Origin of the sequence: Natrinema versiforme, from assembly GCF_005576615.1 — an archaeon.
Lineage (GTDB): Archaea > Halobacteriota > Halobacteria > Halobacteriales > Natrialbaceae > Natrinema > Natrinema versiforme_A.
On the sequence record NZ_CP040331.1, the window covers coordinates 228,879 to 286,549 of the forward strand.

49 protein-coding genes and 3 pseudogenes (2 of these 52 cut by a window edge) are annotated in these 57,671 nt (G+C 55.7%); 26 read left to right on the top strand and 26 right to left on the bottom strand.

What is annotated here, in order from left to right; genetic code table 11:
* Together FEJ81_RS19770 and FEJ81_RS19775 are read left to right on the top strand one after the other, a co-directional pair.
* A protein-coding gene (locus tag FEJ81_RS19770; protein ID WP_138246982.1) for an IS5 family transposase crosses the window boundary here: on the top strand, window positions 1–359 show its end. Its footprint begins 472 nt before the window's first position; 359 of the gene's 831 nt are visible here — the last part of the coding sequence; its start codon lies beyond the left edge, outside the window; the stop codon is at window positions 357–359.
* 125 nt (window positions 360–484) lie between these two features.
* Complete coding sequence (locus tag FEJ81_RS19775) at window positions 485–1,021, top strand: hypothetical protein (RefSeq protein ID WP_138246983.1); 537 nt, start codon at window positions 485–487, stop codon at window positions 1,019–1,021.
* A gap of 273 nt (window positions 1,022–1,294) precedes the next feature.
* On the opposite strand, the gene FEJ81_RS19780 is transcribed toward FEJ81_RS19775, so the two are convergent.
* The gene (locus tag FEJ81_RS19780; protein ID WP_138246984.1) at window positions 1,295–1,930 is read right to left on the bottom strand and encodes an IS6 family transposase; all 636 of its coding nucleotides are present in this window, start codon (window positions 1,928–1,930) and stop codon (window positions 1,295–1,297) included.
* Between the two features lie 99 nt (window positions 1,931–2,029).
* On the opposite strand from FEJ81_RS19780, the gene FEJ81_RS24440 reads away from it, so the two are divergent.
* Window positions 2,030–2,377 (top strand): PH domain-containing protein, encoded by a 348-nt coding sequence (locus FEJ81_RS24440; protein ID WP_175416500.1) that lies wholly within the window; start codon window positions 2,030–2,032, stop codon window positions 2,375–2,377.
* Window positions 2,378–2,690: 313 nt separating this feature from the next.
* Here the strand turns inward: FEJ81_RS24440 and FEJ81_RS24445 are convergent, their stop codons facing one another.
* The gene (locus FEJ81_RS24445; RefSeq protein ID WP_138246985.1) at window positions 2,691–3,146 is read right to left on the bottom strand and encodes an acyl-CoA dehydrogenase; all 456 of its coding nucleotides are present in this window, start codon (window positions 3,144–3,146) and stop codon (window positions 2,691–2,693) included.
* A complete protein-coding gene (locus tag FEJ81_RS19790; RefSeq protein WP_138246986.1) occupies window positions 3,143–4,138 on the bottom strand; it encodes a ParA family protein in 996 nt (331 codons plus the stop codon). Before FEJ81_RS19790 ends, FEJ81_RS24445 begins: the two co-directional genes overlap by 4 nt.
* 781 nt (window positions 4,139–4,919) lie before the next feature.
* Here FEJ81_RS19790 and FEJ81_RS19795 point away from each other — a divergent pair.
* Window positions 4,920–5,594 carry a helix-turn-helix domain-containing protein gene (locus tag FEJ81_RS19795; RefSeq protein ID WP_138246987.1) on the top strand — a complete coding sequence of 225 codons (675 nt, stop codon included), beginning with the start codon at window positions 4,920–4,922 and terminating at the stop codon, window positions 5,592–5,594.
* Window positions 5,595–5,727: 133 nt separating this feature from the next.
* Here FEJ81_RS19795 and FEJ81_RS23465 read toward each other — a convergent pair whose 3' ends face one another.
* From FEJ81_RS23465 to FEJ81_RS19810, 4 genes are all read right to left on the bottom strand, one after another.
* Window positions 5,728–5,898 carry a hypothetical protein gene (locus FEJ81_RS23465; RefSeq protein WP_175416486.1) on the bottom strand — a complete coding sequence of 57 codons (171 nt, stop codon included), beginning with the start codon at window positions 5,896–5,898 and terminating at the stop codon, window positions 5,728–5,730.
* Window positions 5,899–6,042: 144 nt separating this feature from the next.
* Window positions 6,043–6,477, bottom strand: coding sequence for a TRAM domain-containing protein (locus FEJ81_RS19800; protein WP_138246988.1), 435 nt, complete (start codon window positions 6,475–6,477; stop codon window positions 6,043–6,045).
* 37 nt (window positions 6,478–6,514) lie between these two features.
* Complete coding sequence (locus FEJ81_RS19805; protein ID WP_138246989.1) at window positions 6,515–9,364, bottom strand: UvrD-helicase domain-containing protein; 2,850 nt, start codon at window positions 9,362–9,364, stop codon at window positions 6,515–6,517.
* Window positions 9,361–11,946, bottom strand: a complete 2,586-nt coding sequence (locus tag FEJ81_RS19810; RefSeq protein ID WP_138246990.1) for a PD-(D/E)XK nuclease family protein — start codon at window positions 11,944–11,946, stop codon at window positions 9,361–9,363. The genes FEJ81_RS19805 and FEJ81_RS19810 overlap by 4 nt, the downstream gene beginning before the upstream one ends.
* A gap of 164 nt (window positions 11,947–12,110) precedes the next feature.
* On the opposite strand from FEJ81_RS19810, the pseudogene FEJ81_RS19815 reads away from it, so the two are divergent.
* Window positions 12,111–12,802, top strand: a pseudogene (locus FEJ81_RS19815) (hypothetical protein); the annotation flags it as partial.
* 334 nt (window positions 12,803–13,136) lie between these two features.
* Here the strand turns inward: FEJ81_RS19815 and FEJ81_RS19820 are convergent.
* Window positions 13,137–14,324, bottom strand: coding sequence for an orc1/cdc6 family replication initiation protein (locus FEJ81_RS19820; protein ID WP_138246991.1), 1,188 nt, complete (start codon window positions 14,322–14,324; stop codon window positions 13,137–13,139).
* Window positions 14,325–14,633: 309 nt separating this feature from the next.
* The gene (locus FEJ81_RS24450) at window positions 14,634–14,795 is read right to left on the bottom strand and encodes a hypothetical protein (protein ID WP_394349668.1); all 162 of its coding nucleotides are present in this window, start codon (window positions 14,793–14,795) and stop codon (window positions 14,634–14,636) included.
* A 278-nt stretch (window positions 14,796–15,073) separates the two neighbouring features.
* Between FEJ81_RS24450 and FEJ81_RS19830 the strand changes: the two genes are divergently transcribed.
* Window positions 15,074–16,051, top strand: a complete 978-nt coding sequence (locus tag FEJ81_RS19830) for an IS1595 family transposase (protein WP_138246837.1) — start codon at window positions 15,074–15,076, stop codon at window positions 16,049–16,051.
* A gap of 49 nt (window positions 16,052–16,100) precedes the next feature.
* Here the strand turns inward: FEJ81_RS19830 and FEJ81_RS19835 are convergent, their stop codons facing one another.
* The 3 genes from FEJ81_RS19835 to FEJ81_RS19845 are packed head-to-tail and all read right to left on the bottom strand — an operon-like array spanning window position 16,101 to window position 19,416.
* A complete protein-coding gene (locus tag FEJ81_RS19835; protein ID WP_175416501.1) occupies window positions 16,101–18,266 on the bottom strand; it encodes a type B DNA-directed DNA polymerase in 2,166 nt (721 codons plus the stop codon).
* Between the two features lie 2 nt (window positions 18,267–18,268).
* A complete protein-coding gene (locus FEJ81_RS19840; RefSeq protein WP_138246994.1) occupies window positions 18,269–18,574 on the bottom strand; it encodes a hypothetical protein in 306 nt (101 codons plus the stop codon).
* A gap of 2 nt (window positions 18,575–18,576) precedes the next feature.
* Window positions 18,577–19,416 (bottom strand): hypothetical protein, encoded by an 840-nt coding sequence (locus tag FEJ81_RS19845; RefSeq protein ID WP_138247171.1) that lies wholly within the window; start codon window positions 19,414–19,416, stop codon window positions 18,577–18,579.
* Window positions 19,417–20,455: 1,039 nt separating this feature from the next.
* Between FEJ81_RS19845 and FEJ81_RS19855 the strand changes: the two genes are divergently transcribed.
* Window positions 20,456–21,145, top strand: a complete 690-nt coding sequence (locus FEJ81_RS19855; protein ID WP_138246996.1) for an SOS response-associated peptidase — start codon at window positions 20,456–20,458, stop codon at window positions 21,143–21,145.
* Window positions 21,146–21,160: 15 nt separating this feature from the next.
* On the opposite strand, the gene FEJ81_RS19860 is transcribed toward FEJ81_RS19855, so the two are convergent.
* The 5 genes from FEJ81_RS19860 to FEJ81_RS19880 all read right to left on the bottom strand — a co-directional run bounded on the left by FEJ81_RS19860 (window position 21,161) and on the right by FEJ81_RS19880 (window position 32,828).
* Window positions 21,161–22,189 (bottom strand): Cdc6/Cdc18 family protein, encoded by a 1,029-nt coding sequence (locus tag FEJ81_RS19860; protein WP_138246997.1) that lies wholly within the window; start codon window positions 22,187–22,189, stop codon window positions 21,161–21,163.
* 179 nt (window positions 22,190–22,368) lie between these two features.
* Window positions 22,369–26,007, bottom strand: coding sequence for a DEAD/DEAH box helicase (locus FEJ81_RS19865; protein WP_138246998.1), 3,639 nt, complete (start codon window positions 26,005–26,007; stop codon window positions 22,369–22,371).
* Complete coding sequence (locus FEJ81_RS19870) at window positions 26,008–28,905, bottom strand: DUF1156 domain-containing protein (RefSeq protein ID WP_138246999.1); 2,898 nt, start codon at window positions 28,903–28,905, stop codon at window positions 26,008–26,010.
* 15 nt (window positions 28,906–28,920) lie between these two features.
* Window positions 28,921–29,538 (bottom strand): DUF7680 family protein, encoded by a 618-nt coding sequence (locus tag FEJ81_RS19875; RefSeq protein ID WP_138247000.1) that lies wholly within the window; start codon window positions 29,536–29,538, stop codon window positions 28,921–28,923.
* Complete coding sequence (locus FEJ81_RS19880; protein ID WP_138247001.1) at window positions 29,535–32,828, bottom strand: ATP-binding protein; 3,294 nt, start codon at window positions 32,826–32,828, stop codon at window positions 29,535–29,537. The genes FEJ81_RS19875 and FEJ81_RS19880 overlap by 4 nt, the downstream gene beginning before the upstream one ends.
* A gap of 349 nt (window positions 32,829–33,177) precedes the next feature.
* On the opposite strand from FEJ81_RS19880, the gene FEJ81_RS19885 reads away from it, so the two are divergent.
* Window positions 33,178–33,741, top strand: a complete 564-nt coding sequence (locus FEJ81_RS19885; protein WP_138247002.1) for a hypothetical protein — start codon at window positions 33,178–33,180, stop codon at window positions 33,739–33,741.
* A 17-nt stretch (window positions 33,742–33,758) separates the two neighbouring features.
* On the opposite strand, the gene FEJ81_RS19890 is transcribed toward FEJ81_RS19885, so the two are convergent.
* Window positions 33,759–35,177, bottom strand: coding sequence for an argonaute/piwi family protein (locus FEJ81_RS19890; RefSeq protein ID WP_229504805.1), 1,419 nt, complete (start codon window positions 35,175–35,177; stop codon window positions 33,759–33,761).
* Window positions 35,174–36,598, bottom strand: a complete 1,425-nt coding sequence (locus tag FEJ81_RS19895; RefSeq protein WP_229504806.1) for a hypothetical protein — start codon at window positions 36,596–36,598, stop codon at window positions 35,174–35,176. The genes FEJ81_RS19890 and FEJ81_RS19895 overlap by 4 nt, the downstream gene beginning before the upstream one ends.
* 112 nt (window positions 36,599–36,710) lie before the next feature.
* Between FEJ81_RS19895 and FEJ81_RS19900 the strand changes: the two genes are divergently transcribed.
* The 5 genes from FEJ81_RS19900 (at window position 36,711) to FEJ81_RS19920 (ending at window position 39,932) form a co-directional block, all read left to right on the top strand.
* Complete coding sequence (locus FEJ81_RS19900; RefSeq protein ID WP_138247003.1) at window positions 36,711–37,559, top strand: hypothetical protein; 849 nt, start codon at window positions 36,711–36,713, stop codon at window positions 37,557–37,559.
* Between the two features lie 161 nt (window positions 37,560–37,720).
* Window positions 37,721–38,353, top strand: a complete 633-nt coding sequence (locus FEJ81_RS19905; protein ID WP_229504807.1) for a hypothetical protein — start codon at window positions 37,721–37,723, stop codon at window positions 38,351–38,353.
* 91 nt (window positions 38,354–38,444) lie between these two features.
* The gene (locus FEJ81_RS19910; protein ID WP_229504808.1) at window positions 38,445–39,011 is read left to right on the top strand and encodes a hypothetical protein; all 567 of its coding nucleotides are present in this window, start codon (window positions 38,445–38,447) and stop codon (window positions 39,009–39,011) included.
* A 57-nt stretch (window positions 39,012–39,068) separates the two neighbouring features.
* Window positions 39,069–39,503, top strand: a complete 435-nt coding sequence (locus FEJ81_RS19915) for a TRAM domain-containing protein (protein WP_138247006.1) — start codon at window positions 39,069–39,071, stop codon at window positions 39,501–39,503.
* Window positions 39,504–39,659: 156 nt separating this feature from the next.
* Window positions 39,660–39,932, top strand: a complete 273-nt coding sequence (locus FEJ81_RS19920) for a hypothetical protein (protein ID WP_092635495.1) — start codon at window positions 39,660–39,662, stop codon at window positions 39,930–39,932.
* Between the two features lie 84 nt (window positions 39,933–40,016).
* On the opposite strand, the gene FEJ81_RS19925 is transcribed toward FEJ81_RS19920, so the two are convergent.
* Both FEJ81_RS19925 and FEJ81_RS19930 read right to left on the bottom strand, forming a co-directional pair.
* On the bottom strand, window positions 40,017–40,712 hold the full coding sequence (locus FEJ81_RS19925; protein WP_138247007.1) for a nucleotidyltransferase domain-containing protein: 696 nt from the start codon (window positions 40,710–40,712) through the stop codon (window positions 40,017–40,019).
* A complete protein-coding gene (locus FEJ81_RS19930) occupies window positions 40,709–41,383 on the bottom strand; it encodes a helix-turn-helix domain-containing protein (protein ID WP_138247008.1) in 675 nt (224 codons plus the stop codon). Before FEJ81_RS19930 ends, FEJ81_RS19925 begins: the two co-directional genes overlap by 4 nt.
* Window positions 41,384–41,805: 422 nt before the next feature.
* Here FEJ81_RS19930 and FEJ81_RS19935 point away from each other — a divergent pair, with 422 nt between their 5' ends.
* The gene (locus tag FEJ81_RS19935; RefSeq protein ID WP_138247174.1) at window positions 41,806–42,624 is read left to right on the top strand and encodes a ParA family protein; all 819 of its coding nucleotides are present in this window, start codon (window positions 41,806–41,808) and stop codon (window positions 42,622–42,624) included.
* Window positions 42,621–43,028, top strand: a complete 408-nt coding sequence (locus tag FEJ81_RS19940; RefSeq protein WP_138247009.1) for a hypothetical protein — start codon at window positions 42,621–42,623, stop codon at window positions 43,026–43,028. The genes FEJ81_RS19935 and FEJ81_RS19940 overlap by 4 nt, the downstream gene beginning before the upstream one ends.
* Before the next feature lie 211 nt (window positions 43,029–43,239).
* Here the strand turns inward: FEJ81_RS19940 and FEJ81_RS19945 are convergent, their stop codons facing one another.
* Complete coding sequence (locus tag FEJ81_RS19945) at window positions 43,240–43,980, bottom strand: helix-turn-helix domain-containing protein (protein WP_138247010.1); 741 nt, start codon at window positions 43,978–43,980, stop codon at window positions 43,240–43,242.
* 118 nt (window positions 43,981–44,098) lie between these two features.
* Between FEJ81_RS19945 and FEJ81_RS19950 the strand changes: the two genes are divergently transcribed.
* On the top strand, window positions 44,099–44,683 hold the full coding sequence (locus FEJ81_RS19950; protein WP_175416503.1) for a PaaI family thioesterase: 585 nt from the start codon (window positions 44,099–44,101) through the stop codon (window positions 44,681–44,683).
* 257 nt (window positions 44,684–44,940) lie between these two features.
* Window positions 44,941–45,057, top strand: a pseudogene (locus FEJ81_RS23900) (IMP dehydrogenase); the annotation flags it as partial.
* A gap of 5 nt (window positions 45,058–45,062) precedes the next feature.
* Here the strand turns inward: FEJ81_RS23900 and FEJ81_RS19955 are convergent.
* The 3 genes from FEJ81_RS19955 to FEJ81_RS19965 form a co-directional block, all read right to left on the bottom strand.
* Window positions 45,063–45,827, bottom strand: coding sequence for an SDR family NAD(P)-dependent oxidoreductase (locus tag FEJ81_RS19955; protein WP_138247012.1), 765 nt, complete (start codon window positions 45,825–45,827; stop codon window positions 45,063–45,065).
* Between the two features lie 114 nt (window positions 45,828–45,941).
* A complete protein-coding gene (locus tag FEJ81_RS19960) occupies window positions 45,942–46,616 on the bottom strand; it encodes a helix-turn-helix domain-containing protein (RefSeq protein WP_138247013.1) in 675 nt (224 codons plus the stop codon).
* 136 nt (window positions 46,617–46,752) lie between these two features.
* A complete protein-coding gene (locus FEJ81_RS19965) occupies window positions 46,753–47,517 on the bottom strand; it encodes an SDR family oxidoreductase (RefSeq protein ID WP_138247014.1) in 765 nt (254 codons plus the stop codon).
* 292 nt (window positions 47,518–47,809) lie between these two features.
* Here FEJ81_RS19965 and FEJ81_RS19970 point away from each other — a divergent pair, with 292 nt between their 5' ends.
* Window positions 47,810–48,502, top strand: coding sequence for a helix-turn-helix domain-containing protein (locus tag FEJ81_RS19970; RefSeq protein ID WP_138247015.1), 693 nt, complete (start codon window positions 47,810–47,812; stop codon window positions 48,500–48,502).
* Window positions 48,503–48,642: 140 nt separating this feature from the next.
* On the opposite strand, the gene FEJ81_RS19975 is transcribed toward FEJ81_RS19970, so the two are convergent.
* Window positions 48,643–49,413, bottom strand: coding sequence for an aldo/keto reductase (locus FEJ81_RS19975; RefSeq protein ID WP_138247016.1), 771 nt, complete (start codon window positions 49,411–49,413; stop codon window positions 48,643–48,645).
* A 213-nt stretch (window positions 49,414–49,626) separates the two neighbouring features.
* Here FEJ81_RS19975 and FEJ81_RS19980 point away from each other — a divergent pair, with 213 nt between their 5' ends.
* The 8 genes and pseudogenes from FEJ81_RS19980 to FEJ81_RS20015 all read left to right on the top strand — a co-directional run.
* Entirely contained in the window at window positions 49,627–50,670 is a 1,044-nt protein-coding gene (locus tag FEJ81_RS19980) for a zinc-dependent alcohol dehydrogenase family protein (protein ID WP_138247017.1), read from the top strand.
* A gap of 59 nt (window positions 50,671–50,729) precedes the next feature.
* Window positions 50,730–51,518 (top strand): glucose 1-dehydrogenase, encoded by a 789-nt coding sequence (locus tag FEJ81_RS19985; RefSeq protein WP_229504809.1) that lies wholly within the window; start codon window positions 50,730–50,732, stop codon window positions 51,516–51,518.
* 74 nt (window positions 51,519–51,592) lie between these two features.
* Entirely contained in the window at window positions 51,593–53,269 is a 1,677-nt protein-coding gene (locus FEJ81_RS19990; RefSeq protein WP_138247019.1) for a transposase, read from the top strand.
* Between the two features lie 603 nt (window positions 53,270–53,872).
* Window positions 53,873–54,922 (top strand): metal ABC transporter substrate-binding protein, encoded by a 1,050-nt coding sequence (locus FEJ81_RS19995; RefSeq protein WP_138247020.1) that lies wholly within the window; start codon window positions 53,873–53,875, stop codon window positions 54,920–54,922.
* A 7-nt stretch (window positions 54,923–54,929) separates the two neighbouring features.
* Window positions 54,930–55,718, top strand: a complete 789-nt coding sequence (locus FEJ81_RS20000; RefSeq protein WP_138247021.1) for a metal ABC transporter ATP-binding protein — start codon at window positions 54,930–54,932, stop codon at window positions 55,716–55,718.
* The gene (locus tag FEJ81_RS20005) at window positions 55,715–56,725 is read left to right on the top strand and encodes a metal ABC transporter permease (protein WP_138247022.1); all 1,011 of its coding nucleotides are present in this window, start codon (window positions 55,715–55,717) and stop codon (window positions 56,723–56,725) included. Before FEJ81_RS20000 ends, FEJ81_RS20005 begins: the two co-directional genes overlap by 4 nt.
* 66 nt (window positions 56,726–56,791) lie before the next feature.
* Window positions 56,792–57,511, top strand: a complete 720-nt coding sequence (locus FEJ81_RS20010) for a metal-dependent transcriptional regulator (protein WP_175416504.1) — start codon at window positions 56,792–56,794, stop codon at window positions 57,509–57,511.
* Between the two features lie 8 nt (window positions 57,512–57,519).
* A pseudogene (locus tag FEJ81_RS20015) lies at window positions 57,520–57,671 on the top strand (transposase); it runs 1,523 nt beyond the window's last position.

Here is a 57,671-nt window from a genome sequence, read left to right on the forward strand (position 1 = left end):
TCCACATTACAACGACCCGTAAGCACGATACACAGATCGCACCGTCACTTATCAACCGCAACACAGCTAAAATTGATGTTCTTCTTGGCGATAAGGGATATGACGATCAGCAGATTCGGGCGATGGCCCGCCAGAACGGGATTCGTCCGCTAATCAAACATCGTGAGTTCTCGTCACTGCAGAAAGCGTGGAACGCTCGGCTGGATACTGAACTTTACGGCCAGCGGAGCCAGAGCGAAACGGTGAATTCTCGGCTCAAGCGAAAATACGATTCGTTCGTCCGGTCACGATGCTGGTGGAAACAGTTTCGTGAACAGATCCTCGCGTGTATCGTCCACAACCTCGACCGTGCGCTCTAACGATCAGTACAGAAGAGGCATCTATCTTTCAGGAGAGAAAGCAACCCGATCAACTGCCTACTAGCAGTTCCAGATCCTTTTCATCTTCCCGAAGTTGTAAATAGTCCTATTAGACATATCGAATAATGGCCTCCAGACGAACGGTAATCGGAGCCTCCGGGAGTATGCTGTTTGGTAGCGTGCTATCTGGCTGTCTTTCGGATTCGGACACCCTCTTAGCCGAACTCCTGCAAGTCAAGGGAATCTCTGTCAGATGGAAACACGAGAACCGCACCTATTCGGATCAAATACTCCAACTTCACTCCGACGACGAAGGCGAGGTAACCGGACAAGTGGCAACGGAATACGATCAGATGGTCTCTTCCCCTACAGATGTTACCGTTTCTAAGGAGATGCAAGAAATGTTGGAAAGCGAGTTTAACGACGTTCGTTATGTAATTGGCGTGTGTGGCGACGATATCGGCGACGGCGAATACGGTTGCCGAAACGCACCAACACCCAGAGAAGATTTCAACAGTGTTCAGTTCGGTGACCGGGCAGACGTCAAGATAGACAATAATCTGATTGACGTTAAAGACGTTGAGAGCGGCGACGTCGAAGACTGGAACACAGATATTAGCGAATTTGAGTGGAGCGAGCGCAACGCAGAGCACGGGCAATAAGTACCGACCAGGGATTCGGTATCTATCGTTATCTCTAGCAGACATTCAATAAGCACGTGTAGTGTACAATGGATTCACATGAACAAGTCTCTAGAGAAGAGGATTTCAACAGAGCCCTTCGTATGTCCCCGGAGGAGCGACATCAGTGAGCGTCGAACGATAACCCTCTGTTGGTGGTGTCCGCGTTCGCGTCTCGTAAACCGTCTCTGACTCCGAAAACAGTCCGCCTTCTCTCTGAATAGTTATCTCCTTCCATACTTCTTGGGGTCGTGTTTAGTTTGTAGCATTCTGCCAGACAGCGAAGGCTTGGAGCCACGATTCTGCGGTTGATGGTTTAGCATGACTGAAACAGTTTGAGAATGAAGAGGTGCGTCGTTTTATCTCTCGAAAGATACGTTCGACAGCGTTCCGATTTCCCTGTTTTTCGTATCGAAATCGGAGTCTGTGTCGGCGGAGTGCTGTCTGGAGATGCTGTGCGCCATCGACGAGAAACACAGCGTTTTCGACATCGTGTTTCTCGATTAGTTCTCGCAGAAAGCGTTCAGTCAATGCGGTCGTAGTCGTTGAAAATAGCCGTATATGAAGAATTCTGTTCGTTTCAGGATCGACTGCAGCATACAGCCAATACTGGTGATCATCGATTCGAATCACGGTTTCGTCGAGCGCAACGTGATTCGGATTCGCATCAGTTGTTGGCTGTAGATCGGCTTTCTGCACCCAATCGTGAACAGCCTTTCGCGAACGCTCGACACCGGACTTCTCGAGTTCCCGAACGGTATTCGAAAGCGATAATCCAGCAAGGTGGAGTCGAATACCAAGCTCCATCAGCCGGCGCGGTGTCCGTTCTCTCTCCACAAAACTCAAATCAATCCAGTCGCTACAACCATTGAGGCGGTCGATTTTTGCCATAGACCAGCATAAAATCGTGCCGCCTCACTTTTCACGCTTAACTAAACACAGCCCATGCAGAGATCCCAAAGTTCTATATAGTCACACTATCTCACATTTATGCGCTATGAAGACCGTTATAGATACAGCCATCCTATTCCGCTTAGTTCGTCTGAAGATCACATAGTCGGCTACCATCTTTGGGAGGCATATCTACGTCGGAACTATGGGTGGAAAAGAGATTACTATTGTCCCAAATTGATCTTATCTGATCAAAGATTGGTACATTTTAAAAAAGGCGTCTTCAATGATGTACACCAGTCCTATAATCTTGATAAGATATCATCTGTGACCTATGAGGAGAATTTTAGAAGTTCTAAAATAGAAATTGAGGAAGATCAAATCAATAATCAGTTCAAGATGTATAATGGTCATGCAAATGAATTAGTTCGACTTATGTCTGAATGACATTATTCGTATACTTATTTCTATACGAACCTTGAACCGAGCGAGGTACCGCCAATAGTTACTGGCGAGTTCCTCTGGCACCACTAGGGCATCGGGGCTGGGTCCATAGGATCAAAAGGTTTCTCCTCTCCGAAACAGTACAGTGGCTAAGATAAACAGACCCAAGAGAAGTCGAAACCCCGCGACTGCGATATTTGCCATACAGGAACCATCACTATTACTCACTTAATTCTGATTCTAAGCCGGATTTGAGAAGTACTCTACAAACCACTCCCCAACGCTGTATAATCGATCAAGCAGCAGCAGATATTGACTACTCGAGTTCGCCGAAGCCTTCCTCTCGCATCAACTCCGCGACGCCCTCCGGATTTTCAAACGCATACAAGAGTGCGAATTCGCGTGCGTCTGATTTTGGAATGTTACCGTTTGTCTCGAGTTCGTCGGCGAGTTCACTTCGGAAGTCCGACTCCTGGTCGGTGACGACTTCCCGAAGATGAGCCTCAATTCGTTCGTCTCGCTCGTCGAGGACCTTGCTTCGACGGACGAAATACGGATACTTGTGCTTGTCCTGCTCTGACTCGTTGGTCGACGTCGACGATGTGCCAGGCTGATCGGGCTTCGACTCCGATCGAATTGACGACGATCCCGATCGGCCACGATCCGGTTGACTATCGTCGATCGGTCCACCTGGCGGTTTGGATTCGGTTGACTCCTCCTCCTCACTGCTATCACTGTCGCCGAAATCGAGATTCCCAGAGCCGTCTTTCATTGGGACGCCACCTCGGTTTCAGTGGCATCTCGGAAATCAAAGCGTTCCTCTCCGCGGCCCTGAATATCGAGGACGAGTTCGGGATTAATTTGAGCGTCGAACGTATCCGTCGCGACGAACACGCCGAGCTCGTGTATGTCTCGGATCGTCTCGAGTTCACGGTCACGGACGCTTCGTTCACCGGGACTGCTGACCATTTCGCCGTCTTCTTCGAAGGTTTTCCAGCGCTCCTCGAGGACCTTGTACGCCGAACCCCGCGCTTCCCACATCGTATCCATCAAACTCTCCCGATCGGGGATTGCAATCGGCGTCGCGAACTCGTCGGTGTTCTTGAACTGCTTGGAATACTGCTGGTGAGCGTTTGTCTGGCCGACACCGGAGGGAACGACACAGGAGAGGCCGACCTCGATGTCCAGTTTGCGCTCCATGTTACCGACGAGTTCGTCGAGGCCGTCGAGACTCAGATTTCCTTTGCCGGCTGGTTTGACCGGAGCAACCAGCGTCCGCATGGCATAGATCGAGTTGTACAGCAGGTCCTCCGCTCGAGCGTTCGGGTCGATGAGGACGGCATCGTAATCCTCATGCAGTTCCTGTTCGTTCCAGAGGAGATCATAGAGGAGTTCAAACCGCGGGAACTCCTCTTTGCTCATGTTCTTCATGCCCGTTTCGTAGGCGATCTTCTGCTCGAGATTCGATGTGAAGTCACCGAGCATGTCGTGGCTTGGGATCACGTCGACGCCTTCGTCCGACGTTTCGATGAGGTCCTCAAAATCACCGTCCGGCATCTCGAGGATGTGCTTGACGAGGTTATCAGCCTCCGGATCACTGCGGTGTTCCCCGACATTGAACAGACTCGTCAGGTTGCCCTCCTGTGGGTCGAGATCGATCACGCAGACGTCCAGCCCCATCCGGACGAGACTGACTGCGAGATTCGCAGTTGTGGTGGTTTTGAAGGTGCCGCCCGATTCGGAGTACACGACTACAGTTATCATATACAGACCGTACAGTCATCTATTACATAAATCTGTTCCAGAGATACGTTACAGATGTCTGAAGTAGTATTCTGTAACAGATATCTGTAACAGGTTTCTGTACATGCTGCACTGCTGCGTTTTTGTCCCAATAACCAGTCTGTGAAAAGTATCTGTGACACATGTCTGTAACAGATATCTGTAACACACATCTGTAACAGTTATCTATGACAGTATTCTGTTATAGATCACTGTTCCAGAGACGACACCAAGTCGACAAAACTGTCTTTCAGGAACGGCCATCGCCTGCTACGGTCGCGATCGGGTAGCAACACCGTGGAGAGTCGTCCCGACCTGACCGGCAGACACGATGGCCACGCACTGCTTTCATTCAGCACATCATAGCGGTTGGATGAATCCGGCATCTCGAATGTCCACCGATCAGAATATTCTACCCCGATCGCGAGTGGGTCCTGAACATGTTGGTATCCGACACTCATCTCAGTCAGTCATTTAGTATCCCCTCGGTTCAGGAACCGAGTTGGTCCAGTGTCTGTCGACGTGATTGCTGTATCTCTTTGTTTCATGATTTCGAGACGCAACGATCGGTGAAGCGGGAGATTTAGATCATGAACAACAGAAGTCTCCTGCTCCAACTCCTTCGATTGACTGACATTCACCGACGCTGTCTAGTGATTCAACGCAACTGATTAATCGGAGAGAAGCCCCTCAACCGTGGCTGAGGATACCCAACCAGTCTAGTAAGTCTTTTTACTGTTCCCGGAATATTGGTAACTACCAAATGTACGAGGTGCTCGACGACACGGCGGCACGGGTCATCCTCGCCATCGAGAGTGGAGACTCCATCCGCCGTGTCGCACAACACCTTCACACGCCGTACGAGACGGTGAGGCAGGCCGTGAACCGTCTCGAAGACGCAGGCTACGTCAGCTATGATGACGGCCTCTCCGTCGTCGACGAGCGCGTGAGGGACGCCGCACGCGAGCTCGTCGCTACCAGCGCCGGCGTCAGTCCGCCTTCGATTGAGGAGGCGTACGTCCTCCCACAGTTTAGTGACTGGCCGTTCGCCTTCACGCGGATCGACGCCGTCTACGTATGGACCCAGGGCGGCTACCAAGTCGGTCGCGAGCCCAACGACTATCCGCTGTTCCTCGCTATTCGTGAGCAGGACGTCGACGCCTGGGAGGCATTTTTCGAGTCGTTCGATCTCCCGACCGCATTCGAGCGACAGCCCCGAGACGAGTTGGACGGACCGCTACAGATCGTCCTTGAGCCACGCCCGTCACTCGACATCAATCATGTCGAAGGGTACCCAGTGATCCCGAGAGCTGAGACGATCGAGTATATGCGTGAGAACTACGCCCAATTCCAGTCGGCGCTGGCGATGCTCGACCGGATGTATGAAGACCTTGACCTCGGCGTCACGTATCAAGAGAGTGAACGGGCACAGACGTAAGCTAACCTACGGCTAAAGCCGTGGGCTTTCAGCGTGGACTCCCGTTCTGGCCGAATCTTCGGCAGGAGGATAGCCTCCATTCACGTTCAGTGTCCCGCTGTTCAAGCACACGCCTACGGGTGCGCCTCCATGGTCATTCTGCATCCTCTCTGTCGACGTGGACGATCAACGTCGGATGCTCCGCGTCACTGTTCTCAATCACGAGTGAGACATCCTTGAAATCGCCCGGCTGTCTATACGCCTCGAACTCATCGGCAACCTGGTCGGCCAGGCAGTCGAGTACCTCAATTGGTTCCTTTGTCATAGAATGAATTTCGGTCTTGGAAGGTTGTGCCATCACGAACGGTGGAAAAGACGTATCTTTCAGAACCGCCTCAACAGACTAACTCGAACGGAGCCTTCTCACACCGATGGTTTACCGAGAAGAAAGCTGGCTCAGCGAGAACAGTTAGACCGTCCGCGGATCGCTATCGGCGATGCTCGCAAACGCAACATTCTCTTGAACTTGTTCGATTTCGATGGTTGGCTCGTCACCGGGTTGAGCTTCGGGGACGATCACGACGTAACCACGTTCGACTTTTGCGATACCATCGCCCTGATCGCCGACTGTCTCGATGGTCACATCACGTACTTCGCCTTCCTCAACGGGGGGTTCGGAGGGAGAATGGCTCGCAGTCTCATGAGTAGGTGCTCTCTGTGACTCCTGTTGTACTGACGACTCCGTCGAGACTGGAGATTGCAGAATCGCTACGCGATACGTTTCGTCAGCTGACAACGCTTCACGATCTACTTCCCTCGAGGGAACTTCCACTATGTACGTCCCATCCTGCTCTTTAATTGGAGCACTGAACAGAGAGCGAAGGGAGTTGGGAATTTCGACCATTGAGTGTCTAGTGCTCAGTACCCACGAGGCAAGTAATTTAAACACTATGTGTTAGCACAAGCTCTCGAAGAGCCGCCTTATCGAGAGGGGTAATATTGTGCTGAGTGCCATCATCGGTGTAGAAGATAGACGCAGTGACCGACCGATCGGGATATTGGTCGGCGACGACATGGTAGTAGATACTGAGCTGTTTCCGGTATTCATCTTCTGCGTGCGTTGTGAGATCGGTTTTGTAGTCAATGATCTCAACACGGTCAGCTGTCACGTGGAGCAAATCGATGATGCCGCCGATCGTTACCTTCTCGCCGTCGACGGTAAGTGGAAGAAACGCATCGATCTCGGCTCTCGCCTCACCATCGAGTGAGTCGAGTAACGCCTTCACGTGCTCCTTGTCAGGGTTATCGCCGGTTTCGACTGCCTCACCGAGGACATACCGTTCCGCAAACTCGTGGACGTCTGACCCGAACTCCATTCCCCGGCCGCCGGTATTCCCTTCGAAGACGGCGTCATCGATGAAGGTGTGCGGTGAGTAGCTCGCCGGGCCATCAGGCTCGGGAATGTCGACCGAATACGGTGAATACTCGCCGTCTTCCGGATTGAACGCAGATAAATCGGGATCGACTTCTTCGACAGCAACGGGGAGTGCATCGAGGAACGAATTCGGGTCAGCGCCACCGGTCAAAACGAGGTGACTCTCAGCACGCGTAACAGCCACATAGAGGAGACGACGTTCCTCATCGTAGTTCTGAGGGAGACAGCGATTGAGAACGTCTGTCTTCCAGCTGTCGTAGACATGGGGGACATCGTGTGCCTCCTCTGAGTACACCTTCTGCTGTCGGAGACCAATCGGGTCGGTATACGCGATATCGCTGCCGCTGCCACCGGAAGACGGGAACTTGTTGGCGTTCATATTCGCCAGAATGACGATCGGGTATTCGAGCCCCTTCGTTGCGTGGATCGTCTGGACAGTCACCGCATTCGTCCCAGCCCCGGCGTCGACGTCGTGTATGCTCCCATCAGCAATCGCCTCCTCGATGAATCGGATTAGCTCTCCACGGGTGAACGTCGTCGTCCCGTGAACCGACTGGATAGTGTCGAGAACGACGTCTGCGGTCGGCCCGGAACGGCCGTACTGTTCGAACACGCGCCGGGCGACGCCACCGAACGTCTCCATCTCTCGGAGATCTTCTCGGAAGGCGACCATGGCTTCGGGGTACGCCTCACGCTCGATGATCGCCTTCGCCTCGTCGATCGTGTAGCCAGCCTCTTCGAGGACCAGCGCCCACCCGCGTTTGGCGTCGCGTTCGAGGATACGCAACCACGCTAACACCAGCTTCGCGGCGTCGGTCCGGAAGACCTCGATCCCACCCTCGTAGGCCATCGGCAGACGGAACTTACTCGCTGTATCGAGCAGATCCCGGCCGAAATCACGGGTTCGCGTCAACACGGCGATGTCGCCGTACTCCGGAGCGCGATACGTACCGTCATCACCTTCGACGGCGTAGGCGTCGTTGTCGACGATCGCGTCGATCTTCGCGAGAATGGCCTCGTGTTCGTCCTCACTCGTGAGCGCCTCGATGTAGCTATCGTCTCGGTCTGTATCGGCAGTCAGTGGTGTAACCTGCTCGGAGATAGCCTCTGTATCCAGCGATTCGTTCTTTGTCGCACGGGCAGTCAGCGCGTGGGTAGAGAAGTCCAAGATGGACTGCGTCGATCGGTAATTCCGCATCAGTTGCTTGTCATTGATCGGCGTCGTCGGGAACATGACTCGATCTGCGTCCCGATTCAGCTCCGTGGCAAATCGTTCGAGCCGATCGTCGAACTCGCGGATGTTATCGACATCCGCGTACTGGAAACTGTAGATGCTCTGTTTCCAGTCGCCGACCACGCAGATGTTGTTCGTGCCGGCGAGCAGCAGCGTGAGTTTGAACTGGATCTCACTGGAATCTTGGAACTCGTCGACCATCACGTACTCGTACCCTAGCTGTTCTCGGAGGTCGTGATCTTCACACAGAAGCACGAACGCGAACAGCTGGAGGAACCCGAAGTTCAGGTAGTTCCGCCGGAGCGCGAACTCGAGATAGTCGTGATATACGTCGTGGACGAACCGCTTGAGTGCCGTTCTGTCCTCCTCAAAGACGCGTTCAGTGAGATTTGCCGGGACTTGCTTGCCATCGCCGCGGATGTCCCACTTTGTGGGCGCCTCCGGGAGGTACGTCTTGTCTTCACCATACTGATAGAGCTTCTTTCGAAGCTTCGATTGCTTGCTCCCGCCGTTCCGTGGTTCATTCCGGTCAGTGAACAGCGTCTCGAACGCCTCGAAGTTCCCGTCGAGATGTGACTCGCCGTTCCGGTACCAGCCATCCGCAGTGGGGAACACACCCTTTGCGGACAGCTCCTTGATCAGGTCGAGCAGCTCAGATGTCTCCGATAGTGCCGTGAAGAACTCGTCATACTCCGGGTGATTGTCGATGAACTGGCCGATGAACTCACGAAACAGCGCCTGTTCGATGATTTCGTCCTCGATAATCCGTGTCGAGCCAGTGATTGTCTCATCAATCCCAAGGGATGTCGGTGCATCGTGTCCGTATTCGTCGAGCAGGTCGTGTGACAGTGAGTGGAACGTCTGGATCGGCGCGTTCGCGAGTTCCCGCATCCCGTACTCACTGTGACGCACAATTCGTTCTCGCATCTCCTCGGCCGCGTTGTTCGTAAAGGTCACCAACAGCACGTCTTCAGGATCAACGCCATCTTGGGCCACGATATTGGCGTATCGCCGGGTAACTGTGAACGTCTTCCCGGTGCCAGCACCCGCATCGACGAGATAGAGCCCGTCAATCGCCACGATGAGTTCGCGTTGCTCCGGGTTCGGGTCGACGCCGCTCATTGTTCACCCTCCAGGAGGAGATCTCGGTTGTCAACCCATCGGTAGTTTGGCTCGCCGGTGAGCCCCTCGATTGGGAACGCCTCGTCGCCAGTGCGGCGCCGATTGAGTTCCACCAGTCGCTCGTCGACAAAAGATTCGAACGCATCGAGATCACGTTTGAAGAATGCACCCTTCTGCCGGTCAACGATTGCTCGCATCACCTGCTTACTCCCTGTTGTCACGTACTTGTACTTGCCAATCTCCGCTTCGAGCCGATTGATCATCGTCTGTCCGAACTCGGACTCGATGAGTTCGTCGCTGTCGGTCGTCTCGACGAGCGGCGCAGCGTCGAAGAGCGCGTCGTATGTCTGATAGTCAATCTTCGAGAGGATCTTCTGGCACTTCTGTGCCCCCTCCTTACGGAGATACTCGAAGAACTCCTCACGTTGCACGTGCTCGGTGAGCGATTCGGGGTAGTATGTTACAGTCGTCAGTGCGTCGTCGACATTGGTGTCGCCAGCGATCACGTCGTCGACGAGTTCAGTAACGTAGAAGAACGTGAACGAGAGTTTCTCACCCGGCGTCTGTGATCGCCAATAGGTGAGATAAAGCAACGCCTGAAAGTTAGGCTCGTCTGTCGGCTCGTCGATCGCAGCGTGTTTGACAATCGAGGTGGCGCTGCTCTCGCTGCCGCTCTTGTAGTCGAGTAGGTCTCGATCCGACTGAACGAGGTCGATCATTCCGTTGATGCCCAGTTCTTCGTCAGTAAACCGGCGTTCAGTCACGGGGGAGTCGACATCCCGACCAAAGTCAGCGGCGACGGCATTGTCACCTCCACTGGACGGCGTCAGAAACGCGCCCTCAGTCGGCTGGTTCGCGTCAAGATATGAGACGATTGTTTCGAGGCTCGCACGATATTCAGTGCGCCGGGTCCGTTCGTCGACGGAGCGAACCAGCGGACGGACTTCCTCGAGCATGAGGTCGACGACCTCCGATAGTGTCTCTTCGTCAACCGCGTCCGGATGGTTGACGTAGAACTCCGCGAAGTCGTGGAGCAGGTTGCCCTCGGTGAGATACGCCTTCTCCGGATCGTCGACGATCCGGCTGAAGTAATAGTCCCGTGGGGAGTTCACGTAGGTGTTGAGACTCGACTTGCTGATCGTCTCGATCGGGTCGGAAGTCACGCCGACGGGTTCGTTCTCGAATCCGTCACCAGCACGTGCTGCGGTTTGGATCTGATGATTTGTCGAACACAGATCGGAGAAACGGTCGTACTCCGGTTCGAGGAGCTCTTCGAAGTACAGGCACGGCGTAACGGATGACCCGCCGGTCGCGTCTTGGACGAGATAGTGTTGCTGGCTGCCGCTCTGTAACAGCAGCTGGAAGCTCTTGAGGTTCCGTGTAAACTGGGCGTCCTGGTCGACCCACGGACGACGTGGTGCCGAGTGGGTCCAGCGGTCGTCGAGCCCCAGGTAGAAGACAACCTCACGACCCACGTACGACGCCGATTTCGCGTCGGCGAGCAGGACGCCCTCATTCTCTCGGTCGACCGGCACCTCGTAGGTCTGGAGATAGAACGACAAATCATCGAGGCGCGCTTCCGTAACGGATTCGTCGGCAATAGTGAGTGTCTCCAGTTCCTCACGGAAGGCGTCAAGCGTGTCATTGGCGTGGCGTTCAAACACTGAAAGGGCGTCCGAGAACGTGTATTCTTGGACACCATGACAGAACTCGATCAGCCACTTGAGATCTCCATCGTCAAACTCGTGCAGTCGCTTGTCTGTGTCAGCGTCATTGACGTCACAATCGAAGACCGTCAATAGCGACCGGATCTCGCTTATTCGGGTATCAGTCCCCCGGTGGGCGGTCCGGAGGAGGTGGAGGAACAAGCGATGTTCGCTGCGATCTGTGAAACCCGGCCCGCCGAAAAACGGGATATCGGCCGCTTCGAGGGCGGACTCAATAAGCGGTGAGTACTCGCTTTCCTGGTCGAGAACAATCCCGACGTTATCAGCGTTCTCGTCATCCACGGAATCGACGACGGTCTCTACGATCTCCGTCGGCGAATCGTGTATACGGAATGGCGGGAGATCGAGCTCCGTATCAGTGAAAAGGTCGACCGTGTCGTACTCGACGGGCAGATACGCTCGTTCGAGTTGGGTGAGCATCGCCGGCTCAACGACGACCACGTCGAGATCCGGATCGATGGTCTCGTTCGTGAGTTTCATCGAGGCGGTCTCGAGTTCCGCGATTCGCTCCACAGCTCGTTCGGTGGCGTCGTCGACGTAGCTGTCGTACTCGAAGATTGCGTCGTGTGACCCTCGGTGTTCCCAACACTGGAGGATATTCCCAACCGCGTAGGCACAACGCTTCCAGGAGAAGTCCTCGTGATCAAGCATGCCGAGGAAGGCGAGACGATCCTCAGACTCTTGGCGTCGACCAACTGCAAGCCGGCGTGGTGGAATCGCGAACGGACCGAGATGCGAACGATCGAGTTGGCGGTTGAGGGCACTCGCAAGCGGTCCGTCCGGGGTGATCACCCGGTCGTACGATTTGACTTCGTCGTAGAGTTGGAGTGGCGATTTGGCGCGGGGAAATGACACACATGAAGAAGGTCACCGATGTCGGTTAAATCTTTGTTAGATGAGTTCGTGAACAGGTGAAGTATATACAAAATACTCCGTATCAAGATCTCGTTTGCTCGCCTTCTAAACAATTTCACAATCGTTTTCCTATCTAGATGGCACCAACGCGAGAGAAGTCACTTCGGAACGTCTCGCCCGACGTTATCCGGTGTGACTGCCATAGCGACCGCGACGACATCCCCAGACTCGGGTACTCCATCTGTGACGAGGGCGACTACCTTGTCGACATCCTCCAACCCATCATCGACGCTCGCGACGAGATCAAGGCGGCTATCCGTCGCGAACAGCAGCGTGAGGACCCCGACGAGGAACGACTGGCGGAACTCGAGAGGCAGTCAGGTGCGCTGAAGTGGATTCTCGTTGCTTGCTTCGACTATCAAGGGTTCAGCAACGCGAAATTCGAGCGAATCGAGTGCCACGAGGCGATCAACGCGTATGCTCGCGAAATACTGCTTGAAGCGAAGCAACGGCTAGAAGCTGGCGGCTGGCAGGTTGTTCACGGAATCCACCTCGAACATGAGGCTACTTACGACTGGGTTCGTCCCCCAGCGCGAATGTGACGCTGATGCCTTGACGAAGTACTTCGGGAAGGTCGCTGGTGAGGATGAGTTCAAGAAGACATCGTGAGACAGGGTGGCACTAGTCCTGAAGATCCTGAATCGTACGATCCAACATACTACGAGACGCAACTTATCTGTGCAGTTGAGAGAGTACTGCTGCCGTTAGGTTGGGATCGAACAGATATCCAACGGAACTTGCTGAGACTCGAGAACTAGAATTGACGGCCTTCACAGCAGCCTCGTTAATATCGTAGAATTACCCACCCACCCCACTACTTCCGCTGTTAGCGATTGAACAATGGCATCACCCTCCATGTGAGGAGGGTGATTTGTTGTTTAGTGTTGAACAGCCTACGGATACTGTTTTTAGTGCCTATACTTAACTCTATTCTAGAGACCTAGAAAAGTAAAAGGCAGAAAAGCAGTTCCTCAGCGGTTGATTAGAATGCTAACAGCGGAAGTAGTGGGGTGGGGGCTAACCCCCCCACCTAACCCCACCCTTTTGATAACAGCGGAACCAGTGGGGTAAGTCCATATGTAACCTATCTAAATAGTATTGGATAACAACGGAAGTAGTGGGGTGACACTTCAGGGAGCTGTCCCCATCAACTCCTCGAGTCCCGCTCTCACACTCGAAGTCGATTGATTCAACTCGTGTTTTTTGTACTTTCCACCACCCTTCCCACGATTGATCTCGGTTGACTTGATAATCCCTAGTGTCTCGAGTTCAGCAAGATATTCACGAACTGCTCGGTCAGAAACAGGATTGTTCCCTTCCTGCTCACACAACATCTCGTAGGGTCCTCGGATTTCCCGCGTCCGGGCCGGCGTCTCGCCCTGCTCTTGGAGTACCGTCAGTGCCCATAGTACGAGCTGACCATGCAACGAGTAGTTGCTGATTCCTTCGATAATCTGGTCAGTCTGCAATCGTTCACGGGCTTCTTGGACGTAATCTTCTTTAACACGATCAGCCTTCCGTTCTCTAGCGATATCACCGCTCTCGAGCAGGAGGTCAAGCGCCTGCCGTGCGTCCCCAGAATCTTTCGCACCGTATGCTGCACACATTTCGATGACACCGTTTTCGAGGACGTCATCGTGGAAGGCCACGGATTCTCGTTGTCGCAGAACCTTGGTCAATTCCATCGCATTGTAGGCGCTGAATGAAACCTCTTTCTCGCAGAGACTAGAGCGAACCTTCGAACTGAGTTGGTTCCGGAAGCTCAAGTCATTCGAGATTCCAATCACTCCAAGTTTAGCATTCGAAATATCACCGTTTGATCGCGCTCGGGGCAGTTTATAGAGAAGACTATCGTCTTCGATATGGTCGACTTCGTCAAGGACAATGAGAATGGTGCCGCCTAGATCGTCGATTTCGTCAAAGAGGAACTGATAGACAGAGGCTTGTGGATAGCCCGTATTCGAAATCTGGTTTGCAGGATTGCGAAGTTCATTCACAAGAGCGACGGCCGTCTGATAGCTAGAATTGAGTCCGTCACAATTAATTTCGACGGTATGAAGATCAAGATGGTCAACGTTGGCTGCACTCTCTTTGAGTTGATCTAGTAGAAATCGAGTGGCGGCCGTTTTCCCGACACCGCTCTTGCCATAGAGAAAAATATTAGAGGGTGTTTCACTTTCGATCACTGGCTGGAGCGCCGCGTGGTACTGTTCCAGTTCCTGATCACGGCCGACGAGTGTTTCTGGTGTCCACTCCTCGAGGAGAGCTTCACGCTCCTTGAAGATCCGGCCGGTTGGTTCGAAACTGAAATTGCTCATTGAGTGGGGTGTCTCAGTCAACCCCCTTAACCTTTGGTTCCGCTGCTTCCGTTGTCTTCCGTTATTTATATACTACCAACCCCACCACTTCCGTTGTTAGAGTAACATCGTACTCGAACCTCTATTTGGTAATATCTAAGCCTCCTTCTCATAGGACCTCGCACAAGGGTAGTATCAGATTGAGCTCATCCAGGGATATGCAACCATGATTCGAGAAATCGGAAAGTAAGGAGAAATGGATAGAGAAAATTCGAGATCGGCTGGCGGCTTCACAACAAGCCTTTGTTTGACTATTTATCGAATACTCCTCTATCGATATGTTTCGAACGCTGCTCGACAATCATTTCTACTCGTCGGGGCTAACTGGCGCTTTGTATTTGGACTTGATCTTGTCTCCTTCTCTCCACTGCCAGTAATAGTAGCGGTTGTCGTTGATTTCCTTGATCGTGATCGTCGCTTTTGAGGGGACATCGTCTGGTAGGTCCTCTGGTCGTTCCTCCATCTCGTCTTGGTCTCCCTCCTCCTCAAGACAGGCCTTACGTTCCTTGTGTTCGGCTAGCTCTTCGGCGTACGTGGCAACGTCACGGAGGTGCTCCGGAGTGGACTCGTTGAGCGTGTTGACTATCTCCGTTGGGAGGTTCGCTGATGGGGTCGGTGGTTCGTAGGACATCAGCTGCTCTCGTATCGCTCTTGTGTAGAGCTACGGAAAGACCCTGTAGTTACACTGTGCCCAGGCATAATCTAGGAGTATGTCTTCTGCTCAGCCGGCGTTCGGCGCGATGTTTCGAGAGCTGATCGAGTTGGGCGTCGTCGAGATCAACACGGAGCCGCTCGATGCGGGCATCGAGCGGCGACTCAAGGACTTCTGGGAGAACACATCTTGTCCACGGTGCGGGCACACCGCCATTCAAACGTGGCCGCATCTCGACCGCGTGTGGTGCCGAGGCTGCAACTTTAAGCCGGTATACACCTACGGAACGCCGTTCCACGAGAAGCACCTCACCTGCGGCGAGGTACTTCTCGCGTTCACGCTCTACGTCGATACGTTGCTCAGTATCAACCAGATCGCGCCGTTGCTCGGTCGAGCCTACAAAACCGTTCACACGGCGATTCGGGAGGTGGAAGCCGCGATCCATCGCGGCTTCCCCGTTGTCTGGAAGCTGCTTGACCAGACCATCGATGGCCCGACGCAAGTCGACGAGTCTGGTAGAGTCTGTTCGGGCTACAAAGGCCAAGAGCCGCCGCGGAACAGCCGTTCTCGCGGCGGCTCGTCTCAGAGAGGGCGCTCACGCTGGCGAGGACGGCATGGTGATCAACTGACGCTCGTCGCGGCGTGCCGCGACTCGCTTCGGGTGATTCGCGGCCAGCTGGGCATCAACTATGAAGGCGATCTGGAACCAGTAATTCAGGAGACTGAAGACCTCTCCCAGCCGTTGGGAGAGGTCTGGACCGACGGACTCCAGGCGTATCGAGAAATGAAGCGTGACCACCGGACAGTCGTCCACAAAGAGAGATACGTATCGCCTGACGGCGTCCATATTAACCAAGCAGAGTGCCTGTTTTCGCTCGTCCAGCCGTGGCTGCGGAAGTTTCGCGGCCTGTCCAAGCAGGGCTTGGAACAGGCCGCTCACACTTTCGGCATCGTTCGGTCACTCACTCTGGCTGGCGAATCCGTCGATTCAACCATTGATTGTCTCGTTATCGGGGCTTTCCGCAGTTCTACATAAGAGCGCTCAGCATTAACCAACAAACCTCCCGATACTTCGATAGTGTTGGTTAACTTCTTCCAATCTCAGTGAAGGCGGTCAAGTCCGTTTCCCGAATTTCCGCGATCTCGCGTTGAATCTCCGTCCGATCCCAGCCAAGCGGTGACAGCACACTCTCGACAGCTCTGACGAGTTGTGTCTCGTAGTACGACGCATCGTACGACTCTACCTCTTCGTGGGCCAACGCGACCCGCTCTCGCGAGCTCTTCTCGTCGTTGACGACCACGTACTCGATGTCCTGTCCCGGGTGGATAGCGAGGTCCTGGTTCCGAGCCCGCTTCAGCGCCGCCACGTTCTGCGTGTTCTGCGTGTATCCTTCCAGCGGCTTGGAGACACGATTCCGTTCGACGAGCTGCTCGACCGGCACCGTCCCAGCGTGGAGGCGCTTGATTGCGTCCTGGAGACAGTCGAGTACGGTGTCCGGAGATTGAGTCGCATCGAGACGGTCGAGACAGTCCCGCTGGACGTCCTCGATGAACGGCGGGGTTGAGCGCTGCCGGGCTTCGATGCCTCTGACCTTGAAGTCGTCGTCGCCGGCGACCTTGCCGAAGTACTTCGTCAGCGCGCCGGCGTCGCTCTCGCGCTGCGGGACGAACGCCACCCAGTCGTACTGAGCTTCGTGTTCGAGCCGAATCTCGACGCGTTCCGTGATCTCCGTCGCGAGCGTCTCGAAGTCCTCGCGGTCCTCGTCGTCGACGTCGGGGTCCGGGGTCACCCAGATGGAGTCGACGATGCCGTGGACGACCCGCCAGCCGCCAGCTTCCAGTCGCTGTTTCGCCGTCAGCAGAATTTCGCGAGCGAACGCGTTGATCGCCTCGTGGCACTCGATGCGACCGAACTTCGCGTTGCTGAACCCCTGATAGCCGAAGCAGGCGACGAGGATCCACTTCAGCGCTCCCGACCGTCCCTCGAGTTCCGCCAGCCGGTCCTCGTCGGGGTCGTCCCGTTCCTTCTCGCGACGGATGGCCGCCTTGATCTCGTCGCGAGCGTCGATGATCGGCTGTAGCACGTCGACGAGGTAGCCCCGGTCGTCGCAGATCGAGTATCCGAGGCCGGGGACGTCGTCGCGGTCGCTGTGGCAGCTACACCGGATGACGTCCGGCGAGACGTTCCGGGTACAGATGATGTTCGGATACAACGAGGAGAAGTCGAGTTCGTGGACGTTCTCGTGGAGGCCGACCTCGGGTGCGAAGATGAAGCCGCCGCGGTCGGCGTCGTGGAGCGTCCCCATTGGCTTGTAGAACTCGTGGCGCCACGAGTTCCACGGCACGAGGACACCGCGGTCGTGGGCCTCACAGATCTGGATGGCAGTGAGGACGTTCCCGATCGACGCCCACGCGAGCTCCTGGACGGGCTTGTTCGAGCGCGACACGAGGTCGAGGACGCCCTCGAGGTTCGTCTCCCCGTAGAAGAACGTGTTCGATTCGTCGATGATCGCCCGGCCGGGCACGTTGTACCGTGCCGGCGAGTGGCCGACGCGACCATAGCTCGAGTACGTCGACCGGCTCGCGAGCTGCTGGTAGTCGACGTCCGGCCACCGACTCAGCGAGAAGTCGTCGACGCCGGCGTCCGTCGCCATCTCGTACAGGGTCGGGACGATCTCGCTCGTCGAGCAGACCAGGACGTCCGGATCGTGTGCGTCGAGCGCCCCCTGGACGGCGGTCAGGATATCCGTCGGCGAGCCGGTGACGGTGTCGCCGGCGACGGACAGTTCCTCGTAGACATCGTTGCTCGTTTCGGTCACCGGGACGCTGAGCCGAAGCATCGACAGCTCGCTCGCCGGCGTCGGATCGGCGCCGGTCTCCAGACAGTACCGAAACTCTCGCGAAAAGTCCACGTTGAAACAGGCGAGATCCCCGACTGGATAGGCCGACAGCTGGCGCGCTTGCCGGGCGAGTGGAGTGACGCGATCGATGTGGGCAACGTCGACTGCGAGAACGGCCTCCTCGTCTCGTCGAAAGCCGGGGCGTCGCGCAACCATCTCGGTCGCGACGACGTCCGGGTGCTGGTCGTACACTGACTGGAGGGTCGTGAGATCGAGGTCGGTCGCTGGGTCGCGAACGGCGACGTAGAAGCGTGGGGTGTAGTCATCGCGCTCGGTCGCGACGGCGCCGTCGGCAGTTGCCTCCCACTCTATGACGCGCCCGTCGTCCAGAAAATCGATACTGAACGGCATCGTCACGGGTTCGGGTCCGATGGGGCGCTCTCTTGGTCATCGCTCGTTGTGACTGCGGCTTCGAGCTCCTTGAGGCGCTCTTCGTGGTCGTCAAGGCGGGCCTCCTGTTCGAGATCGATGCTGAGTAGCGCCGGCAGCAGCGGGTTCTGGTGGTTCAACAGCCCGCTCGCGTCGGCGTGCTCGCGGGCGTACTCGAACAGCCGGTCGAAGCGCGGCTGGTCGCGACGCCGCAGTGCCCGCCGGAACTCCGCCCAGCGCTCTTCGATGGCCCGGAGCGCATCTCGGTAGGTTGGGTTCGTACGCCCCATCGCTATCGGCCTCCTGTACCACTCGCCGTCCACGCATCGAGCAAGGGATCTGCGGTGGCCGCGACCGTCTCACCGTCAGCGGTGACGCCCGTTCCGACACCCTCCGGAGTCGGCGTCGACGGCGCCGGCGTCGTCGGTTCCACGCCGACCTGCGTGGCGCGTGCCGCGAGCAGCTGCCGCCAGTACGCGAACGTCGTCTGGTAGTACGCGCCGTCATCGACGGGATAGACGAGCGTCTCGAAGTCTTCGCCGAGGATCCTCGGCCCCATCCAGGTCTGCTCGCACTTCAGGTGGTGGTCGGCAACCGTCGCGACTGGCTCGGTGAATTCGTTTCGTTCGTTTCGCGTAACGAGCACCGGGATATCGTACCCATCGGCGTAGGTCGCCAACCGGGCGAGAGTTCGGGCTTGGAGGGTTTTCGCGTGGGTCCCGCCGAGGGCATCGTCGGCGCGGTACTGGGTGTCGACGGCCGGCGCGACGATGAGGGCGGGGGTTTGAGGCGACGTGTCCTCGTCACGACCTGGCGCCCCTCGACCGCCCGCCCCGGCATTGGCGGTGGACATCTGGATCGACTTGTTCACCGCTGTCGGAAGATCACAGACCGCGCCGTAGTGCTGGTAGGCGGTAAATCCGCGTGCCACGTGGATTCGGTTGGGCAACCGTTGACTGGGCGCGATCTGGGCGAGTGTCGTCGTCGTTGCGTGCCCGTTTGCGTCTACCCAGAAGGCGGGTCCGTCGTGTAGGAGGAGGTGGTCGAGCACGAGCGACTGCAGGATTGGGACGCCGCGGCCTCCTTCGACGTCGAGCAGCGTGATGCCGTCGTCAAGCTGCGGCAACAGCATCTCGTCCGTAGCCGGATCGGCCTGGTCAGCAAGGGACCGATTCCGGTCTGCCCCCCGCGTCGGCTGGTTCACCGCAAGACGGTTCGAGGGAGCTGTCGATTGGTCAGGCATACTTGATTGGATGTCCACAATCCCGATAAGCCGCGGCGTGTCACTTCCACGTTTCAGGGAATACAGATGGATCGTATCCAATCACGGTACAGTCCCGTGAATTCTCTATGTAGAGGCTGTTTCCGAGACCATTTCCTGAATCAAAACCTACCTATTGTTAACCAACAGATCTGCGCTTTGCATCAGGGTGTTGGTTAATAGACCACAGCTGTCGACTCAGATTCTCTCGCTCGGAATGTTAATGCTCAACACTGCGTTGTATGCGGTGCTCTATGAGCTATCCACGAACCTACGTCGATCACCGAGATCCGAATCATCACGAAGCAATCCACCCGACTCGAAACATCGGGAACTCTCACGTTGTCGCGGGAGAATTCCTCACCTCGCGGTTTCACGATGCTCTCCAAACTGTTCTCCACCCACTGGGAGAGTCATTGGTCATCCAAGACCGACACGCACTCAACGATCTCGGGATCATTCACGCCAATGGATCGCTCAACGATATGTCCCCGATCGTCCGTACATACGTCAAGCTCGACGACTATTGGACTCGAACTCATCGAACCTCTCTCAACGAGTTATTCGCCGGTCGACGTGCTCACGTCCTAAGCTGTTGTACGCGGTGCCTTCCTGAATTCTCTCGACACACATTCGAAGTCGAATCCGGACGGTCTGGTGCTGCGCTAGATACTACCCTTGCCCCGCTTCTCGAAAGTGGATTTCTCTCTCACAACGACGATGAGAAAACGACCTATACTGTCGATGAACTTCATGCGCTGTATCGGCCGACGGAACGACTCTTCGACGCACTTCTTGACCAAGCAGCTGTCCTCTGTGAGCTGCTGCCCCCGACCGAGCTCTAATCGAACGAGTCCGGGCTTTCGGACATCCAGACACGTTGAATAATCTCCCGGTCGAATCAGGATGTATGTGTGGCCGGAACTCGCTCTTCATCGACCAGGCCGACCTTGAGGCCCGCTTCGACGCCGAGGTCGTCACGGACGGCGGGTACACACCCCGATACAACATTGCGCCTGGCGACGACCTCCACATCGTCACGAACGAGGCTTCCGATGAGATCGACGCCTACCACTGGGGACTGATTCCGTTCTGGGCGGACGAACCCGAAGAGGGCATCATCAACGCTCGCTCCGAGACTGCCGACGAGAAACGCGTCTTCGAGCGGGCGTGGGAATCACGTCCCTGTCTTGTCCTCTCGTCGGGGTTCTACGAGTGGAGGTCACCGAACGGCGGGTCGAAACAGCCCTACCGGATTTACCGCGAAGACGACCCTGCCTTCGCGATGGCCGGCCTCTGGGACGTCTGGGAGGGCGACGACGAGACGATCTCGTGCGTCACGATTCTGACGACGAAGCCGAACGACCTGATGAACTCAATCCACGACCGGATGCCGGTCGTCCTCCCGCAGGACGCGGAGTCCGACTGGCTCGCTGCAGACCCGGACACCCGCAAGGAACTGTGCAAGCCGTATCCGAAGGACGATCTAGACGCTTACGAGATCTCGACGCGAGTAAACAACCCCGGCAACGACGACCCCCAGGTCATCGAGCCGCTGGACCACGAGCAATCGGGTCTCAGTGAGTATAGTTCGGGATAGCTGACGGCGTAACGGTCACTGCATCGGCGACGCCGCTGCCGAATCGACGAGTGAGTACTCTCGATCCCGACTCGTCCCCTCTGCCTCGAGGAGATTGTACTGTTCCATCTTCGAGAGGTACGTGCGGATAGTCCGTTTCGTCCGTGGGTCATCGACGTCCTCGGTATAGAGCTCGTGAATCTCGCTCGGCCCGACCGGGCCGTGTTCGCGAACGATGTCGTAGACAACCCGTTGATGGGGGGTGAGCGAGTCGAGGCTCTTCTGCTTGATTTGGGCCCGAGCATCCTCGGCGGCGTCCAGGAGAATGTCGTCGGTGATGCGCTCGTGGTTCTCGCGATCGGCCTTTCCGGCGGCCGTTCGAAGGATGCCGATTGCGAGGCGGGCGTCGCCGGCGGCCGCGTCGGCGATTCGATAAAGCTGGTCGTCTGCGATGACGTCTTCGTCGAGGCCCCACTTCGCCCGCGCACTCAGGATGTCGTACAGTTGCTCGTCGTGATACTTGTCCATCCGGACGTGTTCGCTGGAGCGGAGTCGACTCACGAGGCGGTCGTCGACGCGGCTGAACAGCTCCTCTTCCTTGTTCGCGATGCAGATGATCGCGAACTGCGGGAGGCTGTGGAGGTCGTAGATGACGCTTGGGTCCTCGAGCTGGTCGACCTCGTCGAGGATGACGACGGTTCGCGGACCGTCGTGTTGTTGGAGCCGGTCGACGAGTTCGTCGTGGGGCGTCGACTGCCGGTGGATGTCGATAGTCGCGCCGAGGTCGTCGAGGATCTGGTAGAGCGTCCGGAATCGGGTGTAGTTGCGCCAGCAGTTGACGTAGGTGGTCTCGACGTCGAGGACCTCTTCCCGGAGTCGTTCGGTGACGAACTTCGAGATGCACGTCTTGCCGGCGCCGCTGGGTCCGGTGACGATGGCCGTGTCGGCGGGTTCACCGTTCGTAATGGGCTCGAGAACGCTGGAGAGGTGGTTGACCTCGGCGTCGCGATGCTCAACTTCCCGAGGAACAAACCCGGCGCGGAGAACGCGAGCATCGCGAATCATCTTTGCTTGATAGACTGGTTTTCTGGCTAGTACTAAAAACGTGACCGGGTTGCTTCCGGAATCACTCCATTTGACGGCTTCATAGCTACCTCAATCACGGTGACGTCCGGCAGTTTTGTTTGTGGAAGATTCGTCCTTCCGGGAACTTCCGGAAAGCCCTCTGCTTCTGGAAAGTGTCTCTACTCTGCAGCTGGAAGTTGGGATAACCAGTTCAGGACAGTCTGCTCTGCATCGTCGATATCTGAGACCGAGTTCGTCCCACCGAGGAGATTTTTCACACTCTCACTCGTTACAGCTGGTTCTACAACAGTCGCTTGTTTGGCTTCGGCGACCTGACTACTTCGGGTCACAGACGATCCACTCTCTCCACGCTGACCACAGACGAACTCCACATTATCGACTTCTGCTGGGGCAGCTTCGCGGACGAGTGCTTCGAATAGTGGATCCCCAGGTAGGAGCAGCCGAATCGACGGGAACTGCTCAGCAATCTCTGGGTTGAACGTCACAACAACACCGCTACCCCCTCCAAGCTCTGCCTGAGCTGTCTCTCTGAGCGAATCCGGCATTGCTACTGCATCCTCCTCCGGCAGTTCCAGAACGTATGCATCGTCGACGATATCTTCGAAGTCGTCGGCGCGGTCATGGTTCCGGAGGGCAGTAAACGACCATTCTGTCTCTTCGAGACGGTCGCTTTGCGTAAGCTGTGTCTCAATCGTCTCTAAGCTCACCAACGGTTCATACGACCGATCACCGGTCCCGATATCATCGAATGCGGGATAGCAATAGGGTTCCCACCCGTCAAGTCCGGAACTCTCGATTATCGCCTCTTTCGTCGATACCTCTTCTGGCTCACCTGCTAGCCCGGTCTCCTCGGCTTTCTCCTGGGCACGTTTTGCCCGTGAGTCCGCTTCTTCGACGACTAGCTCACTAGGCTCTCTGGTGTCATCCGACCCGGAACTACCCATAACGGCGTCTTTGATGTCCTGCTCGATGCTGTTCAGTACCGGACGCATCGGCCCAACCACGTTCTCGAACAGCTGTAACCGTCCCTCCAGTTCCTCGTAGATGTCGCCGTCGATGCTGTCCTTGTAGGCGTAGTTGATGATCTTCACGACCTCGTTCTTCTGGCCGATACGGTCGATTCGACCGATGCGTTGTTCAACCCGCATCGGATTCCACGGTAAATCGAAATTGATCAGCGCATCCGCAGTTTGGAGGTTCAGCCCCTCACTCGCGCTGTCTGTACAGATCAGGATATTGGTATCGCCGTCAGTGAAATCGCGCTTGATCGCCTCTTTACCGACGTTCACCCACTCTCCGGTAGTTTCGTCGTACTGCATCCCGCCACCACCACTGTACGTACCGACGTTTGGATGCGTGTCTGTCAGCGTCTCACGGATATGCTCGAGGGTGTCGTGATATTGCGTGAAGATGATAATGTTATCACGGGCGCTCTGACGGAGTGAGCGAATGTCGCGGCGCAGCTGCGCTACCTTCGGGTCGGTGTGGGCTTGCCTGAGATCGTCCACGAACTCTTGGAGGGCCGTCCGCTCCGCCTGAATCACGTCGGCGGCACCACGACTACTTGGCTGATAGGCGTCGAGGGATGCTTGGCCGATCGCTTCGTCGATGGTCGCTTCCGTCACTCCGGCGTCCCTACTAAGCTCGGAGACCTCCTCGGTCATGTCCTCAACCTTCTCGTCGAGCTTCTCCATCCGGCGCTGGAGGCTCTGCTTGATGGCGTGGAGACTGCTCGTCAGGCGCTGACGATACGTGGTCATCACGAAGCCTAATGCGAGCTTCTCTTTTCCTGTCAGGACTTTCTGCGACTGCTTATACGTCTCATCAATATACTGCTCTACCTGGTCGTACAACGGGGCTGCGTCACCCAGTTCGATCCGTTTTGTCTCGACATCCCGGGTCGGAACCGTATCGTCGAGGAGCCCTAGATCCTGACACTGCTCCAAGACCGCTCGAGTATTCCGGAAGATGCGGGACTGAACCGGTGTCGACCACTGAGAAGCTTCCACAAGTGCGCTCCACTCCGTTGGCCCACAGTCGAAAATGAGCGAGCGCGGATCGTCAAAGCGAGGTGAGGTTTCGCGCACTCCGACGAGTTTCTCGAGGGCTTTCCGCTGTTGAATCGACTCTGTGTCCGTCACCTCGACTAGCGCCTTCGCCTGCTCGTCGTAGCCAGGATTCGACGTGAGATGTTCGTGAATGAGTTTCCCGAACCGTTCAATTCTTGGTCGGCCTTCGTCCTCCTCCAGATCGAGCTCTTTCTGGAACTGTTGGAGAACCTGTTGCTGTCCATCAGCTACATTCTGATAGCGAGAGCCGACGGTACTGAGGCTATCTTCGAGTGCTTGCCGTGTTTCGAAGAACTCGACGAATCGGTCCTTGTCGTCCCAACCCTCTGGGAGATCGCATAGTCGAAGGAGATCGTAGAGCTCGCCAACATTCAACTGCATGGGAGTCGCCGTGAGAGCGTATAGACACCGGGAGGCCTCTTCGGCCTGTCCGAGCAGGTCGTAGAGTTTCGTCTCCTCGCGAGCACTGTGTGCCTCGTCGACGACTGTGAGGTCCCACACGCTCTCGTCGATGCGTGGGGCGACGTGTGCCTGATTACCTTCTCGGCGGGCGGTATGCCACGACTCGATTACGACGGTTGGCTCATCTCTCTCCGTAACGAACGAACCAATCGGCGTGTTCTCCCAGGCATCAGCGTCGACCGCTCCGGATGTGGGGATACGGTGATCCTCTGCGTCTCCGAGAGGACCGATCATGTAATCGCCGTCGTAGGATCGTTCGTGATAGTAGGCGTGGATATTGAAGCGGTCGAGGAGTTCGTTCTGCCACTGCTGTACCAACCCTGCAGGAACCAGAAACAGCGCCTGCTCAGCCTCTCCGACCTGCATTAGCCGTGAGAGGGTCAGGCCTGCTTCGATGGTTTTGCCGAGCCCCACCTCGTCACAGAACAGGAGGTTGTTCGGATAGATACTGACAGCGGTATCGGAGATCGTTCGCTGATGGGGCCAGGGCGTGACAGTACTGATTTCCTCTGCGAGATGGATTCCTCCCGGTGTTCGTCCGGCGACCGAGACGACACCAGCGGTATCGTCTTCGGGCACCGTCGTCTGGGGGTCGTGATTCTGGACTCGCTCGACGTGTTCCTCGAGCGTTCCATCGGTGTCCTTCCAGTCGATGAGGTCCTGGCGTGCAGCTTCGTCGAGCTCGAAGACATCGACGGAGGGGTGGAAGCCGTTCCAGAGTGCGTTGAACGTCGAGACGTCTTCCTCGACATACTTCGCCTCGCCGCGGCTCCAGGAGCGATGAACTTTGAAGCGTTCGTAGTTGTACTGCCACGCACTGAGCGTCTCGTTGATACTCCCCTCGAAGCTGATCTTGTTGCCCTCGCGATCGACACCGATGCCGAGCTTCGGGTGGAAGAGTCCGTCACCGCCTTTGGGGTCGCCGACCTTGATTTGGAGGTCGCCGCGGTCGAGGAGGGTCGCGATGATGGTGAGCTGGGACTCAACCCACGGTTCCAGGGGTTCATCTGCGTCAGGGAACATCGCTCCCTTCTCGCGCTTCTGGAGGTCGGCTCCAGCGATGACACGTACTGTTCCATCAGTCTCGAGGAGGGAGTCAACCCCTTCGAGAGCGTGTGCCAGACTACGCAGACTCAGATAGCCGGCGAGCCGGTCGTAGCGGATGACTTCGTTGAGGAATGGCCGGTAGAACGTCTCCATGAGCGTCCGGTTGGTCCGGAACTCGCTCTCGTACACCGGCTCCCACGAGACGTCCCTGAGGGTCATTTATTCGAACTCGTTGAGTGCTGCCTGATTATCTTCGTCGTCCTCTCCTCGAACGTTGAGATTGATATTGCTGATGTCGATATCGAGGTATTCGCCCGTGCGCCCCGAGAGTATATCGCGAAGGGTTTCCGCAGTTTCGTGTTCTGGGGGGAGTACCTCGAGGAGAGCGGTGACGGAGGTACGGAATCGCTCGTCATTCTTCAGGCCGCGATCGGATAGCCACTCCCAGGCAGCTTCTGGACCTTTGGTTTCGTAGACGTGAATGGCAGAGTGTACTGCATCGATTCCATAACTGAACCGTTCACTAGTCGGGTCAACCGGATACTTCCGACTGGAGACATCCTCTCCATTTTCGACACGGACGATGTCCTGCACGCGGTGGCTATGCGTTTTGAGTTGGACATCACCACTACTTTTCCCCCAGATCTTTGTGTCGCGTTTCACGTCATCGATATTGACACCAACACCGATGCCAAGCTGACGAGCTTCGTCGTATGGCATTGTATCGGAGTCGTAGATGAGCCACGAGAGGACGTACCACCGGGTGAGTCCGTCAAGGTCGTCAAAACCTTTAGTTTCCAGATAACGTTCTGAGAGGACTTCAGCAACAGCGTCACGGGCAGCAGTGAGAGCATCGCGTGGCGGAACTTCATCTCCTTTCTTGTCTACAACAGGGTAGTTGTCTGCGAACACACGTAGCGTCGGACCGAACGCTGCAATTATAGTATCTGTCTTGGTGAGGCTCAATCCAGAATCCAACAAGTCTCGCGCAGCTCCTTTTGCGGCTTCGCGGGTCTGCGACTTCACGTCTTCCCACAACGTGGCCTCGACAGCTGAATTATCTTCCTGCGTAGGCTTTCGCCCAGTAAGCAGGATGGTGCTGTCCGCGCTTTGTGTTTCTCGCTTCCCCGCCCTAACCGGCATTTCGCTCGTTATCGGGTGCGTAGCCGTGATGGTGAATCCGGATTCGATCAGCGATGTAGAGAGTGTGTCCCAAGCATCGGTCTCCTTGTGCGTGAACATGATCGTTAAGACGCCACCCGGTTCGAGACTCTTGTAGAGATCAGAGAAAATGTCAGCCATCTTCTCTTCGTAGTCATCTTTTGCAAGTTCCTTCTTGGACTTCTCACCTTCTAGACCTTCGAACCGCGAAGGGTTCGCCACGGCCTCATCGGATTTATTTGTGAGCTCAGATGCGTAGAGGTCTGGGTGGACATCGCTGAGGTAGGCTTTTTGCATCGTGTAGAATACGTCGGACAGCTGTGCGTACATGATGCTGTCATAGTACGGCGGATCCACCACTGCCGCCTGGACTTCGTTTTCTCCAACCTTCGAAGAGAGGTCTGCTGCATCCCCACAGTAGAGGTCCGCTGCATCCTGACCGGTAATCATCGCCGCGAGTTCTTCGTATGAGTCGATGACCTTCCGGGACATATCGTTGTACCCCATAGTGTCCGCTGCGAGGTTGTTGTCGCAGAAGATTCGACAGAACGAGAAGTTGCTCCCAACGAAGATCGGATTTGGATATCCTTTTCCAGTATGCCACGAGGATAGTCGGGAGTTGTAATCCACCATTTTGCTCGCGGCCACTGTGAGGATGGTGAGGATGGCTTCCGCGGTCAGATCGTCGTGTTCCGCGCGGATTTCATCAGCAGTATCGTGGAATGCTTGGCAGTACTCGTAATGGGAGACCAGCTGTCGGGGACTATAGAGATCTCGCCATTCTTCCATTCCATAAGTAGCTGGGTCAGTGATTCGACTGCTCACTTCGACTTTCTCCGGAAGGAAAGTGAGGAGATCGAAGTCGGATTCTATACGCTCTTCGGCACGCTTGAGCGCTTGCTGGTCCATTTCCTCACCAGCACGGTAGCCGGATCCTCCACGTGGATCGTCGTACTTCACTCCGTAGATTTGATACTCAAACTCATCGTTCTTTAACAAATCGCGCACCTCCTCGTACTCTGTAACTACTCCACAGTGAGGACATTCCACGTCTGACCTTGAAACCGGTCCATCAGATGGGTCAAAACTAGAATCGGAGTTCTTTGCAAGTTCTACACACTCATATGACACATCTCCGTTTTCGTAATCCGGCTTGATCGCGACGCCTTCGCCGGCGCTACGCTTGTGGAGCCACCACTTCGGTACCAACGGGACCGTCCCAGCACAGGACTCACACTGAATGTGGTACGTACAGGCTGACGCCAGCACTTCACGACCCTCCCGCTTCGTAGGGTACAGATCGTCGAGCTCCTCGCTCGCCTTCTTTTGGATTTGGTCGCGCCATTGGTAGAGTTCATCTTCGAGCGACCCGACCTCAGGCGCGTACTCCAACATCACCTTCAGAATCATCGACGGGACGGGATTCAGCTCGTTCGCGATGGTGGGCAAGCCGTAGCGGATGGACTCGAAGGGAATCACTCCGCCACCAGCAGTCGCATCTAGAACAGTCGGTAATTCACCATCCCAGGTCTCTCGCAACGAGGTATGTAGATCTGCCAGCTCGTCTTCGGTCGGAGACTGCGTAAACGGTCTCGGATAGCCGTACCACTCGCCGAGTGTCCCGTCACGTTGTCCTTCAGTCGTCTTGCGCTCTTGAACGTACTCGCTGATGTTCTCTTCTAGACCGTCTGGCCCGATCTGCATCAGCGACAGCAGTTCATCCGCACTCGTTCCCTCCTCCATTACCGATCCAAGAATCGCCAGACGAGCCGCAGGGGTGGGGCGGCGAGCGAACCACGGGTGGATGTACCGGTGCGGCGGCATGTGCTTCGGATTCGCTTCCTTGAGATTCTCAATCCCTACTGCCTTCAGGGGGAGTTCGCCCTCGATTGCCAGCGAGGTGTACTCGTCGTCAGATTCAGGTTCGGTCTCGGATGTCGTGTGGGAGTCGCTCATAATATCGAAATCTCGTTAGATGTGGTCGGCGAGCAAAACGCGAAGTGCTTTCGTACCGCTGGGTGAGGACGGCGAGCGAGCCTTAGCGTGCCAGTAGTAGCATTCACCCAGGCTCATCTGGTCGATTCCCTTTGCGACTTCACGGAGACGGTCTCGGCGTCGCATCGGCTTCATCGAACGGAACGCGATCGAGAGCCGAACACCGGCCGCTTCGGGGAGACTCACGCTTGCTGGGTCTCCTGTACAGACGGTCTCGGGATCAAGACTCAGCTCACGGAAGGTAGATTCGATGAGAAAACTCACCTCGTTGAACGCCCCGCCGCGTAACGTCGCGATACGAATCGCACACCAGTCATCCCAATCGTACGCCGCGTCATCTGCCCCGGGGAGTTCGGACGGTGAACGGTCGCCGATAATGGCCTCCTCCAGTTCGCGTACTGAGACGCTTACTGCTTTTTGGGCTCTCTCAAACCGTTCTCGTCGAGCCGTCGCGATATCACGGGGCGCCAGCTCGTAAAGCGTGATTTCGTGCTGGTCGTCGACCCGATCACGCGTCAACACGAATGTCGGTCGATTCCCGTACGCGCCGGTGGTGAAGGCGAACGAATTCCCCTCGGCGATGCCCTGGCTCATACTTGGGTCACCTCGCTGGATTCGATCACACGGATCTGCGTGTGCATCGTGACGGTGAATGCGTTGTCGACCGCGAGGAGCTCGTCCAGGAGGTCGAACGTGTCGCCATAGAGGCGGTCATCGCCCTCGTCGAACTCAATCGCGAACTCGGCTTCAGCGGTACGACCGCCATCCGGATTCGCGAGATCTTCCGGCTCCATGTTGAATCTGAGGTGGCTCGCGAAGACCTCCGGGCGTCCATTGAAATCGACTTCGAACTCCGATTTCGAGTCGGCTCCGTCGTTGGCCTCATAATCGAAGTCCATCATCGTGTCCTCCGCGAAGTCCTCATCGTTGCTGAGTTTGTTTGCAGTGAACCACGCGCCCTTCCACGCATCGGCCCCGTCCAGATGGATCCAGACGCCTTCGACGATGGGCGTCAGTTCGTCAGGGTGTCCGTCGTACTCCTCGCGAGCGCTGGTAAGTTCGTCCGCGATGTCAGCCCGCATTTCCTGTAGGGCCCGAGAGACGTGTGCGGGCTCGGAGGTTCGAACTTCGATGAGTTTACTGAACGGCTCAGGTTCGTCATCGCCACCTGAACCGCCGCCGCTACTGCCGCCAGTCCCCTCATCATCGTCGTCAGTAGTCTCGTCCTCTTGCTCTTCGTCTTCGTCGGGTTCCTCCCATTCGATCTCACTCCCGACGTCGTCGACCAGCTCATCGAGCGAGGTGTAGAGTGTGTGCGACTGCGAGAGCTTCACGTCCTGATAGCTGAGGCCTGCGTGCAGATTCTTCGCGTCGTCGAGTTCGTGATCGGTCGCCGTGAGCGTCGTCTCGGGCGTGTAGTACCCGGTCTTCTGCTCCTCGTCCCAGTAGGCGTACCCGTCTTCACGGACGAGCCGGGCGATCGTCTTTCGCAGGGGGATGGGGGACAGGAGAATCTCTGCATCTTGGCGCTTCCCGAACTGCTCTTCGATTGCTCTCGTCGTCATCGAGGTCGAGCCGACGTTCCAGATCGTCGCCTCGAACCAATCAACACCGTAGGCGTCCTCTCCTTCGGGGATGATCGCGCCTGCTTCATCGAGCTTCTCGATGACACTCTGATGGATGGTGCTGTCGGTGGTGACGTTCCGATGAGCCAGGCCATCTCCAGTCGGGAAGTAGAGATGCGTATACGCCTTTTTGATGTCCTGATCGAGCGTGCCCTTCGCGCTATCGAGGCGTTCACCGAGCTTGTCCTGCTGTTCGGTGTTGAGCTCGTACTGGTCGCCGAGATTATTCTGGATGTGTTTGATGGCAGCGACGCGCTCTGCGGTCCGCTTCGCGTCAGTTACGTCGTTCGCGCTCGCTGCGAGGAAGACGACGTTGTTCTTGAACACCCGTGGCGTCTTCTGTCCGCCACTCGACGATGCTGTATTCTTGAACAGCGTTTGGATTGCCTCGGGGACGGTCTCGTAGTCCGTGATGGTGACCGTATCGAAGTCCATCACGCACAGATGCGCTTCGTCGGCCGTATCCGGGATCTCGTGTGGCTCTTCCGGTCCGACAATCACATTCAGACTACCCTGGCCGAGCGCCTCGTCAAGGGCTTCCTCGAGATGCCGTCGGGCGAGCCCGTCTTGCAGCTGCTCGACGACGGAATCGATGAGTTTCGTGAGGTTCGGCTCTGACTTGAACTGGATCTTCTCACCGTTGTCTCCGTGCAGGTAGAAACACGCAGACCGACGTCCCTCTCCAAGGAGGTTATTGAGCGCGTCGTCGTAGTGCGCGAGCTCGACTTCGGTATTGGCAATCGCGTGTCGAAGAGGCCGGCGTGTAGTGCCGCGCCCGTCGGCGCCCTTCACGATGCTTTTCCAGAGGATTGCCGTCGTCAGATGTGTTCCGAGTGGGGGGTGTCCGTTCTTGACCCAATTCCGGTCCTCTTCCTCTGCGTTCGCCGTGCCATCTTCCGAGAAGATGTCGGCTTTGATCGCGGCCTCGAAGTCCATGTCGACCGACGAGAACAGCCGGAGAAGTGTCGAACGAACGTCCCCGTCGGAGGGATGCATATCGAATAGGCGGACGAAGTGGCGTTCTTGGTAGTCGCTCTGGTGCTGCCAGAGGCGGTAGACTGCGCGGGAGAGGAGCTTGAGCGCACCACGAGTGCGCTGGAACGACGGGAGGGAATCCAGTTCCTCTGTGAGTGTATCGATGACCGTCGGATGAATCGGGTAGCTGTCTTCGAGGCGGTCTCGGTGTTCCGGGTTCGTCGCACTGTCGGGGAAGGAGTCACGATCACCCGTGTAGAGAGACATGTAGGCATCAACTGTCGCATCGCGCCCATCTTCCGCGACGCTCTCGAACAAGCGGTGTCGCAGGACAGCGGCAATTTCGTTGTCCTCCGTCGGCGTAATGGAGCCCTCGACACGGTCGCTGATACTGTTGAACTCAGAGATGGTCTCGGAGACGAGACCACGGACGTCTTCGGCTTGGTCGGCGAAGGCGGTGTCCGCGATACTGAGGACAACAGTGACCTTGTCGTTGTTCTGCGTCGCGGACAGCAGCGACATCAGGAAGGTATTCGTCTGCTTCGCGAGCGTCGAATCTCCGATTTCGACAGCGGCAGCTTGCTCGAGATATGCGGCGATCTCGTCGATGAGGATGAGCGATGGATTGTCGTTCCGCTCGAAGAGCCGCTCGAGTTTGGTCGTTCCTGGAGGCGTTCGGTTCTCGTCGTTTTCGCGTAGGAATTCGTAGCCTTCCCGCCCGAACAGCTGGTAGGCCATTTCGCCCCACATCGTCTTCGTCGCGGGGGCGTCAGGGTCGTCGTAGTTCGAGCGAGCGTCCTCGGCGTCGACGTGTGTGCCCACGAAGACGGCTGAGTTGACGTCGAGACCAAGTGCAGCGGCGTCAGTATACTCATCGGCGATGTCTTGGTCGAGGATGAAGTCAGACAGATCGGGGACAGCACTCGGCGATTCTGCGAGGTGATACGCGGCAATCTGGTTGTGGGTTTTCCCGCCACCGAAGCTGGTGTCGAGTCGGAGAATGCCGTTCGTGCCGGTGTAGTCGTCGTTATGTGCGCCGACGAAACGGGTTGCGAGACGCGTGAGAAGCTCCTGCAGACCGCTAGTGGGGTAGGTTTTCTCGAAGAAGAGTCGAGGGTCCGCGTAGACATCAGGAGCGTCGTCGCTGTGGGCGACGTCCGCGAGGCTAGCCGCGAATTGGTCCTCAGCGAGTTCACCGGTGAGAACGTCCTGGCGAGGTTCGCAAGAGTCGAAAATACTCGGCGGGCGATTCGTCGTGCCGGTGGTTGTGGGCGTATCGCTCATTCGTTTGTAGAGGTAGTTTCGTTGGCGCGTTCTTTGAGGAGCGTCTTGATTACTGAATCGAGGGACGTGTGGTCTTCCTCGTCCTTAATCTCCTCTAGCTGTTCTTTCGTCCAGTCCTGTACCCGTATCATCGGCATAATTGTATCACGAAATGTCCACTTCCCTGAGTTTCCTGCATAGTAGGTTATCAGGGTGTATACAGACAGTTGACTTAGTCATTTGGTATTTTAAAGAGGAGTTTAGTGTAACAGGTCTGGAGTTCGACTATGATACGCCCCTCTGGCCAATCTGACGTCCAATCCGCCAACTATTAGCCATCTCTTTGTAGCTCCGATCAGACTCGGACAATATGCCGAAGCCCGATATCGAAGTCCTCGACGACGGCGACGCCTATCCATATTCGTCGCATATCAGCGTAGCAGGTACAGAACTCCAGCTGGGCGATCTTCTCCTCGTGTTTGATTCTCCCGACGACAATGGTGTCAGCTTCTTCGAGCGTGTCTATGGGTTTACTTGGCCGGGAATTATCACTCATGTCGTCGATGGGCCGGTTCCTGCTGAGTTCCACAATTTCGAGGATTTTGCTGCGGATCTCGACAGCGGGAAGTTCGCGGTCGCCAGCAAACGCGAACAAACGAGCTTCTTCGTCGACGAAGACACCGTCCGCACTATCACCCTCTACCGATACCAGTACCAGGGCGGGTGGCAACCGATCGTGATTGATGAGCGACGAGATCCACTTGAGAACACCTCCTTCAATGAATCAATTACTCTCTATGAGGATGGAGAGCAGGTAATTGAAGAACTACTCGGGACGAGTTCCCCTGAAGAGAAGCAAGAGGTTGAGCATATCCGCGAATTTCTGCGGTCTGCTGGTTATCAGCTAGATCCAATCTCTGATTCAGACGAATAAGCCTCTCACTCACCGATTCACATATAGTAGAAATACTGTGGCCGAACCTCTGAAATGGACTCAGTATCTACTTCGGATAGGATTGTACCGACACGCTTTGCAACACTCACGGTTGCTGGCATCCGAATTGCGTAGTCCGATGTATTCCAGTCGAGTTTTGTGAAAAAGAGAATCTCCTTACAGATCTCTAACGAGGGTGTCTCACAAATCTCGTCAGGTCGGATCTCAATCGGTGATGGTACTCCACTCCCCTGATAGGTCGTCTCTTCCGGGACATATCCGGATGTGTAGAGATAGTGGACGTCGTCATCAGGGACGCTCAGGAGGGTTCCCCGCATGGCGGGATAATCCGTAGGTGGGAACAACCTGACCTTTGGCCGCCTACGAACCCAGACTAGATCTAAATCGCGAACACCGTCTGTGGCATCAAGCAACCCTTCACGTTCTTCTTCCCAGAAGACAGATGGCTTATGAAGGACGAACCGGCTGGGACGTGTCCCTTTCTGAGCTTCGTAGTATTCCAGAATCTGCTCACCTACCTGTCTAGCCGCCTCATATGAGAGGTGGGGAGACCCATTCTCGTCCTCGGTGATATCCGGGAGTGGATCGCTCTGAAGGATAATATGGTCCCGTCCGTGAAAGACGTGAGCAAGAGCAGCTCGAATTACATCATCTCCTTCGTCTCGCTCTCTGTAGAACGAGAGCCCTGCGTAGCAGTGCCCATCTTCGATCTGCCGAGTTTTCCAGGGATGCCCTCGTTGAGACTTGTATAGAAGTCCAACTGTGAGATTCCAGGCCCGAGATGCTCGCTGTCGGTCAGTACGGATCGAAAGTGTGGATGGCTTAATCAGTTGTGTGGGGATTCGAGCCTCCATCCCGATCAGTTTGATTCGATTTCGCAGATCAGAACCTTCCGACTGGATTCGCGCATGGTCTTGGTTCTCAGGAGTACACGCGTCCATCACTTCTTGCGGAATACAGACGATGATTGCGTTCGGCTGAACCGAATCCCGTTCGATTATCTCTATGTCTTTCCGCACTAGCTTCAGGAATCGCTCCATCCGATCTCTGGGGGTCGATTTACTCGTAACAGATTGGATGTCTCGTCGACGAATTTGGCGTCTCCAGCCCTTTTTTGCATTAATAGAGAGATTGAGCGGGGAACTCTTACCTAGCCCGGGATAGGGAACCTGCCACGGATTATCACTTGTTCCTGGATGGATCCCGACCTCCATATCATGAAGTAGTTCGGTCAACCGGCGGATTGAATCTCGATCGCCGATAATCCCGAGTTTGATAGTATGGTGTCCTTCCTCATAGAGGCGTGGACCATATCTGATAAGGCCTCGTTTGGGAGAGGTTTCAGTACCTCCTTCAAACTGAATCTCTGGCTCCTCGAGGTGACGAAGCGTGAACGGGGTATCTTGGGGCGTCATTGTTCAATTCCACCTGTGTTTTCGAGATCAGAAGCTGACTCGATGAGCTCATCACGTTCGTCTCCGTCTTTGGGCGGGCGGACATTGAGGGACAGCGAGTCAACTCTGGTTACTTCGAGTTCCTTTACGACGGGTATCTTTTCACCCATAAACCGGTCAAGCTGGGTCTGATCCGACATCAGCAACTCTTCCCAGACACGCAGTTGGCGGTCGTACTTACTATTCTGGGCGTGGAAACGATTTGGCGAGAAGTCGTTTTGGAGCCGTGATTTACGCTCGCCTGTTACAGGTCGACGACCATCTGAAGTGAAAACCTGTGTGGGTAGCAGAACGTAGTAGTATTCTCCCGCATAGCGCCGTACTCGTACTTTGACACCGCGGTGGATGACATCGGGGTAGGAGTCTAACTCCTTTGCAACCCATGATCGACCTAGTTTTCGTTCGGTACCGTGCTGTCTGCGATCCAGTTCCGGGTATACGGTTGTTCCTTTCTCACGGTCGATGAGACAATCGTTGTCTCTTGCAACGAGAGTGAAAATCCCCCTGAGAAGGGATCTTACGATGTTTTCACGCTCCTCTTCTTGAGCCCGCGTTCGGAGGAACTCCTCGAACTCTCGCGTTTCGAAACGGTCCTCGTGTATGTAATGACGAGTAGACCCCGGAAGATGGTCCGGATGAACGAGCGAATATAATTTCCGCTCGTGAAGCTTGATGGGGAACGCTTCGTTGTTGTAATTATAGACGCGAGCAGATTCGGCTTCCTCTGTCGTCTCTACGATGTACAGTGTCTCTGGGTAGCGGGTTACCTGAAACAGATTCGTCGCATATTCTGTTTCCTCAGAAACCGGTTCATACGAATGAAGATATGGTTCGTACTGGAACCGTTCTGTTTTCTCGAACTGATGAGCTTGTTGACGGAGGTCGTCGTATGTACCTACGAAAACATGGGTATCGATAGCAAAATCTCGGAACTCATCTACATCAGTATCATCTAGCCGATCTACGACCTCATCGTTAACGCTGTCTTTGAGCTTTTCGTAGAAGTCGACCAGTTTCTGATTATCGGTGACATCACGATCGAACAGGGCTTTCCAGAGCTGGTCATTAGAAAGTGTCTCCGTAAAAATATAGAAATCAAACCGGTGGGGTTGGGGTTGTTTGATATATTCGAGGAAATACCGGGCCAATTCGTCTCTAAAATCGTTCGGGCTGAGGCCTGTGGAATACGCTTTTGCCTCGGCTACCACTTTATCGCCCGTAGCTTTGTTCACAAACTGAATATCGTCAAGCGTGGAGTGGAAAGCTGAATCCCGCTCAACCATGTAATTCAGCCCTTCCATGTACTCAATGACGACTTCCTTATAGTCCTCCCCGCGTCGCGCTGTCCCTTCCCGCTCTTTATATAGATTGTAGATGGGCACGATGTATCTCGTTACAAGGAAGTCTCGTGTGAATTACTTTTCCCTCAGTCGTTGGATAGTCTACTGGGACCCGACGGTACTTCTATAAAACGAGCGGTAGATATTGGATATAATGAACCGCGAGGACTTGGGAACGACTCTGCGCCTCCTCAATCGCGAACGTGGGGCTGCGGATGCGCTGCCGAAAAAGTCGCTTCACAAGCTCCTCTATCGTGTTGACGTCAAATCTGCCGAGCAAAATTTGGACATCGAGATTCCGTATTATTGGTATCTCTTTGGTACCGTCTCTCCAGCCACGCCCTCGACTGTCCCCTCAGCGAGTATTAACGAGCCCGGACTTGAAGATCGCCTACGTTCTGTTGTCTCAGAGGCTCTCTCTGAATATTACGAACATGGATTAGAATGGCTCACAGACCGAATGTATGATGATGCGCCGTATCAGGTTCAGCGGGATTTTCGGGAGCTAGATAAGAAAATACGAACGTTACATATGGAGTACCACGATTTCTTTGAGGTTGACCCAAGCAGAGAATCAGTACTCAGCTCCGTCCACGACACTTTTGAATCATTTCCAAACGACCGATTTCCGGAGTACGATCGACCACTAATCAAGTGGTATAACTCGGTCACTCGAGAACTCCATTCTCATTCTCCTGATCCCTCCAGATTGATGACGGTGAATGTAACGTTCTGGCGTATCTTTGCACTCGAGCTTGCTCAACGGCATGCCCAGGGAATGTCTCCGGAAGAGGTTCGTGGGAACCTCGGTATAACCTCGTTTGAGGAGGCTCGGAGTTCTGCGATTCAGAAACTTGACGAATTCGAAGAGGAAGACCTTGATGCGAAATTTTCTGGATTACCGACTGAACTCGAATCTGAACGGAGTGCAGCTGACGAACTTGTTGCTCCGATTCTTGAACGCCGGGGAATTGCGCACGAAGATCTCCATCCGGGCCAATGACTCGATACTTCGTAGACACTAACGTCCTCATTGGACTCACGTTTTCTCACGATCGGTGGGCCGTAGAAGCAGAGCGTATCCTAGACGGTCATAACACGCTCTTCACGAGTGAGTTTGTGATCTACGAGTATTGCAGCCGTCCACAAGGAGCGCCTCGAGTTGTGTCTGACCCCGATCAGCTACAGGTTGACCCTGACGATACCGATGGCGTGTTCGGGACCGTTCTTGAAGACTTTCAAGAGAACGTCGAGGATAATATCCCAATGTACAACCGAGAAATCGATTTACAGCGCTACGATGGGCTTTCCTTTGAGAGGATCTTAGAGATTTTCTTCAATAATATTGAGGTTCGAAGTCAGGCCAAGCCACACTTTGTTCGACACTTCCAGGACTACTTCTCCTCGCGTGAAATCACCCCACGGAATGCGAAACGGTGTGTCGAAGATCTTCGAGATCGTGTTCTCCACGACGCAAAGGAGCGGAAAGACGCACTAATGGATGCTGTCCACGTCATGTCGTCAACTTATGACGATCAGGAGCGCGCTCGCGGTCTAGTCAAGGAGCACATCGGAATTCGGGAGTCCCGGATTCCTCCAGTAGACTCTCAGTGGCTTCTTGACGCAATAGGGCTTGCAGAACGCGATATGCTTCAGCGTATTGTGACCGGAGATAAGAAAGACATTGTCCGATATCAGCAACAGCTGACGTCATTATTTGATGTTTCAATCCTCTATATTTTGGATGAGTTTCATACGCGTTCCCAAGTCGGTCAGGATTCACACGAGATCCTCTGATTACGCAACGACTGGTAAGAAGGTACACTGTCGCCGGAGCTGAGGTCCACTCTGACAGGAAGTACTTATGGGTGCCCTCCGGACGAAGCGTATGGGACTCTTTGAGACCTTATTTAGCTCATCCACTGGGGATACTGTCCCTCAGGCACAGCAACCGAGTCAGCACGAAATCTTCCCCGAGGACAAGTACAATGTCGCATACGCTGTAGCCGCTCGGCGTGAAGAAATTCGGGCGTTAGAAGGCCTGCTAGAAGCGGATCAGACCTCACCTACCGCCCTGGAGGCTGAGCCTTTCCTTCAGGATATAATCGAAGAGATGGAGCGGGATCGGGAATACTCCCTCCGCCTTCGCACCTCTGGGGAGGAGCTCGTCGACGATATCCGTGAACTCATAGAGCATTGGGACAATCAGGTAGATGAGCAGATAGGGACGATTTGGTGGCCTATCGGAGCAGATACGAGGTTCAGGTTGTACCTCCATTATCTGGAACTCCGTGCTGACGCGGAGGATGACCAATTTTCGTTCCCGGAGTCTGCTGGACAGGTTCACACTCTCGTCCAGCGTGGTCTCAGTGCAATAGAAGATGATGACGACTCGAAGCTCGCTGTAGTCCATAAGCGAGACATTCCTTGGGAAGAACCAGCTGAGGACAGCTGATCCAGTTCGCTCCTTCTCAAAGAGACCGATTAATTGTATCCAGTATCAAACCCAGTTATGGTAGAAATCTCAGACTCCCTGTGTTCGCTTTTCACTGCGAAAATTAAGGAGGAGGATGGCACTTTCGTCATCGAGATTCCTCCGAGTGAGATCAAGCACGGGGCGCTGACCGGTGATGAAACGTACCGCATCGCTCTCCTTGATTCCTCCTCCAAAGCTGAATCAACATCTCCACAGGCCCCACGGCATCCCGCCTCTCAGGGGAGCACGAGCCATGATTCATCTGGTCCTCCTGTTGATGAGGGAGAAGTGCGCGACGTGACAATCGAAACCGTCGGTGATCAAGGAGACGGTATTGCGAAAGTCGAACGGGGGTACGTCGTGATCGTTCCCGGCGCTCAGCCCGGCGACGAGCCAACAGTCGAAATCGAACAAGTTCAGGAGAACGTCGCGTTTGCGAGCATTGTCGATAGCGATCCGCGAGCACTCTAACCCATTGTCCCTTCTGTGGATCGATCTTCTTCTCGGTAAACCATCGGTGTGAGAAGGCTCCGTTCGCGTTTGTCTGATGGAGGTGGTTCTGAAAGTCACGTCACGTTTTCTTCACCCTTCGCGATGGCACAACCTTCCAAGGTCGATATTCAATCTATGACAAAGGAACCGATTGAGGTACTCGACGACCTGGCCGACCAGGTCGCCGATGAGTTCGAGGCGTATAGACAGCCGGACGAATTCAAGGATGTCTCGCTCGTGATTGAGAACAGCGACGAGGAACATCCGACGCTGATCGTCCACGTTGATAGAGAGGACGCGGAGTCCCTTGCCGACCGTATTGATGAGTTCCTCCGCGAGCATGGTGCTCGTACTGAACGGGAACGACACTCAGCTACGGATGTCCGTGTGTTAGCGACGGTCGACTGACACCGCCCCTCCAATTTTTTGACTGACTGTAAACACCGCTGAAGGACCCTATCTTCACTTCAGATCAAGGGGGTCCCGACCGCTTCAGCTCAGGTGGTTAATCTGTGCAGACAGATACTCTTGGAGAGCGATGACCGTTTCTTCTGAGACTGCTGAGGCCCCGAAGTCACTCCGATACCCGTGCTTGAGTTCATCGCTCTCTATGATCTCCAGTCCACGCTCAAGCTGCTCCCGTAGCGCATCGTCGCCCCCTCGCCGAAGGTGAGGCGTGACAGCGTCGAGATCGATTTCTTCTGCTACTGCCAGGACGTCCCGGAGGTCTGTTTCACGGCCGCTATGGAGCTTTGCCGCGACGAGGACTGCCCCATCGATGACTCTGGCTGTGGTCGTCACTGTACCTCCGCTCACCTCTTGTTGGTGGCTGTGGTCGTACAGGTAGTCGAACGACCACTGTGCCTCCGTCTGGCGACACCCGAGTCCGTTTACCAGGAGATCGAAGCCGATCGGCTGCTGCGGCGTGAGCCGCTTCTCGTACTCGATTACTTCGGTGTCGTAGAACCATTCCTTGGCGTGGCTGTCCGTTTCCTCGAATCCCTGTTGTTCGAGGAACTCGACGAAGTCAGCCTTGGAGTCCGGCGCGACGACGATATCGAGGTCCGTGGAGAAGCGAGCATTGAACGCTGAGACAGCGTACCCGCCGACGAGAACGTACTCGTGACCCTGTTGGGTGAGCTCCTCGAGCAGTTCGATGAGCGCGTCACTTCGGTTGTTGAAGCTCATGGCTGGGCCCGTTCGGTCTCTCGATACGCGACGCCGAGGTCGAGGTCCTCGTACATCCGGTCGAGCATCGCCAGCCCCGACTGGAACTGGGCGTAGTTCTCGTGCATATACTCGATTGTCTCTGCTCTCGGGATCACCGGGTACCCTTCAACGTGCTCGATATCGAGTGACGCGCGTGGCTCGAGGACGATCTGCAGCGGTCCGTCCAACTCGTCTCGGGGCTGTCGCTCGAATGCGGTCGGGAGGTCGAACGACTCAAAAAACGTCTCCCAGGCGTCGACGTCCTGCTCACGAACAGCGAGGAACAGTGGATAGTCGTCGGGCTCGCGACCGACCTGGTAGCCGCCCTGTGTCCACACGTAGACGGCGTCGATCCGCGTGAACGCGAACGGCCAGTCACTGAACTGTGGGATGACGTACGTTTCCTCGATGGAGGGTGGACTGACGCCGGCGCTGGCAGCGACGAGCTCGAGTGCTGCGTCGCGTACTCGCTCGTCGACGACAGTGAGGCCGTCATCATAGGAAACGTAGCCTGCGTCTTCCAGCCGATTGACGGCCTGTCTCACTGTCTCGTAGGGTGTGTGGAGGTGTTGGGCGACACGGCGGATGGAGTCACCACTCTCGATGGCGAGGATAGTCTGTGCCGCCGTGTCGTCGAGCACCTCATACATCTGGTGGTTACCAATAATCCGGTAACAGTTAAAAGTCTTACTCGACTGGCCGTAAAGCACGATCTCCCCACTTGTTTCGAAGGTAGTCCAGATCCCCACTGAAAACACGCGGAACGACTATAACGAATTCAACGAGCAAAACGAATAGAACGAGAAAAATGAATGGATTGAACGCATTCTGAGGAACGAACTGGTTGAGGATGAGCTGGCCGGCTTCTACTCGATGAACAGAACGAGTGAAACGAACGTAACGAATAGAACGAATGCATTGATGGCAACGATAGTATTTGCCTCAACGAGCGAAACGAACAATTGGTTTTAACATCGTAGTATTCCTCTCACCGAGTGAAACACCCTCACCAAACCAAACGAACAGAACGATCAAAACGAACGGAACGAACACAACGAGGCAAACGAAAGAAATGACCGACACCAACACCGCACGAATCACCGTGGCGAATCAGAAGGGAGGCGCGGGGAAGACAACCGACGTCATTCATACTGGCGGCGCACTCGCTGCCCGAGACCACGACGTCCTCCTGGTCGATATCGACTACCACGGGGGGCTCACCTGCTCGCTTGGCTACAATGATCTGTACTACGACACCGACCGCACAACGCTGTTCGACGTCCTCGACTTCGACCAGATGGAGTCGGTGAACGACATCATCGTCGAGCACGAGGAATTCGATATCCTCCCCGCCAGCGAGAAGCTCGCGAACAACAAAAACATCCAGACGTTGCTTGAGGCCCCGAAGAGTCGAGAACGACTGGAGATGACTCTCGACGAACTCGATAAGGACTACGATTACATCATCGTCGACACGCCGCCATCCCTGAACGTCCTCACCGATAATGCCTTGGTCGCGACCGGCAACGTCGTCATCCCCGTCATTCCCGAGAAGCTCAACGCCAACAGCCTCCAGATTTTCGCAAAGCAGCTGAGCTCCCTCGAACAGGCGTACGGAGATATCAATCGGCTCGCGATTGTCTGTAACCGTGTCGAGCAGAACGCCGAACACCGCGACACCATCGAGGAGATCAAGTCGGCGTACTCCCTCCCAGTGTTCGAGATCCCGAAGCGGACAGATCTCTCCCAGTCGATCGGCAAGGGGGTATCCGTCTTCGGCTTCGGCAAGGAGAACCAACGCGTCGAGGATGCACGCGACCTGTTCAACGAGATCGCCGACCTGTTCGACGAGACGTTCGAGAAGACCGCGCCTGAGGAGGTGGAAGCATGAGCGACGGCTGGGGTGATGCTTCCGGCATCGAGGGCAACTACGAAGAGGAGGACGATGAGGTCGATTCCGGCGAAACGAGTGAGATGAGTGAAACGGTGGAAACCAGTTCATCGACCGAAACGACCGAATCGAATTCAACGAGTGAAACGAACAAAACGAGCGAAACGAAGACGAACATCAAGGACGAGTGGAACGGACGAACGATCTACATTCCCGACAATGTCCTCGACGAGATGGAGGACACTTACCTCGAGTCCCAGTTGAAGCTCCGCAAGGCGGGCCAGGACGAGTTCAAGAAGAACCGTCACTTCTACCCGCTACTCGTCCAGTTCGGTGTTGAGGCACTCTCTGAGGCGGATGCCGAGGAAATCCAAGCTCGGCTTTCGGAACTCGGTGATGAATGACCTCGCGCAGAGCGAGGTCCGGCAGAAGTTGAGGGTGGCCGTCTCAATGCATACGACGTGAACGCAACACAGTTTTCATTCAGAGGACTCAGGCTGGACCGACTGCTCAGTATGCATGCGATCGGTCATCCGGCCGTCGCAGATTAGGGGAGCCGTCGACAACAACAGCCCGTCTGAGTTACAATACAGATCGGCTCTGATGCTGTCTAACTTATATATTGACAGTATCGCGCGTGGCTTCACTAAACACCGAGTTCGTCAACCACCGTTCTGCTCTGCGGAGTCGGTACCGAAGCGTAGATTTCGGAAGATCAAGTTCATCAGCCATGTCCCCCAGAGATGCTTCTCGCGGTGTCTCGTAGTAGCCAAACTCAACTGCTGCCTCGATGGCTTGGCGCTGGTCGTGTGGGAGATCCATCTGCGAGATATCTGCGTTCAGCCAAGCCGACGGGGACCCGACCTGTTTGAGTGATAACTCGACTCCCCCTGGGAGGCCGTCTTGTAACCGGTCGAATATCTCACCACCCATCGTATCGCCCGGGAGCAGGACTCGCCACTCGTACACGTTCCCGCGCCGTCGCGCGTCGAACAGTGCCCCATTACCGACTGTCTGCGTCGTGAAGAAGGGTATCGAGTGGCAGTACCTCCCGCCTGATGAGTACGAGTAAATGAACCGACCTCCTCTCTCGTCTGCGACCACCTCGTGCTCTCCATCGATAGTGCAATCAGAATGCTCACCGAGGCACTCGTTGCACACAGAGTGATCCATCATCACTCGCTCTACTTTGTCCAGCGCATCATTCGGCCCGACGAACCGGTCGACTCGCCAGAGCCCCGCACTCGAGGCGGTAACCCGTAGTGCACGGCCGACGAGATCTGGATGGGAAATAAACACATCCATGAGTGGATCAGCACCTCGCTCGTACTCGGCTGTAAGGATATATTCGCGCATATACAGGCTATAAATCTGGCCCTACAAACTTCTTTGGTCGCTTTCTTACAGATTATGGGTTTTGATGTTGCGTATACGCGAACCAAGAACTACGGAGTACTCCCGTAAACGTTGTGGCGTGAACGAGACGGATACCCGAAGTCTGGAAATTGAGCTCCCCATCGCTGTGTACGAGCACCTGGAAGACGAGGACAAGACGGTTACGGAAACCCTCGCGGCTCTCGCGACGGGCCACGTACAGTTGCAAGAGTCCATCGAGACCTACACGAACCGAGAGGATGGAGGCGCAGGCTCTGACTCGAATCGGCTGGAAACGAGCCCGCCGATCGCTGAATTACTTGGGTTTCAGGTGGAGTCGTTTGGAAATGGCGAAGCGATCGTCACTTTCGATCCCGGGCCGGAACACGCCAATCCGATGGGAACGCTCCACGGTGGCGTTCTCTGCGACATCGGTGACATGGCGATGGGAGCCGCCTACGGGAGTACACTCGCCGACGACGAGTCGTTCACGACGCTCGAATTAGACGTCAAGTTCCGGCGACCCGTGTGGGAGCAGCCTCTCACTGCGACGGGGCAGGTTATCGACGCAGGACGAACCGTGGGGCTAGTCACGTGTGATATTACCGGCCCGGATGGGGAACTCGTTGCACACCTCCAAAGTACCTGTTTGACGTTACGAGGTAACTCTGCGGAAGGGCGATGAACGGGGACTCATCTACAACGGAAGTGGGAAGTTGAGACCACTCTCCTCAATGCATACGCTCTCATTGTTAGCAAGGGACTGAACCGGATACCGAAGCTCCGTCTGGTGAAGGTGCCGACGAAATCTGAGTCTGTCGCCCGATGCAGGGTCGGTCGACGCGATACGCATCACTCCCAAGGAATGGTACAAGCAGAAAGTCTTCAAAGATTATCCCGCGTTCAAAACGTTCCTGACTCTGACTGAGACTGCATTCAACGATGAAGGCAGCAGTCTACAGAGGAAGGAGGCGAGATAGTATCGAAGAGCGACCCGAACCGGAAGTCGAGGAACCGGCGGATGCCATCGTCCGAATCACGCACACGGCTATCTGCGGGTATCGTCAGAGCTGTTGGTCGGTTGGCCGGATGAGCATCTCATTCACACTGACATGCTGGGGCCGGGTCACGGCGTACGCAATCGCATCTGCGATGTCCTCGCTCTGGAGCGGTGTGATTGACTCGAGAAAGCCCTCTTCTATCTGTTCTTTAATTTCGTCGTCAGGAATGTGTTCTTGGAGCTCGGTTTCGACCGCACCGGGTTCAATGATCGTCGTTCGAATTCCCTCGGTAGTGACTTCCTGACGGAGTGATTCGGAGAATGCGTTGACACCAAATTTCGTAGCGGCGTATCCCCCGTTATTCGCAATCGCGTCCCGACCGGCCGTCGAAGAGACGTTGACGATGTGGCCAGCATCCTGCTCCTGCATTACTGGGAGCGTGGCGTGGGTGAGGTTCATCAAGCCCAGTAGATTGACTTCGATCATCTGCCGGAAATTCTCACGGTCGGCCCGTTCAACAGGTTCGAGCAACATCACTCCGGCGTTGTTCACGAGGATGTCGATGCGACCGTATTCGTCGGTGGTCGTCTCGACGAGATTGTCGATGTCGTCTTTAGCCGTGAGATCAGTGGGTACCGAGAGTGCCTCACCGCCTGCCGATTCGATTTGACCGGCGAGTGCCTCAAGTTCCTTTTTGCGGCGGGCGGCAAGGACAACACTTGCACCCCGCGAGGCGAGGGCCTCGGCCGTGGCCTCTCCAATACCAGACGACGCACCAGTTACAATCGCTACCTGTCCAGCCAGTTCAGATCCGACTCTGTCAGACATCAGTTACAAAGAGACCACTAACGACAGTGAGTCTAATGCTATACGGATAGGGCATTTAAATTACTCCGTGAAGAGAACATAAGACCTCGGGAAGCCGTTCGGAATCGTCGCTCGCTACTGCGAAAGTACCTCTAAACGCGTAGGTGAGCCAAGTGTCGCAGAGATAAGTTGCCGCTCGGCGCGGCCGAGAAGGTCAGACAGCGAGGGTTGAGAAATACCTAATTCGTCCGCGAGTTCTCTCGCGCTAGTCTGGCGCGGCTGTTCGTAGTAGCCCCGAGACATGGCGAGTGACAGTGCCTCATACTGTCGCTCCGTCAATCCGTACGGTGCCGATTCTTCGGACGCTGAGGTATCCTGTGAAATGGAGCCGATCTCGACCGAGATACCGTGCTCCTCACAGCTCGTCCTGAACGTATTGAACGCAGGATAGTCTTTGAACACCTTCTGTTCGTACCACCCCTCGGGGGTAATCTGTATTGCACCAATGAGGCCTGCATCGGGAGTATTGTCGAACGCTTCCGCGACGGACTCTTTAAGCACCGATGCCACCTTGAATACGTGCCTTCCATTTACGGTTCCGAGATCGGTCGCTTCGAACACGTCATCGAGTTCCAAGAGCGTCTCCACAGAGAGCGGTTCAGCGGCGTCAATCTCGACAACTACCTGCTGGTGGCCCTGATTTAACCCGATCACATGTGGGCACTGTACTTGGTTGGCCTGTTCCAAGTTGGCAAGGCTAACGAGCGGCAACAACGGTGAACGGAGGTGAACTTCAGCGGTAATCGGCATTATCAGGAGGTACGTGCTGGCCGGGCTTCTCTATTAGTTTTTCTGAGGTGCGTTTTATTCGATAGGGCCCGGTGCCGCGACAGTATTCGTATCGTCGAAGGAGTCATCCCCTTGTTGTCGGCTCCTTTTTCGAGATTTAGGGTTGGACCTGATCGATCGGACGGACGAGAACTTCGTTGATGTCCATGTGCTCCGGTTGGGTGACGACGAATGTAATCGTCCGGGCGATATCGTCTGGCTGGAGCGGGGTCAGGGACTCGTTGAGGTCCTCTATCTGTGCTTTGATTTCCTCATCAGCAATGGACTCCGGGAGTTCCGTGGCGACCGATCCCGGCTCGATTGTCGCCACCCGAATCCCCCCCTCCGCAACGTCCAGGCGGAGTGAATCGCTGAACATCTTCACACCGGCCTTCGATGCGTTGTAGTGCGACCCATTCGGCATCAGGAACCTCCCGACGACTGAGGAGAGGTTGACGATGTGACCGCTTTCTTGCTCCAGCATCGTGGGAATGACCGCGTGAGTGAGGGTGATTAGGCCGGTGAGATTGACGTCGATTGTCTTTTGGAGCGTCTCCCGCTCCGCCTCCGCGATATGGGTGAGGGGCATGAGCCCAGCGTTGTTCACGAGGATGTCGATGCGACCGTATTCGTCGGTGGTCGTCTCGACGAGATTGTCGATGTCCTCGTCATCCGTGACGTCAGTCGGAACGACGAGGGCATCACCGTCTTCGTCTTCGATCTTTGACGCGAGTTCTTTGAGTTCGCCCTCGCGTCGTGCAGCAAGGACGACGCTCGCACCCCGCGATGCGAGCGACTGAGCGGTTGCTTCGCCGATGCCCGACGATGCCCCAGTAATAATTGCGACCTGTCCCTCAAGTTCAGTACCGAAATCGCTTGTCATCATCCAAAAGGAGGACCGAGGAAGGATTGAGTCTGATGCTATGTCGATAGTGTCTTTAAATACTCTCTCAAGACTGGAATCCTAGTTATTGCGCCGGCCAGGACGTTCACCGGCGTCTCTGTGTCGTCTGTGAACAGGACGTTATAGAAGGTGGGTGACCCGAGAACTGCGCCGGGACTCGAGAAGCCCCTTTAGACGTGATATTAACTTGCTGAGAGACCGGCCCAGAACTCTGACCAACACGGTATCCCCTGAATAAGCCCTTAATAGCACGCGGCGTTATGCCTATTCAATGACAATCACAGTCGAGTTCTCAATGTATTCGCCCTCTCTTCCGCTCGTAGATCTTGTCGAATCGCTCCCGTTTCGACAATTGGAGTGCGAACATGGACTCTGTCTGAAGCGGGACAGTGACGTCTTCGTTATCCATATCGACCCAGGAGACGACATCTCTGAGGAGGACCTTTCGGCTTTTGATGAAGTTGTTGAGGCGACGTCGCTCGGGCGGACAAAGGGTAAGGATGTCTATCGACTCACGGTTGAACTGGTGGATGACATTTCGGAGGCGTTCACCCCCGAACGGTTTACTGCCGTTGAGGTAGAGCCGATGATCCTCACGCCGGACGGCTGGTACGAAAAGAAGGTCTTCGAGGACTACGAAACATTCGACCGGCTCCGAACTCGTTTTGAAGAGTATGGCATTTCGATTGAACTCATTTCGATCACGCAGGGGTCTGATTCGAGAGGTGACTCGCCACAATACGGACTAACAGACCGGCAATACGAGGCACTCACGCTCGCTATTTCTCGCGGATTCTATGAGAGTCCTCGACAGGTCTCCACCGAAGAATTGGCTGAAGAAATGGGAATCTCGCAACCGTCTATGTCAGATCTCCTCCGCCGCGGTGAGCGACAGCTCCTTTCGTCCGCACTTGAACCCCAAACCCACATCAACGCGCTTTCCGCACAGGAACGGCTCCAGTGATTTCGGTCCAGAATATCCCCGACTTGAGGGAAAATACGAATCTGATGTTTCTATCGCTGTATGGGGATTTCTGAGGGGATCGCTGGAAAGGATTGACGCGTGATCTCGGGTCAATTCATTCGGCAGCAAGACACTCCTGGCTAAAGGTCGAAGATCGCGTCCATTTCGGCGGTAGTTAGTTCGAAGTCGAATATCTCAATATTCTCTTCCTGATGCTGCCGTTTCGAGGCTTTCGGTATGGCAGACACATTTTCCTGTTGTATCAGCCAGCGAAGCACGACCTGTGCTGGGGATTTCCCGTACCGTTTGCCTACTCGAATCAGGGTCTCGTTCTCGAGTCTTCTCCCGACGGCCAATGGACTGTAGGCGGTCAGCATCACATCATTGTCCACGCAGTACTCCAAGAGTTGCGATTGGTCTGTGAATGGGTGGTACTCGACCTGGTTCGTAACGATCGGCGTATCCGATGCTGCCTCCGCTTCTTGCAATTGCGGAAGAGAAAAATTGCTCACTCCAATATGTTGGACACGCTCTGCCTCCTGAAGCTCGTTCATCGCCCTGACCGACTCCGTGACTGGGACGCTCTGACTCGGTTCGTGAATCAGTAACAGATCAACATACTCCATTTTGAGCCGGTCCAAACTGTCCTCAAAGGAGTTCTGGAGGTCGTCGTACGCCAGATTTCGCCTGAGAATTTTCGTTACCACAAATACCTCGTCGCGGGCAACGTCTGCATTCTCGACGGCTTCTCCAACGGCGTCTTCATTCCCATACATCTGAGCCGTGTCAATATGACGATAACCGAGCCTAAGCGCAGTTTCTACTGCGTTCCGAGTTTCTGTTCCTCCCATCCGAGCGGTCCCGAACCCTAACGCTGGGATGTCTGCACCCTGAACTGAGACATACTCCATAGACAAGAGATACAATGGCGATCCACATGGCTGTAATGCTATGTGGAAAGCGCGGGTAAATAGCATCGTGAGTTGAGCGTGGAGTGAAGGTGAGCCCCAGTTTCGAAAGCAGGTTTAATTCTCCGTATTCGCCTCATCGGACTATTTAAATAGGCTTTCTTGATAGCATCGAATCTATGGCCCTCTCGGTGTAACTCAGACTGAGAACAAATCATGAAGGCAGCAACCTACCGAGGCCCCGGTGACGTTCGTATTGAAGAGCATTCTGCCCCCGAGATAGAGGAGTCAACAGACGCGGTCATCCGCATTACGCACACCGCAATCTGTGGGTCGGATCTCTGGTTCTACCGTGGCCAAGAGGACTATGACGAAGGCGCGCCTGTCGGCCACGAACCGATGGGCATCGTTGAAAAGGTTGGCGACGACATCCGGCACGTTGAGCCGGGCGACCGCGTGTTCGCTGGGTTCGCTATCAGTTGTGGCGAGTGCGAGTTCTGCCGCAAAGGACTCCACACTGCGTGCACGAATGGTGGGTTCTGGGACGGCCCGGGTGTCGGCGGCGCACAAGCGGAGAAACTTCGTGTCCCACACGCCAACGGAACGCTCGTCCGTGTTCCAGACCGGTATGCGAACGATGAGGACACGCTCGAAGCACTACTCCCATTGACCGACGTGATGGGGACGGGCCACCACGCCGCTGTCTGCGCGGACGTCGAGGCCGGCGACACGGCTGTGGTCATTGGTGACGGTGCAGTCGGACTCTGTGCCGTCCTCGCCTCGAAACGGCTCGGCGCGGAGCGCATCATCGCGGTCGGCCACCATGAGGATCGCCTCGAACTCGCTGAGGAATTTGGCGCGACAGAGACCGTCTCCAGCCGCGGTCAAGAAGCCATCGATGAAATCCAAGACATCACATACGGCGGTGCGAATCACGTCCTCGAATGCGTCGGTGCAGAATCCTCACTAGAGACTGCTGCAACTGTTGCCCGTCCCGGAGGGAGCATCGGCTACGTTGGCGTACCACATGTCGAAGACCCGTCATTCCTCGAACCATTGTTCTTCAGCAACGCCTCGTTCACCGGTGGCCCCGCTCCCACCCGAGCGTACGCTGAGGAACTTATGGAGGATGTTCTCCAAGGCACTCTCGATCCGTCACCCATCTTCACGAAAACAGTCGACCTCGACGGCGTGCCGGAGGGGTACGAGGCGATGGACGAGCGAGAGGCAGTGAAAGTCATGGTAAAAGTCGATGCATAGCGTATCGCTAAGCATCCGACGGACAAGTTACCAGATGACACGCCGAAGTGGAGGAACCGATGTCACGTAATCAAGATCAAACTGTGCCGACGAGCGAGAAATTCGATTTCGGAGACAAGGTGGCGTTCATCTCGGGAGCGGCGGGCGGGATTGGCCGCGCCACGGCGCTCGCGTTCGCCCGCGAAGGAGCCGACGTCGTGGTCGCCGACATCGACGAGGAGGGTAACCAGGAAACGGCAGATCTGATCGAGGAGACTGGAAGTCGCGCACTCGCGGTTGCGTGCGACTTGCGGGAGTCCGAGGACGTCCAAGCGGCGCTAGATGCCGCCATAGCGGAATTCGGGCGTCTGGACATCGCCTGTAACAATGCCGGTGTCGAACAAGGCCCCGAAAAGACAGCAGAACTGGACGAGGAAGAGTGGGACCGGATCATGGATACCGACCTGCGTGGGGTCTTCCTCTCGATGAAGTACGAGATCCCGCTCATCCTCGAACAGGATGGCGCAATTATAAACATCGCTTCGGGTGCAGGAATTAGAGGCTTCCCTGAAGCTGCATACGTCGCCGCGAAGCACGGCGTCGTCGGTCTCACGAAATCGGCAGCACTCGAATACGCGGACACTGATCTCCGTATCAACGCCGTCTGTCCTGGTATCATCGACACCTCGATGATGGATCGCGTCACCGACAATAGGGGCGCGGGCCGTCAATCGGTGATCGACCAAGAGCCGATCGGACGGATGGGGACGCCCGAAGAGATCGCGGATGCTGTCATCTGGCTGTGTTCGGATGCTGCCTCGTTCGTACTCGGACACCCGATGGTCGTCGACGGTGGTCAGACGGTGTAGTACAGACAGGTGTACGACCCTCGATTAACCGGTTACACGAGTCCCTGAGCGTGTTGAGAGAGTAGTGCTTCAAAATGGCTGTTACGTTTGAGTCTCAGCGTACGGTCTTTCGACAAATCGCGCGAAAGTCATACACCGACTGGCCAGCGTACAAGTTCAGACCGATATTTGATCGCTCTTCGCTTCCCGCACTGGAGTCTGACGTTCGTGTCGTCGCAGGAACGTGGTTTAACCACGACGAACACGAGACTGTCGAGCCGTTCATTCACTCACTGCCGCTCGCATATGTCCAGTTCAGTCCGTACGACCGTTACGAAGGCTCAACGAGCTACGAGATGGAGACGCTGTTTCGCCTGTTTCTTCTGAAAGAGCTCTACGGTTGGGGTCATGAAACCGCTCTCGTTGAGTACCTCTCCCAGCATCCCGATCTCTGTGATCGACTTGGCTTGGAATCCGTGCCGAACCAGTCGACACTCTGGCGCAGTTGGCACCATCGCTTCACTGCTGATCTCCAAGATACCGTCAAGACCGCAGCTCGAACGATCCTCATCAAAGCCCAGAACGCGGGTGTCGCTGTTCCACGAGAGCCAGAACGACGGAGCCGCAGTCGAGGTAACGAGAGTCCGGAATCCATCCCTGACGACCAGACCGTATTAGAGCAGGTGGAGACGGTCACTGAGCAGATGAACTGTGTCGTCTTCCCAGCCTTCTCATTGGACCGTGGCGAAGGCTGTGAGATCCACGAGAACGCTTACTGGGACCTCCAGACATACTTGGGTCTCCGTGAAAACCTCGCCGTCAACGAGGGTGCACGGAGCTTCATTTATGAGTCCAATAGGAACCGGACACCACTCGGCCACGCACACCGCGAGCATGTCCGCGACCTCTCAATCGAGCAGATTCGAGAGATGTACCGACAGTCGGTGAGCCGATTGCTAGACCGGGTAGCAGAGACTGAGGAGTTCTTCCGGGCTGGTATCGTTGCCATCGACATTACCGAGTCTGATCCCTTCACTGGAGATCGAGCAGGCCACGAAGACGAGATCATCGGCACGAAAGAGAAAACCAACGAGTACGCCTACCAGTGGGCCACCGTCCAGCTGGTCGGGAATGCCGTCCCAATCGTGCTAGACGTGCGGCCGGTGCAGAAAGGCGATACACGCAAGGAGATTGTCGCGGACCTCTTGGACTCCGCTGAGGCGGCTGTTCACGTGGATAATGTGCTGATGGATCGGGAGTTCGACAGCCAGCATATCCTGGAAATGCTGAGTCAGCGCGGGCTATCCTATGTGGTTCCAAAGCGGATGCAAACCAGTGAGAAAGCCCAGGCCAAGCGCCTTCTCAAACGGGGGAAGGACCGCTATGAGACTGATCGGAAACTGCATCTCGGAAATAACGAGTGGCACTCGACGACGCTGATCTATCGGCGGAAGGAGAATTCTGAGCACACCGATTATCGACAGTACTCGGTGTTCATGACGAATAGAGGGCGTGGAAACCTCACTGAGTACGGCTATCGCTGGGAGATAGAGAGCGGGTACAAGTCGATCAAGCGGTTCATGGCCGCGACAACGTCGAAGCACTTCGGGCTCCGGTTCTTCTATTTCGCGTTCGCCTGTTTACTGTACTCAATTTGGCGAGCGGTTGATCTACTCGTACAGGTGCAGTTGACCGGTGAGTACGAACACTCGCCGATTGTGACTGCTGACAACACGCTGACGCTGGTGAAGAAGGAAACGGGAATTGGATAGTAACGAGACTCTCTCCGTGGGAGCGCGTGTTCTGAGTGGCGACACTATCCGGAGTCTCGGAAATCCTCTGGAATAGTTGCCTGCGAAACAAGAACGGGCGATCAGAAAGCGATCTGACGCAGATTCCGCTTATCGATTTGGCCGAAACCACGCATCATAACCCCGATATACCCGCTGTAGTCTCATCTTCCCAGGTCCGGTAGAAGTTGAGACTGGTCGTCTCAATGCATACGGCCCTCAAACCTCTTTGTGTAGAAGTTGAGACTGGTCGTCTCAATGCATACGGCCCTCAAACCTCTTTGTGGCTTAGAGTACTCATCACCAATATTGGATTCGTTATTATCGTCGCTTTCACTTCGAACATATGTCTCAGTGAGCGATGAACTCCCCCTCAAGCAAGTCCATCAGTCAAGCCACCTTGGGGAACAGAGCGAGGAAAGTCTCAAGACTGTAGCTGCGGGTATTGGTGCTCTTACGATACCAACAGTACTGCTAACAGTGAGATCTCCACGCGAGATACGATCATTGTGGAATTAGACGGTTCTAATCTAGTCTTTTGATAGAAACTACTATATCTTTTGTCCCACCACCAACTAGCCGACGATGGACGACACGCACCAGTCGAAAACGAAGCACAGTTTCTCACGCAGAAGAGCCATTACTGCGGGTGCAGGACTGCTCGCTACTGGCCTCGCCGGATGTATGAGCAACGGAGATACGACTGAATATGGTCCTGTTGCCGTCGCGTCGTTCTTCAGCTTCTATGACTTCGCCCGAAAGGTCGCAAACGGAACTCCTGTCGAAGTGCGAAACCTGATTCCAAGCGGGCTTCATGGCCACGGCTGGGAACCGGATGCGAGTATCACCAAGGATATCATCGAAGCCGATGCGTTCATCCACGTTGGCTCAGACTTCCAACCTTGGGCCGACCGGGCAATCCAGACGCTCAAAGATGACAACGTCGACACTCAACTCATCAACGTCCGGGAGGGCATCGAACTGGTCGACCTCGCCGCCAGCCTCGACCCTGAGGAAGAAGGTGTCGGCGAGGGTCGAGGGAAGGACCCCCACTTCTGGCTCGATCCCGACCGCGCGAAGCAGTCCGTCGACAACATAACCGATGGGCTCGTCGAACTCGCACCGGACCACGAATCGACGTTCCGGGAGAACGCCTCGACCTACAAGACCGACGTCCTCGAACAGATCGAACAGGATTATCAGGCGATCTTCGACGCCGCCGAACGCGACGTCGTCCAACTCGCCGCTCACAACGCGTTCCAGTACATTGGCGTCAAGTACGACATCCAGATGCGCCCACTCGTCGTGAATCTTGCTGCCAGCGGCGATGTCAAGCCTTCCGACATCACGGAAGCCAAGCGCGTCATCGACGAGAATGATATCAAGTACATCGGTGCCGCGGTGTTCGAGACGCGCAAGCCTGCACAACAACTCGTCACCGAGACGGCGGTCGACGGGTACTTTCCCGTGACGCCGTACGCTGGCGTTCGGGAGGACTGGGTTAAGAACAACTGGGGGTACGAGGAAATCGCCTACAACATCAATATGCCCACGTTCGAGGTCGTGCTCGGCAACAAACAGCCCGAGGAAGCCGGGCCCGATGGCTGGGCCGATGAGTGGATGAGCTTCGAGTGAACTTCCAATGAGCACACAAACCCCTGCGAGTACCACGAGTTCTGGAACGTCAAGCAGCACTGAGGCGGTCATCGAACTATCCGGGATCGACTTCGGATACACGTCTACCCCGGTCGTCGAGGATATCTCGCTTCGGATCGACCCTGGCGAGTACGTTGCGGTCGTAGGTCCGAACGGGTCGGGGAAATCGACGCTGATGAAGTTGATGGTGGGGTTGCTTCGACCGGACGAGGGAGTCGCCAAACTATTCGGCGAACCCTCGCGTCAGTTCGACGATGGCGAGCGGATCGGCTACGTTGCCCAGCACGCCAGCGCCTCGAAAGAGATGCCCATCACCGTCCGAGAAGTCGTGAAGATGGGCCGGTTCCCACACGTCGGCTTCGGTCGCCTCTCCAGTGAGGACTGGGATATCGTAGACCGGGCGCTTGACACGGTCGGTATGTCGGCGTTTGCCAATCGTCGTGTGACACAGTTGTCGGGGGGGCAGCGCCAGCGAGCATTCATCGCCCGTGCACTCGCCAGCGAGGCCGACCTGCTCGTGCTCGACGAGCCGACTGTCGGTGTTGATATGGAATCGGTCGAGGCGTTCTACAATCTCTTGGATTCACTGAATAGCAACGGTATCACGGTCCTGCTCATCGAACACGACTTGGGCGCAGTCACCGAACACGCCGAACGCGTCATCTGTCTCAACCGCGAGATATACTTCGACGGACCAGCCAACGAGTTCGTCGAGAGTAACGCGCTAGCACGCGCATTTGGCACCACAGCGAACCTGCTGGGTGGTTCTCGATGACTTACCTATCTGTTGTTCCGCTTCAAGCGGGACCGTTAGACCCCGTGTTCGGGCCACTGTACTGGTTCCTGGAGGTGTGGTCGGACTTCATGTCTGCAATGGCTCGAGCGACTGGATTGGAACTGCTCCAGTACGGCTTCATGCACCGGGCGATCTTGGTGGGACTCTGTATTGGAGTGATGGCTCCCCTGATCGGAACGTTTCTCGTTCATCGGCAGCTAGCGTTGATCGGTGACGCACTCGCTCACACCGCCTTCGCTGGTGTGGCCGTAGGGTTGTTCCTCAACGCGGTCATCGATCTCGGAATCTCGCCGTATCTGACGGCAGTCGTCGTTGCGATGATCGCAGCCCTATTTATCGAACTCATATCGGAGGCGACCGACGCCTACAATGATGTCTCGATGGCCATCGTGCTCTCGACAGGCTTCGCGTTGGGGACGACGCTGATCAGTATCAATGCCGGTGGACTTGCTGTCGGCGTGAATCAGTACCTCTTCGGGAACCTATCGACGGTTTCGAATGATAGCGCGGCGATATTGTTGGCGCTGTTCGTGATCATTATCGGGATGGTCGCGCTCACACGCAACCAGTTACTGTACGTAACCTTCGACGAGACGGCAGCGGCTGTATCCGGCCTCTCGGTCCGCTGGTACAATCGCATCATGGTGTTGTTGACAGCGATGGTCGTGGTCGGCGCAATGCAGATTATGGGGGTTATCCTCGTGGCCGCGATGCTCGTCGTGCCCGTCGCTGGCGCATCACAGGTCTCTCGGAGTTTCAACGAATCGATCCTCGTGTCGGTCGTTCTCGCCGAGCTGGCCGTCATCCTCGGCATCGGTGTCTCGTACTATGCCGAGGCGACTGCTGGGGGCGTGATCGTTCTCCTCGCCGTCGCGATCTACGTCGCCGCCGTCGTGCTCGGAAAACTCCAGACGGCCCTCGGTGAGGAGACCACTCCTGAGATGGGAAGCATCGACGTGAGCGAAGCCAAACAGAGTGACGACTGACAACTGCTTCCATAACGAGCCCCGTGCGGTAGCCCGCGAACTAAACGTTCGAGTATACCAGATGAAATGAGTTCATCAGATTCTGACACCCCGGACGCGACGGAGTCGTCCCCAGTGATCACGCCGAAGATGGAAGACTATCTCCGTCGCATCTACCGTCTCGAACAGGAAGCCGACGGCCGGGTGTCCAACTCAGAAATCGCTGAACGGCTCGGCGTCACTAGAGCATCGGTGACGAGTATGCTCAGTACGCTCTCGAATCGAGGGCTGATCGACCGAGAACGGTACCGCCCGATTCGTCTCACGACCGAGGGCAAAGAAATCGCGCTACGAGTGGTCCGCAGACACCGACTCGCCGAGTCGATGCTCGCGGAGTTGTTCGAGTACGCGATCAGTGACGTCGACGCAGAGGCCGATATCTTGGAGCACCACCTCAGTGAACGGCTCTGTCAGGAAATCGAACGGAAACTCGATGTGCCAGAAACCGATCCACACGGTGATCCAATCCCCGACAGTAATCTTGACCTTCCTCAAGCAGAGGATGTTTCCTCACTGGCTGAGATTGAAGAATCAGCGAGTGTAGAAGTCACGCGGATCTTGACGCAGAATGACGAGGTGCTGGAGTATCTCGTTTCGATCGGACTGGAACCGACTGAACGCCTCCACCTCGACAAAATCACACCGATTGGAATGATGGTCGTTACTATCGGGGACGCCAGTGAACAGACGAGTATTCCAAAAAGACTGGCCTCACAGATACTGGTTTCGCCGCTGGATGGCCCATAACTCATACAGTGGTCGTGGATCACGAGTCTCGACGCACTGTCTTTCAACGAATCGCCCAACAGCCGTACGTCGAGTGGCCAGCTTATGACTCGACACCGCTCTACGACCGAACCTCGCTCGCCGGGTTAGAATCGGACGTTCGAGTCATCTCAGGTGTCTG

Bases quoted from the DNA above. Each gene is read 5' to 3' on its own strand.
- FEJ81_RS19775 (WP_138246983.1), top strand. From the start codon at position 485: ATGGCCTCCAGACGAACGGTAATCGGAGCCTCCGGGAGTATGCTGTTT.
- FEJ81_RS19780 (WP_138246984.1), bottom strand. From the start codon at position 1,930: ATGGCAAAAATCGACCGCCTCAATGGTTGTAGCGACTGGATTGATTTG.
- FEJ81_RS24440 (WP_175416500.1), top strand. From the start codon at position 2,030: ATGCGCTATGAAGACCGTTATAGATACAGCCATCCTATTCCGCTTAGT.
- FEJ81_RS24445 (WP_138246985.1), bottom strand. From the start codon at position 3,146: ATGAAAGACGGCTCTGGGAATCTCGATTTCGGCGACAGTGATAGCAGT.
- FEJ81_RS19790 (WP_138246986.1), bottom strand. From the start codon at position 4,138: ATGATAACTGTAGTCGTGTACTCCGAATCGGGCGGCACCTTCAAAACC.
- FEJ81_RS19795 (WP_138246987.1), top strand. From the start codon at position 4,920: ATGTACGAGGTGCTCGACGACACGGCGGCACGGGTCATCCTCGCCATC.
- FEJ81_RS23465 (WP_175416486.1), bottom strand. From the start codon at position 5,898: ATGACAAAGGAACCAATTGAGGTACTCGACTGCCTGGCCGACCAGGTT.
- FEJ81_RS19800 (WP_138246988.1), bottom strand. From the start codon at position 6,477: ATGGTCGAAATTCCCAACTCCCTTCGCTCTCTGTTCAGTGCTCCAATT.
- FEJ81_RS19805 (WP_138246989.1), bottom strand. From the start codon at position 9,364: ATGAGCGGCGTCGACCCGAACCCGGAGCAACGCGAACTCATCGTGGCG.
- FEJ81_RS19820 (WP_138246991.1), bottom strand. From the start codon at position 14,324: ATGAGCAATTTCAGTTTCGAACCAACCGGCCGGATCTTCAAGGAGCGT.
- FEJ81_RS24450 (WP_394349668.1), bottom strand. From the start codon at position 14,795: ATGTCCCCTCAAAAGCGACGATCACGATCAAGGAAATCAACGACAACC.
- FEJ81_RS19830 (WP_138246837.1), top strand. From the start codon at position 15,074: ATGTCTTCTGCTCAGCCGGCGTTCGGCGCGATGTTTCGAGAGCTGATC.
- FEJ81_RS19835 (WP_175416501.1), bottom strand. From the start codon at position 18,266: ATGCCGTTCAGTATCGATTTTCTGGACGACGGGCGCGTCATAGAGTGG.
- FEJ81_RS19840 (WP_138246994.1), bottom strand. From the start codon at position 18,574: ATGGGGCGTACGAACCCAACCTACCGAGATGCGCTCCGGGCCATCGAA.
- FEJ81_RS19845 (WP_138247171.1), bottom strand. From the start codon at position 19,416: ATGCTGTTGCCGCAGCTTGACGACGGCATCACGCTGCTCGACGTCGAA.
- FEJ81_RS19855 (WP_138246996.1), top strand. From the start codon at position 20,456: ATGTGTGGCCGGAACTCGCTCTTCATCGACCAGGCCGACCTTGAGGCC.
- FEJ81_RS19860 (WP_138246997.1), bottom strand. From the start codon at position 22,189: ATGATTCGCGATGCTCGCGTTCTCCGCGCCGGGTTTGTTCCTCGGGAA.
- FEJ81_RS19865 (WP_138246998.1), bottom strand. From the start codon at position 26,007: ATGACCCTCAGGGACGTCTCGTGGGAGCCGGTGTACGAGAGCGAGTTC.
- FEJ81_RS19870 (WP_138246999.1), bottom strand. From the start codon at position 28,905: ATGAGCGACTCCCACACGACATCCGAGACCGAACCTGAATCTGACGAC.
- FEJ81_RS19875 (WP_138247000.1), bottom strand. From the start codon at position 29,538: ATGAGCCAGGGCATCGCCGAGGGGAATTCGTTCGCCTTCACCACCGGC.
- FEJ81_RS19880 (WP_138247001.1), bottom strand. From the start codon at position 32,828: ATGAGCGATACGCCCACAACCACCGGCACGACGAATCGCCCGCCGAGT.
- FEJ81_RS19885 (WP_138247002.1), top strand. From the start codon at position 33,178: ATGCCGAAGCCCGATATCGAAGTCCTCGACGACGGCGACGCCTATCCA.
- FEJ81_RS19890 (WP_229504805.1), bottom strand. From the start codon at position 35,177: ATGACGCCCCAAGATACCCCGTTCACGCTTCGTCACCTCGAGGAGCCA.
- FEJ81_RS19900 (WP_138247003.1), top strand. From the start codon at position 36,711: ATGAACCGCGAGGACTTGGGAACGACTCTGCGCCTCCTCAATCGCGAA.
- FEJ81_RS19910 (WP_229504808.1), top strand. From the start codon at position 38,445: ATGGGACTCTTTGAGACCTTATTTAGCTCATCCACTGGGGATACTGTC.
- FEJ81_RS19915 (WP_138247006.1), top strand. From the start codon at position 39,069: ATGGTAGAAATCTCAGACTCCCTGTGTTCGCTTTTCACTGCGAAAATT.
- FEJ81_RS19920 (WP_092635495.1), top strand. From the start codon at position 39,660: ATGACAAAGGAACCGATTGAGGTACTCGACGACCTGGCCGACCAGGTC.
- FEJ81_RS19925 (WP_138247007.1), bottom strand. From the start codon at position 40,712: ATGAGCTTCAACAACCGAAGTGACGCGCTCATCGAACTGCTCGAGGAG.
- FEJ81_RS19930 (WP_138247008.1), bottom strand. From the start codon at position 41,383: ATGTATGAGGTGCTCGACGACACGGCGGCACAGACTATCCTCGCCATC.
- FEJ81_RS19935 (WP_138247174.1), top strand. From the start codon at position 41,806: ATGACCGACACCAACACCGCACGAATCACCGTGGCGAATCAGAAGGGA.
- FEJ81_RS19940 (WP_138247009.1), top strand. From the start codon at position 42,621: ATGAGCGACGGCTGGGGTGATGCTTCCGGCATCGAGGGCAACTACGAA.
- FEJ81_RS19945 (WP_138247010.1), bottom strand. From the start codon at position 43,980: ATGCGCGAATATATCCTTACAGCCGAGTACGAGCGAGGTGCTGATCCA.
- FEJ81_RS19955 (WP_138247012.1), bottom strand. From the start codon at position 45,827: ATGTCTGACAGAGTCGGATCTGAACTGGCTGGACAGGTAGCGATTGTA.
- FEJ81_RS19960 (WP_138247013.1), bottom strand. From the start codon at position 46,616: ATGCCGATTACCGCTGAAGTTCACCTCCGTTCACCGTTGTTGCCGCTC.
- FEJ81_RS19965 (WP_138247014.1), bottom strand. From the start codon at position 47,517: ATGACAAGCGATTTCGGTACTGAACTTGAGGGACAGGTCGCAATTATT.
- FEJ81_RS19970 (WP_138247015.1), top strand. From the start codon at position 47,810: ATGACAATCACAGTCGAGTTCTCAATGTATTCGCCCTCTCTTCCGCTC.
- FEJ81_RS19975 (WP_138247016.1), bottom strand. From the start codon at position 49,413: ATGGAGTATGTCTCAGTTCAGGGTGCAGACATCCCAGCGTTAGGGTTC.
- FEJ81_RS19980 (WP_138247017.1), top strand. From the start codon at position 49,627: ATGAAGGCAGCAACCTACCGAGGCCCCGGTGACGTTCGTATTGAAGAG.
- FEJ81_RS19985 (WP_229504809.1), top strand. From the start codon at position 50,730: ATGTCACGTAATCAAGATCAAACTGTGCCGACGAGCGAGAAATTCGAT.
- FEJ81_RS19990 (WP_138247019.1), top strand. From the start codon at position 51,593: ATGGCTGTTACGTTTGAGTCTCAGCGTACGGTCTTTCGACAAATCGCG.
- FEJ81_RS19995 (WP_138247020.1), top strand. From the start codon at position 53,873: ATGGACGACACGCACCAGTCGAAAACGAAGCACAGTTTCTCACGCAGA.
- FEJ81_RS20000 (WP_138247021.1), top strand. From the start codon at position 54,930: ATGAGCACACAAACCCCTGCGAGTACCACGAGTTCTGGAACGTCAAGC.
- FEJ81_RS20005 (WP_138247022.1), top strand. From the start codon at position 55,715: ATGACTTACCTATCTGTTGTTCCGCTTCAAGCGGGACCGTTAGACCCC.
- FEJ81_RS20010 (WP_175416504.1), top strand. From the start codon at position 56,792: ATGAGTTCATCAGATTCTGACACCCCGGACGCGACGGAGTCGTCCCCA.